This window comes from Actinophytocola sp. (genome assembly GCF_036402745.1).
In the GTDB taxonomy this organism is placed as follows: Bacteria; Actinomycetota; Actinomycetes; order Mycobacteriales; family Pseudonocardiaceae; genus Actinophytocola.
Map to the genome: position 1 here is coordinate 1 of NZ_DASWSJ010000135.1, position 53,077 is coordinate 53,077.

The window sequence follows — 53,077 nt, forward strand, 5'->3', positions numbered from 1 at the left end:
GGCCGGTCTCCTCACCGCCACAGATGCGTTGTCGGCCGGCGCCACGCTGCTGTTCGCCGCGGTCCAGCGGGTCCTGCAGGCGGAGCCGTTCCACGAGCTCACCAACTACTACCCGTCGCTCGGCGGCAGCTACGGCCCCGACGGCGGGACCTGGCCGCTGTTCCGGACGTTCGTGCTCGAACGTGCCGACCGCGTCCGCGAGCTGATCGCGACGCGGGTCACCCAGACCAACGAGGTCCGCCGGGCGGCGCTCCTCTATCCGGCGGTCGCCATCGCCGCGAAGCAGGCCGGCAATCCGGTCGGCCTCCTGGAGGTGGGCGCGTCGGCGGGCCTGCTGCTCGGTATGGACACCTACGCCTACCGCTACCAGACCGAGCAGGCGGGCCAGCTCGCCGCGGGCCCGGCCAGGTCGACGGTCGGCCTGCACTGCGCGCTGGCGCTCGCGCCGGGTGCCAGCCTGCCGTCGATCCCGAAGAAGCTCACGACGGCGGCGAGGATCGGGCTGGACGCGCACCCGGTGGATCTGACGGACGAGGAGCAGTACGCGTGGCTGGAGGCGTGCATCTGGCCGGACCAGCCGGAACGCCTGCGCCTGTTCGGCGCGGCCGCGACCGCCCAGCGCAAGTCGCCCCCGGAGTTGGTGGCGGGCGATGCCGTCGAGGACCTCCCGGCCGTCGCCGCCCGCATCCCGGCCGAGGTGCCGCTGGTCGTGCTGACGAGCAACGTGCTGTGGCTGTTCGACGCGGACCGCAGGCGGGCATTCCTCGATGCGCTCGACGCGCTGGCGGTGGAGCGCCCGCTGTGGTGGGTCAGTCAGGAGGCCTACCGGTCGGCGCTGGAACCCCTGCTGCCCGGCCGCGACGACCTACGCCCCGGCGAGGGCGAGGCGACCTTCGGGACCTTGGGGCTGGTCCGCTGGTCGGACGGCCGGCCGATCGCGACCGCGTTGGCGAAGACCGCTTGGCACGGGGAACGCATGCAGTGGCTCGTCTAGGGCCTGTCTCGTAGATCATCGGGTGACGTCCTGTGCCGACCACCGGAACCTCAGGGGACCGTGACGGCACCCAGCCACCATCCACCTCGATACCCGCATTATTCGCTGGGACGCGACGCACACTTTGAATCCCGGGGAGGCGGACTAGCGCTCGCATCGGTCAGGAGGCTCGCTAGGCCCTCGGCGCCGCCTGCCACTCACGCAGCGTGTCCGCCAGCTGAGCCACCAGCTCGCCCCGTCGCTCCATCGTGTTGAAGTCGATCAAGTTCACCCAGTCGGCGGCGGCCGCGTCGTCACCTGCCCGGAGCGAGCCGCCGAGCACGGTGCAGGCGTAGTCGAAGATCTCGAAGACGCCGGAGGGGGCCGGGCGGTGGACCGAGCCGATCAACTCGCCTGGCCGGACGTCGAGCCCGGTCTCCTCGCGGAGCTCCCTGACAACCGCCTCCGCGTCCGTTTCGCCGGGTTCCACGCGGCCTCCGGGGAGCGACCAGAGGCCCTGTCCGGGCGGTGTGCCCCGCTTGATCAGCAAAAGCCGTCCCGCAGCGTCATGCACGACGGCCCCGACACACCTGACCATCGGAATATCAACACTCGCCACGAACACGCAGCGTAGCCGAAAAGCCGTACCACACGCCGAGGCTGCCCCAAGAGCGGGACTGGGCTCCCCTTCGGCCGCGCAGTGCGGTACAAGTGTTTCAGGGTATGTCAGCCAACCGACGATCATGGATCGCGTAGGACACGGAGTAGCTCGCGGTGAATGTCAAGAAGGTTCTGATAATTTCCGGCGCGGCGTTGGTTGTGTTCTTTCTCGTGACCCAACCGGTCCAGTCCGCCGCGCTCGTGACGTCCATCCTCAACACGCTGAAAGGTGCCGCCGAAGCGGTGATTACGTTCGTGCGCTCGGTTTTCCAGACCTGATCCGAGTACCGTCGAACCATGTTCGCGCCACGCGACTCCGACGAGTACCTGCTGGACTCCGAGCGCCGGGTCATCCGGGTGCGCCTGCACTGGGCGTGCCTGGCCTGGGACATCTTCGAGGCGATCGCGCTGCTGGCCGTCGCGGTGATGATCTCCTACCTGCTGCCGCCATCGATGTGGCTGCTGCAGAACATCCTGTGGTACGCGGCGCTGTTCGTGGTGCTGCGGTTCACCTACCTGGTGTTGTCCTGGTGGGTCGAGCGGATCGTGGTCACCGACAAGCGGGTCATGATGACCACGGGCATCATCACGACGAAGGTCCTGATGATGCCGATCACCAAGGTCACCGACCTCACCTACAAGCGCACGCTGGCCGGCCGCCTGCTCGGCTACGGCACGATGGTCGTCGAGTCGGCCGGTCAGATCCAGGCCCTGAACAACATCGACTACCTGCCCAAGGCCGAGCAGGTCTACGACGCCATCTCCGAGCTCGTCTTCGGCAACAAGGAGGAGCAGGCGGCCAGGTTCTCGATGATCAGGGCCCAGCGCCTGGCCCGCCGCAAGCCGATGGTGGGCTGACCGGACAGTTGCCGGACCCCTCACGTTGAATAGCGGACGTGAGGATCGATCTGCACACCCACTCCACGGCATCGGACGGCACCGACACCCCGGCCGAGCTGGTCGCCCACGCGGCGGCCGCCGGCCTGGACACGTTCGCGATCACCGACCACGACACCACCTCCGGGTGGGCCGCGGCCGTCGCCGCGCTGCCGGCCGGCCTGCGGCTGGTCCGCGGCGCCGAGCTGTCCTGCGTCAGCCCGGACGGCCGCGGCGGCTACTGCACCGTCCACCTGCTCGGCTACCTGTTCGACCCGGCGGCGGCCGCGGTGGTGGCCCAGTACGCACGCACCCGGGCCGACCGCCGGGTGCGGCTGGCCAGGATCGCCGAGAAGATGGCCGCGGACGGCCTGCCGGTCGACGCCGACGCGCTTCTCGCGGGCCTGCCGGAGGACTCGACGGCCGGCCGCCCGCACCTGGCGATGGCGCTGGTCCGGGCCGGCGTGGCCACCTCGGTCGACGACGCGTTCGCGCGGTTCCTCAACGACCGCGGCCGCTACTACGTGCCCAGCTCACGCACCCCGGTGCACGAGTCGATCGAGATGATCGCCGAGGCCGGCGGGGTCACCGTGCTCGCGCACGCGTTCGCCCACCACCGCGGGCCCACGGTCACCGCGGACGTCATCAAGGAGCTGGCCCGCATCGGGCTCGACGGCGTGGAGGTCGACCACCCCGACCACGGCCCCGAGGCGCGGGCCGAGCTGCGTGCGCTGGCCGCCGACCTCGACCTGATCATGACCGGCTCGAGCGACTACCACGGCACCAACAAGGTCATCGGGCTCGGCCAGGAGACCACCGCCCCGGAGATGCTCGAGGCCATCGCCGAGCGCGCCACGGGCGTCGAGATCGTGGCCGGGTCGTGAGTTTCTTCGACCTCCGGTTGTTCTCCGAGGCCACGATCACCCTGGTCGTGATCATGGACCCGCCGGGCACCGTGCCGGTGTTCCTCAGCCTCGTCGGCCGCCGGCCCCGGCCCGCGCGGCTGCGGGCCGCCCGCCAGGCGGTGCTGGTGTCGCTGGGCGTCATCAGCCTGTTCGCCATCGGCGGCGAGGCGATCCTGTCCTACCTGCACATCGGCATTCCGGCGCTGCAGGGCGCAGGCGGCCTGCTGCTGTTGCTGATCGCGCTCGACCTGCTCACCGGCCGGGACAGCAACCAGCCGCAGGAGGTCGAGGACGTGAACGTGGCGCTGGTCCCGCTCGGCACCCCGCTACTCGCCGGCCCGGGAGCCATCGCGGCCACCATCGTGTTCGTGCGGCAGGCCGACGGGCGGGCCGGCTCCTACCTTGCGCTGGCGCTCGCGATCGTCACCGTGCACCTCGTCCTCTGGTTGTGCCTGCGGTACTCCGGCGCGCTGATCAGGATCATCAAGGACAGCGGGATCGTGCTGCTGGCCAAGATCGCCGGTCTGCTGCTCGCTGCCATCGCCGTCCAGCTGGTGGCCGACTCGGTGCGGGGCTTCGCGGCCGGCGCCTAGCTCCGGAAGTGTCGGTGCGCTGCTCTACGGTTGGTGGCGTGCAACTCGGGTTCGACGCCATGCCCCGCAAGCTCATCAAGGTCACCCCGTCCCGCCTGTCGACCTGGATGGACTGCCCGCGCCGCTACCGGATGGCCTATGTCGACAGGCCCACGCCGCCGCGCGGGGGTGCGTACGCGCACAGCACGCTGGGTGCGGTGGTGCACAACGCGTTGCGGGCGTTCTTCGACCTGCCCGTGCGCCGGCGCACCCCCGAGACCGCGGCCGCGCTGGTCGGCCAGCACTGGAACGACGAGGGCTTCGCCGGCCCCCAACAGGCGGCGACGTACCGGGATCTGGCGGCCACCTGGGTGTCCGACTACGTCGCCGAGACCGACGTGACCGAGGACCCGATCGGCCTGGAGCGCTGGGTCTCGGCCCCGATCGGCACCATCGTCGCCGAGGGCCGGGTCGACAGGATCGACGAGCGCGACGGCGAGCTGGTCATCGTCGACTACAAGACCGGCCGAGCCGCCCTCACCACCGACGACGCCCGAGCGTCCCAGGCGCTGGCCCTCTACGCCCTCGCCGCGCGGCGGACGTTGCGCCGCCCGTGCCGCCGGGTGGAGCTGCACCACCTGCCCAGCGGGACGGTCGCCGCGTGGGAGCACACCGAGGCGTCGCTGACCAGGCACAGGGAGCGCGCGGAGGAGGCGGCCGAGGAGTTCAACCTGGCGACGGATACCCTCTATGCCGGTGGCGACCAGGATGTGTTGTTCCCGCCGCAGGTCGGGCGACAATGTGCCTGGTGTGACTTCCGGCGCAGCTGTCCCGAGGGGCAGGCGGCGGGCCCGCAGGCCGAGCCGTGGGCGTTGCTGGCGAGGGCCGACGAGGTGAAGGGATGACCTCCGTGTCAGAACCGATGAACTCGCCCACTGTGCCCTTTGCGATGTCGGGCGCCACGACGGTGGCCCTGTCCGCGGAGCCGCCCGGCTCCCGCCGCGTCACCACCCACCGAGGCGGCTTCGGCCGCGAGCTGGCCGGCGCGCTGGCCGTGGGCCTGTCGGTGCTGGCCATCGTGGTGCTGGTCTTCCAGGTGCTGGCCTGGATCCGCAACGTCCCGGGCCCCGGCGCGGCGATGGTGGGCGGGCACCTGGGCGCGGCCGTGCTGGCGGTGCTGGTGCAGCGCGTGGCGGACCGGGCGGCGGGCTGGCTGGCGGCCGTCGCGGCGGTGGCGGTGGTAGCGATCACGGCAGCCACGATGTGGCTCCTCTGGTGGGCCTGATCCCGCACGCACAGCGGCGCGAAGCGAGCGGCGAAGAGCCCGAACCCCAGCTCGAGAGCCGTTCCGGGCACTGACGCCGCGGCCGGTGGAGCGAGAACTCAGGCGGTCAGCCAGGATCGCCAGGTCGGAATGAGCGTCTCGAGCAACTCGCCAGGGTTCTCGGTGTTGGGCGAGTGCCGAGCCGCAGGGATGACGGCGAAGTCGGCGTCCAGCCGATCGGCCATGTCGCGCTGCGTCGACACGGCCCAGGCGTCGTCCTCCTCCCCACATACGACCAGGCACGGAATCCCCGACGTGTGCAGCACGCGAGCCAGCGACGACACCAGATCAGGCTCCGACCGAAGCGCCCGGGCCTTCCCGAGCAACGCGGCCGGCTGACAGCGGACAAACCGGTCGCGCATCAAGGCCGTCAGCTCGACCGAGTTCCCGGGCCGGGGCGGCGCGGCGGCATCGAGCTGTTCGCGCAGCAACTGGGCCGCCTCGATCCCATGCTGGCGCATCGCCGGCTCGCCGATGTCCAGGGCCTGGCGGCGCAGGCCGTCGGGCAGCTCGCCTGGGCCGGAGCCCATCAGCGTGAGGCCGACGATCGGCGCGCCGGCCAGCACGGCGCCGCGGGCGACGAGCCCACCGTAGGAGTGGCCGAGCAGGACGACCGGGTTGCCCTCAGCGGCAAGCTTTCCAGCGAGGTCGGCGATGACGGACCCGAGCGGCGCCGGCAGGTAGGCGTCCTCGTCGTCAGGCCCGGCGGACTCGTACTGGCCCGGCAGGTCGATGGCGATGGCGTCGAGGCCGGCGTCGGCGATGGGGTCGAGCAGCGGCGCGAAGTCCTCCTTCGAACCGGTGTACCCCGGCAGCAGCAACGCCGTCGCGGTGGGGGCCGCGGCCTTCGCGCGCAGGGCGGCGATCGGGCCGTACTGGCCGGGCAGGTCGATGCGACGACCCCGGTGCGGGCTGATCTGCGACGGCATACTCACCCTTCGAGTGTGCCTCATGCCACCTCGAACTGTCGTAGAGCTGAGGTGGACTCACCGGGTCAGCGCAGCGCCACGAGCGTTTCGCCCCGCTGCTCGTAGACCATCGGGCCCAACGTCGACATGGTGACCGGCCCCCGGTAGCCACCGCGGTCCACCGGGATCGTGCCGACCGGCTTGCCGTCGGTGGGGTCGAGCACGGCGAGGCCGTTGCCGACCGGAACCAGCATCTGGCCGGCGAAGAGCGTGCCCGGGCCCTGCGCGTCCTCCACCGTCCACAGTGGACTCAGGTCTGCGAGGGACAGCGCGATCGTCCGCGAGCCGGTGAACCAGTAGACCGCGCCGGGCGTGCGGGTGGTGGCCACGACGTGCCCGGCCGGGTCGCCATCGAGGTCGCCCGGGGCGAGCGAGAGCGGGTGGCTCGCCACCTGAACGCCCTTCTCGTCGAGCACCACCAGCCGCGCCGGGTTGGGCACCACGACCGCGGTGCACTGCTGGACGTCGTTCTCGTCCTGGGCGTTGATGCGGCACTGGTCGCTCATCGCGACCACCCGCGCGCCTTTGCTGCCGAGCACGACGCTGGCCACGACCTCGGGCTTCTCCGAGTCGTTGTTGCCGGTGGCCCGGTAGACGGTGAGCCGGTCGGTCGCGTCCTGCGGGCACCGCTCGACGACCGCGATCCGGCCCTGCACCACCGCGACCGAGCCGTACGTGCACCCGGTACGCGGCTGCTTGTCCGGGTTCACCAGCGTCGGCACCTTGCCGTACTCCATGGTCTGCACGAGGTCCGACCGCCACGTCGTGAGCAGCTCGCCGCCGGTGGTGGTGACGTAGCTGCCGTCGAACAGCAGCCGGGTCCCGAGCTCGGCGTCGGAGTTGCGCTGGCCGCCGAACGGCTTGTCGCGGTGCTCGTTCGGCTCCGGCGGCTTGCCCCGCTTGCCCGTGCCCGGGTCGAACGCGGTGACCTCACTGCAGCCACCGGGCCTGCGCGGGTCGTCGGAGGGCAGGTAGTTCGCCGACTTCGCGTACACCGCGATCGCCATCGTCCAGGCGGCGGACACGGTGCACAGCGGCAGGTCGCGCGAGTACCGCCAGCGCACCTCGCCGGTGAGCGGGTCGCGGCCGACCACCTCGCCGCCGTTGCCGGTGACCACGGTGGTCTTCGTCGTCACCGGCTGGGGAGTGGCGGCGCTCGCGGCGCGCCACGTCTCGCCCAGCGAGGGCGGGAATGTCTTCGGCAGCGCCGGCTCGGTCGCCCGGCCGGCGTAGGTCTGCGACGTCGTCGCTCGGATGTCGCTGGACCGCCACACCAGCAGGCCCACGACCAGCGCGACGACCGCGATGAGCGCGACGAGGAAGACGTCACGCTTGCGGCGGAAGCGGGAGCGCTCGACCGGCTCGTGGTTCGCCGGTTCCGCGCCCCCGTCGAGCACGTCCTCGTCCCCGATGTCGTGGGTCACGAGGTGTCAGTCTGCCGAAGGCGCTGTTTCGGTCGTGTTCGGTGTCTCGCCCGCGCTCTCGACGCCGCCCCGGCTGCGCCTGCGGCGCCGCTGCTGGCGGGCCGGCCGGTCGGACCGGCTGGCCGGCGAGGTGCTCGGCGTCTCGGCGGCCGGCTCGGCCTGCTGGCTCTCGCCGCCGCGGCTGCGCCGGCGACGCCGCCGCTGCCGGTCGCCGGTCTCGCCCTCGGTGGTGTGCGACCGCTCGCGCTCGCCGCCGGTCTCGCTCTTGGCCCCGGCGCGGGTGCGCCGGGTGCGGCCCCGGCCGCGGCCACCGCCGCCGAGGTCCTCCTCCGGCTCGGCCGCCAGGCCCGCCCGGGTGCGCTTGGCCAGCGGCAGCCGGCCGGTCGAACCCTCGGGGATGCCCAGGTCGGCGAACAGGTGCTCGGAGGTGGAGTAGGTCTCCACCGGCTCCGGGATGCCCAGGCCGAGCGTGTCGCTGATGAGCTTCCAGCGCGGCTCCTCGTCCCAGTCGACGAGGGTGATGGCGACGCCCTCGCGCCCGGCGCGGCCGGTGCGGCCGATCCGGTGCACGTACGCGCCGTCGTCCTCCGGGCACTGGTAGTTGATCACGTGCGTGACGCCCTCGATGTCGATGCCGCGCCCGGCCACGTCGGTGGCGATGAGCACGTCGACCTTGCCGGCGCGGAACGCGCGCAGCGCCTGCTCGCGGGCGCCCTGGCCCAGGTCACCGTGCACGGCCGCGACCGCGAAACCGCGCTCCGCGAGGTCGTCGGCGACCTTCTGGGCGGTGCGCTTGGTGCGGCTGAAGACCATCGCCAGCCCGCGGCCCTGGGCCTGCAGGGCCCGCGCCACGACCTCGATCTTGTCCAGCGAGTGCGCCCGGTAGACGAACTGGTGGGTGCGCTCGTGGATGGCGCCGGCGTCGGTCTCCTCGGCCCGGATGTGCGTGGGCTGGTGGAGGAACGTGCGGGCCAGCGTGATGATCGGACCCGGCATGGTGGCCGAGAACAGCATGGTGTGCCGCTGCTCGGGGACCATCCGCAGGATCCGCTCGATGTCGGGCAGGAAGCCCAGGTCGAGCATGCGGTCGGCCTCGTCGAGCACCAGCGCGGCGACCTTGCCGAGCACCAGGTGGCGCTGTTCGGCCAGGTCGAGCAGCCGGCCCGGGGTGCCGACCACGATGTCCACGCCCTTGCGCAGCGCCTCGATCTGTGGCTCGTACGGGCGGCCGCCGTAGATGGACAGCACCCGCACGCCGAGGTACTTGCCGGCGTCGGTGAGGTCGTGGGTGACCTGCAGGCACAGTTCGCGGGTGGGCACGACGATGAGCACCTGCGGCGTGCCGTCGCCCGGGGTGGTGATCCGCTGCAGCAGCGGCACGCCGAAGCCGAGCGTCTTGCCGGTGCCCGTGCGGGCCTGGCCGATGACGTCCTCGCCGGCGAGCGCCAGCGGCAGCGTGAGCTCCTGGATCGCGAAGGTCCGCTCGATACCGGCCTCGGCGAGCGCCCGGACGATCTCCGCGTGCACGCCGAACTCGGCGAACGTGGGGGAGTCGTCGCGGACCGGCGCGCCGGCCTGGAGCGGGTGTGAGATGTCAGTCTCGGGGACGCCGGCCTCGCTGTGCTCCAGCGTGACGGGGTCTACCTCGGTCTCGGTCGAATGGTTGTTGTGGTTGTCCGTGTTGACGGTGATCGTGTCTCTCCCTCTAGTCCAGCGCGCTCCGCCCTGGACGGGCCGCTCAACCACACCTGGCGGTGCGGGAGGGCCGGCGAGGCGCGCACACCCTCTGAACGCGGCTTGAGAAAGCTCGCGTCCTGGTCAGTCTACCTGCGTCGGCGGCCGGATACCCTCTGGCCCATGAGCGACGCGGCTGGTGAGGTCGGGAAAAGCCCCATCGACCCTGGGATCGTCGACCTGTTGGGAGTCCTGGCCTACGGCGAGCTCTCCGCGTTCGACCGGCTTTCCGAGGACGCGCGCACCGCCCCGACGCTGCCCGGGCGCGCCGCGCTGTCCGCGATGGCCGCCGCCGAGATCGGCCACTACACGCGTATCGACGCCTTCCTCGCCGGGCACGGGGAGGACGTGCAGGACGCCATGCGGCCGTTCATCGGGCACTTCGACACCTGGCACGCCTCGACCGCGCCGCGCTCGTGGCTGGAGTCGCTGGTCAAGGCCTACGTGGGGGACGGGCTCGCGGCCGACCTGTACCGCGAGATGGCCAGCTGGCTCGACCACGAGACCCGCGAGCTGGTCACCGAGGTGCTCGCCGACACCGGGCACTCCGCGTTCGCCGAGCGCGAAGTCCGGGCGGCGATCGAGCGGGACCGGACCGTGCGCGACCGGCTGACGCTGTGGGGCCGGCGGCTGCTGGGTGAGGCGTTGACCCAGGCCCAGTACGTGGTGGCCGAGCGGGACGGGCTCGCCGAGCTGATCGTCAGCGGTACCGGCGACCTCGCGGGAATCGCCGCGCTGTTCCGGCGGTTGCAGCAGGCACATGGCAGGCGGATGACCGCGCTCGGTCTCGGCTAGCCTTGTCGGGTCAACCCATGCAGTGAGGCGGAGGTCTTCGTGGAGGTCAAGGTCGGAGTCGCGGACACCGCGCGGGAGATCGTGCTCAACAGCACGCAGTCACCCGACGAGATCGAGTCCCTCGTCGCGGCCGCGCTGAAGGACTCCGCCGGCACGCTCAGCCTGATCGACGACAAGGGGCGCCGGTTCGTGGTGCCCTCCGCGCGGGTCGCCTACGTCGAGATCGGCACGGCCGACAGCCGCCGGGTGGGCTTCGCCACGTAGCCCTGGGCCGGACCCTCAGCCGGCCGTTCCGTCGGCGCCGTCGCGGCGCACCTCGGACAGCTTCACGACCTTGTTCACCTCGAGTGGTTTGTTCGGATCGAGCGCGATGCCCTGCGCGCGGGTGAAGCCGTCGATCGCCGACCAGATGATCTGGGTCAGGTACTCGACCACCGCGTCGCGGCTCATCGTGCGGCGCTCGAGCCACCACTCGCTGACGTTCTGCACCATGCCGACGATCCCGTGCGCCCACGGCTCCGCGCCGCCGGAGTCCATGTTGAGCGAGCGCAGGTAGTCGCCGAGCAGGGTGCTCAGCGCGTTGGCGATCAGCTCCTTGTCCTCGGCGACGATGTCCTGCTCGACGGTCGCCTTGGCGAACGAGCGGCGGACCAGCACGCGGTAGAGGTGCGGGTGCTCCTCGACGGTGGAGAAGAACGCGTCGAGGCTCTTGCGGATGCGGGGGACCGGCGCCTCCTCGTTGTTGAGCGCCGGGATGAGCCGGTCGAAGAGGATCTCGGTGCCCCGCTGCCCGAGGGCGACGAACAGGTCCGCCTTGTCGGCGAAGTGCCGGTATAGCACGGGTTTGGTGACCCCGGCCTCCGCGGCGATGTGGTCCATGCCGACATCGGGCCCGTGCTCGGCGAGTGCCCGCATGGCCGCCTCGACGAACTCGGCCCGCCGCGCAGCCCGGTGCGACCGCCAGCGGTCCCGTCTGGCGTCCCCGGTGCTGTCGGGTTCTCTGGACATCCTGAGAACGCTACTCCTGGCAACGACCCTCGCCGACGCGCCGGCCCACCTCGATCAACGCGGCCAGCACCAGGCCGATCGCGAAGGCCAGCATCAGCCCGACCACGGGGTGCTCGGCGAACGCCACGCCGCCGACGAAGCCGATCGCCGTGGCGTAGGTGGCCCACACGGTGGTCGCGACGGCGTCGACGACGAGGAACCGGCGCGCCCGGTAGCCGAGCGCGCCGGCGGACAGCATCGCCGCCACCCGGCCGCCGGGCAGGTAGCGGCCGGCGAGGATCAGCAGGTCACCGCGCCGGCGCAGCTGCTCCTCGGCCCACCGGTGCAGGCGCCGCCCGCGCTCGCCGCGGTCGAGCATGGCCACCACGCCCGGCCCGGCCCGCTGGCCGACGACGTAGCCGAGCCAGTCGCCGGCCATCGCGCCGACGGCCGCCACCACGACCAGCAGCAGGAGCAGGGTCGGGCTGGGGGTGACCAGCACGGCGACGATGATGACCGTGGTCTCGCTGGGCATGAACGGCAGCACCGCGTCGAGCCCGGCGACGAGGAGGACGACGAGCCACACCCACGGCGTGTCCAGCATCCCGGTGAGCTCCCCGGTGACCCGGTTGAGCACCTCGAACATGCCCGTCACAGGGTCAATACTGCGGGTAACCGGTCGGGCACACCACGTCCTCCCGGTGAAGTTCCGGGGGACATCCGGGAAGCGTCAGGAGCGGTGTCAGGAGCAGTGTCAGGAACTCTGCAGCGGGTAGCCGCCGCCGATGCCCTTCCACGCCAGCGTCGAGATCAACCCGACGGCTTCCTCCTTGGCCATCGAGCGGTTGTTCGCCAGCCACGAGCGGGCCGCCACCTGGCTGATCCCCACCAGCCCCACCGCCAGCAGCGACGCCCGCTCCTCGTCGAGGCCGGCGTCCGCGGTGATCGTCGCGGTGATCGCCTTCACGCAGGCGTCCGTGCCGCGGTCGATCGCCGCCTGCACCGCGGGCTCGCCGCGCAGGTCGGACTCGAACACCAGCCGGTACGCCTGGCTCTCGCCGTCCACGAAGTCGAAGTACGCGCTGACCGCGTTCTGCACGCGCAGCTTGTTGTCGGTCGTCGACTCCATCGCGTCGCTGACCCGCATGATCAGCTCATCGACGTGCATCTCCAGCAGCGCCATGTACAGCTCGAGCTTGCCGGGGAAGTGTTGGTAGAGCACCGGCTTGGACACCCCGGCCCGCTCGGCGATCTCGTCCATGGCCGCCGCGTGGTAGCCGTTGGCGGCGAAGACGTCCTGCGCCGCGTTGAGCAGCTGGGCCCGCCGCGCCGTCCGCGGCAGCCGCGCCGCCCGGTTCGCCTGGGCCTGCCCGGCCAAGCCCTGCATCGTCTCCGACATGCCGCCTCCCACGCGCGTCACTCCTTCCGGGTCGGGGTTGCCGACCCGTGCGGGTGACATGACACTACTCGCGGGTAACGGGTATCCGCGACGCTCGGCCGAAGTCACGGATACTGGACGGATGAGCATCAGCGCCGTGACCAGGCCTCCGGTCACTCACGTCCCCCTCTCCGACGCCGTGCTGCCGCCGGTCGACATGTCGATCCCGCCCTGGCCCGGCGCCGACCAGACCTCCGGTGGGGTCACCCTGCACGTGCGCCGCACCCCCGGTCCGGCCTCGGCCGACGCCACCGCGGTCTACGTGCACGGACTGGGCGGGTCCGCCACCAACTGGACCGACCTGGCCGGCCAGCTCTCGGGGCACGTCCCGGGCATCGCCATCGACCTGCCCGGGTTCGGCCGCACCGAGCCGCCGGAGCACTTCGACTACTCGATGCCGGCGCACGCGGACACCGTGGCCCGGTTCATCCGCGGCCTCGGCGCGGGCCCGGTGCACCTGTTGGGCAACTCGATGGGCGGCGCGATCTCGATGCTGCTCGCCTCCCGCCACCCCGAGCTGGTGCGCACGCTGACGCTCATCTCGCCCGCGGTGCCCGACCTGCGGCCCTACCTGTCCCGCATGTCCGACCCGCGGCTCGCCATCGCTTACCTGCCGCTCGTGGGCCCGTCCGTGCGCAGACGGCTGGCCAGGGAGGACGTGGACACGCGGGTCCTGCGCCTGCTCGCCCTCTGCTTCGCCGAGCCCGACCGCATCCCGGAGTCCCGCAAGCGCGAGGCGGCCGACGAGTTCCGCGAGCGCGAGCGGCTGGTGTGGTCCAACCCGGCGCTCGCCCGCAGCACTGTCGGGCTGTTCCGCACCTGGCTGGTGCCGCGGTCGCGCTCGCTGTGGACGATCGCGCCCACCATCAGCGTGCCGACCCTGGTCGTCTGGGGTGCCAAGGACAGGCTCGTCACCGTCCGCAAGGCGCCGCGGACCGCGACCTTGCTGCCCCGCGGCCGGATGCTCGTGCTGCCGCGCACCGGGCACGTGGCGCAGATGGAGCGCCCCGGCACGGTGGCCCGCGCGGTCCTCGGCATGTGGGAGCAGGCCGACGCCGGCCGCTGGTAACGGTTGCGGGGGCCGATCGGTTCACCACCGTGAAGGGACTCACTCGGCCGGGCTCGGCCGGGCGTGTTCTGTGACGCCTGTGGCACCCTGTTTGCGTGAACAAACGGGCGACGCAGGATCGGTACCGCGCGGGCGGGCGCCGGACCTCTGCGCAGCCCCTGGTTGCCTCCTGGCGTCCCGCCGACCAGCCGCCCCGGCGGGGCCAGCGGAAACGGCCTGAGCGCAAGGGTGGCGTGCGGGGTTTCGTGGCCGCCTACGGCTGGCGGGTCTACGCCGTCCCGGTGCTGGTCGCCATCACCGTGCTCGTGCTCATCCAGACCACCGGCCCGGACACCTCGGGCGCCAGCGCGCAGAACGCCGGTCAGCGGCTGCCGGCCGGCGACGCGCCCGCCGAGGACGCACCGGCCGACCCCAAGGTCACCGAGCAGCCCGCGGTGCCGCCGGATGTCAACATCCCCACCGCGGAGCTCCCCAACGGCGCCGGGTTCGCCCAGCACGGCCAGGGCGCGTGGGACGTGCTCCCGGGCACCGGCAAGCGCATCGGCAACTCCGGCGAGTTCTTCACCTACACGATCGAGGTCGAGCGCGGCATCGACCTCAAGCCCTACGGCGGCAACGACTCGTTCGCCTCGCTCGTCGACGCCACGCTCGCCGACCCGCGCGGCTGGGCGTCCACCGGTCAGGTGTCCGTGCAGCGGGTGGACGGCAGCCAGCAGCCGGACATCCGGATCAGCCTGTCCACCCCGGACACCGTGCACAGGCCGGACTACTGCGGCTTCTCGATCAGGTACGAGTCGTCCTGCTGGCGGCGCAGCGAGAGCCGGGTGATGATCAACCTGGCCCGCTGGGTGCGCGGCGCGGTCGCCTTCGGTGGGGACATGGGCAGCTACCGGTCCTACGCCATCAACCACGAGATCGGCCACGCGTTCCGCCGCGGGCACGTCGGCTGTGCCAAGAACGGCGACCTCGCGCCGGTGATGATGCAGCAGACGTTCGGGGTGGCCAACAACTACGTCGCGCAGCTCAACAACCAGGCGGGCAACGTCGACCCTGTGGTCGCGGACGGCAAGGTGTGCCGGTACAACCCCTGGCCCAACCCGCAGGCGCGCCCGCCGAGCTGAGCTGTGCGCGTCCCGCCATGTGGGAACGAAGGAAGACGCGACGGGACGAATGCGTTGAACCTGAGCAGACTGGGGAGCACGGGTACGCGCGTCAAGGAGGAACCATGGCAGGCAGTTTGCCGCCGCTGGTCGAACCGGCTGAGGAGCTGACCAAGGAGGAGGTCGCCCGCTACAGCCGACACCTGATCATCCCCGATGTCGGGGTCGACGGGCAGAAACGGCTCAAGAACGCCAAAGTGCTGGTGGTCGGCGCCGGTGGGCTGGGCAGCCCCGCGCTGCTCTACCTCGCCGCGGCCGGGGTCGGCACGCTCGGCGTCGTCGACTTCGACATCGTCGACGAGTCCAACCTGCAGCGTCAGGTCATCCACGGGATCTCCGACGTCGGCAAGCCCAAGGCCCTGTCGGCCAAGGAGTCGATCGCCGAGATCAACCCGTTCGTCACGGTGAACCTCCACCAGGAGCAGCTCACCTCGGACAACGCGCTGGACATCTTCCGGCCCTACGACCTGATCCTCGACGGCACGGACAACTTCGCCACCCGGTACCTGGTCAACGACGCGGCGGTGCTGTTGGGCAAGCCGTACGTGTGGGGCTCGATCTTCCGGTTCGAGGGCCAGGTGAGCGTGTTCTGGGAGGACGCGCCGAACGGGCAGGGCCTCAACTACCGCGACCTCTACCCCGAGCCGCCGCCGCCCGGGATGGTGCCGTCGTGCGCCGAGGGCGGTGTCCTCGGCGTGCTGTGCGCGTCGATCGGCTCGGTGATGGTCACGGAGGCGATCAAGCTGCTCACCGGCATCGGCGAGCCGCTGCTGGGCCGACTCATGGTCTACGACGCCCTGGAGATGTCGTACCGGACCATCCGGATCCGCAAGGACCCGGAGTCCAAGCCGATCGAGGGCCTCATCGACTACGACGCCTTCTGCGGCGTGGTCTCGGACGACGCCCAGAACGCGGCCGCCGGCCACACGATCACCCCGCGCGAGCTGAAGGAGAAGTTCGACCGGGGCGACGACTTCGCCCTGATCGACGTCCGCGAGCCGCACGAGTACGAGATCGTGTCCATCCCCGGCGCGGTGCTGATCCCGAAGGACAGGATCCTGTCGGGCGAGGCGCTGGCGGAGCTGCCCCAGGACAAGCCGATCGTGCTGCACTGCAAGTCGGGCGGCCGGTCCGCGGAGGCGCTGGCGGCCCTGCACAAGGCAGGCTTCGCCGACGCCGTCCACGTGGGCGGCGGCGTTCTGGGTTGGGCGAGGGACGTGGACCCGAGCCTGCCGACGTACTGATCGCTGAAACTTGATTTGGTGAGGCTTGTTGGTGAGCAGCGACCTGCGGCTCACCAACAAGCAGAAGCGAAGCGAGCCGAGTCCGCCAGCGCGAGTGAGCGTCAGCAAGAGCCGCGCCGCGGGGGCCGCGGCCTCCGGCCCCCGGTATCCATTCTACGAACCAGCACCGACAAAATCGGCCGAGCGAACCCGGCCCTGTGGACAACTCACGGGCGGACAACCCTCCGGTGCAGCCCGCCCACGTGGTGATCCACGCGGAACGCGGTAGCGTGCGACATCGTGAGTGCGTCCCCACCGCCCCTGCACGTCCGTGCGGCGTTCGGCACCAAGGAGATCGAGCCCGAGCTCATCGACGCCGGGCCGCTGTGGCGGTGTGGCGACATCGCCCTGCGGCCCATCACCAACCCGGCCGAGGCGTCGTGGGTCGCGCAGACCCTCGGTGACCTGCACGTTCCCGAGATCCGGATCGGTCGGTCGCTGCGGGCCAGCGACGGGCGCTGGGTCGTCGGCGGGTGGGCCGCGTTCCGGCACGTCGAGGGGCGGCCCGAGCCGCGCTACGACGAGGTCGTCGCCGCCTCGCTGCGGCTGCACAAGGCCACCGCCGACCTGCCGGTCCCACGGTTCCTCTCCGCCCGGACGGACGTCTTCGCCGTGGCGGACCGGGCCGCCGCCGGCACCGAGGACGCGCCGCTCGACCCCGCGCTCGGCGGGCGCCTCTTCGACGTCCTCGCCGGGGCGCGCAAGCCGCTGAGCGCCAAACCGCAGGTGGTGCACGGCGACCTCTTCGGCAACGTCCTCTTCGCCGGCGACGCGGCGCCGGGGATCATCGACTTCACCGCCTTCCACCGGCCCGCCGAGTGGGCCGCCGCGGTGGTCGTCGTCGACGCGCTGGCCTGGGGCGGTGCGGACGAGGGCATCCTGAAGCGCTGGTCACACCTGGCCGACTGGCCGCAGGCGCTCCTGCACGCGCTGCTCTTCCGGCTCGCCGTGCACGCCCTGCACCCGCACTCCACCGAGCAGTCCCTGCGCGGCCTCGAACGCGCCGCGCACCAGATCAGAGACCTGTGACCGTCGGCCCGAAGAGGGCCCACAGCAGCCCGGCGCACACCTGGATCGGGTGACCGTCCATGATCACCGCGCCCGCGAGCAGCAGCACGACCGCCACCCCGACGGCGACGGCGTCGACCCGCACCGGTCGCAGCAGCATCGCCGCGATGAGCGTGAACGGCAGCCCGCCGGCGACATACCCCAGTACCAGCTGAACCGGGAGCGAGAACCCCCCGGCGAACGTGGCCGCGGCCGCGTACCCCCAGCCGGCGAGCCCCGCCACCCCGACCAGCACGGTCCACAGCACGCGCCCGCGCACCTCGTCCGGCAGCCAGCTGACCTCACCCGTGCCCCACGCCAGCAACCCCAGCGCGGCGAACAGGGCCGCGAGCATGCCCAGCACCCCGAGCAGCGACAGCACGGGCAACGTGTCGAGCGGCGACACCGGCAGCCCGCCCCGGTCGAGCGTGAACAGCACCGCGAGCGTGCCGGTCGTCGCCGACCCCACGACCCACGTCCCCACGAGCTGCCGGCCCACCAGGCTCATCGAGTGCCCCTTCCTCACCGCCGTGCGCCGGGAAACATAGCGGTACCGCGCAGTGCGTCACTCGGCGGAATAATTGAGGACGCAACTACCTTGGGGTGGACATAGGATCGAGCACCTGACTTAGGAGGCGTCATGCCGGCGATCACCGCGGACACGCTCACCCTGCCCCGCCTACCCGACCTGCCCGCGCCGGACACGAACTGGCGTGGTGTGCACCGGATCGTCACCGCCCAGCGGTTCCTCGAGGGTGAGGGCTTCCAGGTCCGCCGGCCGTTCCCGGGTGTCGACCTGTCGATGGCCGACCCGTTCCTCCTGCTCGACCACATGGGCGCGGTCGAGTACGGCCCCGGCGAGGCCAAGGGCGCGCCGTGGCATCCGCACCGCGGGTTCGAGACCGTGACCTACATGATCGACGGCGCGTTCGAGCACACCGACTCCATCGGCGGCGGCGGGCTCATCACCGACGGGTCCACGCAGTGGATGACCGCCGGCGCCGGCATCCTGCACAACGAGGTTCCGCCGCAGGACATGGTCGCGAAGGGCGGCCTCTTCCACGGCGTGCAGCTGTGGGTCAACCTGCCGCGCGAGAAGAAGATGATCACGCCGCGCTACCAGGACATCGGCGCCCGCGACGCGACCCTGCTCTCCAGCGACGACGGCGGTGCCCTGGTCCGCGTGATCGCCGGCTCGCTCGACGGCCACGACGGCCCGGGCATGACCTACAGCCCGATCACCTACCTGCACGCGACGCTCAGCTCCGGCGCCCGGCTCGCGATGCCGTGGCCCGAGGACTACAACGCGCTGGTCTACGTGCTGTCCGGCCGCGGCACGGTCGGCCCCGAGCGCCGGCCGGTCGAGGAGGGCCAGCTGGCGGTCTTCAGCCACGGCGAGGCGCTGACCATGCAGGCGGCGGACGCGCAGCCGGCGAACTCGCCGACGGGCTGGGAGATCCTGGTGCTGGGCGGCGCCCCGATCAACGAGCCGGTGGCCCGCTACGGCCCCTTCGTGATGAACACGCGCCAGGAGATCATCACCGCGTTCGAGGACTTCCAGGCCGGCCGCCTGGGCCAGATCCCCGCGGAACACCTGGCCCACCGCACCAACGCCGACGAGACCCTCTGACGCCTCCGGCCCCCGGGAATCCAGCGTACGGACGCGCACCGACAATTCGGGGCCGGGCAAGGAAAGCCTGTGGACAGGTGGTCGGGGCGTGGCCTCCGGCCCCCGGGTTCCATGCTACGAACCAGCACCGACAAACCCGGCCGGGCCCGAGCCGGCCTGTGGACAAGCCGGTCGCGACCGCGCCGGGGGTCGTCCACAGACCGCACCCGGCCCACCCGAAACTGTCGGTGCCCGCTCGTAGGCTGGAAACCGGGGCCGGAGGCCAACGAGTGTCAAGGCCGCCAGCGGTACTCGCGCATGCTCACCCGCTGGCCGTCCGCCAGGACGCCCTCCGCCCGCAGCAGCTCGAGCTGCCGGTGCACGAGGTGCGGCGCAGGCGTCCCGTCCGACCGCAGCACGCGGTGCCACGGCAGGTCGTGCCCGTCCTCGCCCAGGATCCGCCCGATCAGCCGCGGCGTCGACGCCCCCGCGAGAGCGGCGACGTCGCCGTAGGACGCGACCCGGCCGGCGGGGATCGACGCGATCACCTCGCGGACCCGCTCGTGCAGCTCCTCGTCCACGGCGCCAAGTATGACGGCGTGCCGATGCACACCCGAGCCGGCCGCCGTGGTTCCATCGTCCGGTGGTCACCTCGGCTCCCCGGCTCGTCCGCCGGCCGGTGGCACCCCGACGGCCCTCCCGGTGGGATGCCGCGGCCCAGCGCGTGCTCGACGGCGCCGAAGGATTCGTCCGCGTCCTCGGCGGCCCCGGCACCGGCAAGACCACCCTGCTCACCGAGGTCGCGGCCGACCGGATCCTGCGCGGCGGCGTCGACCCCGAGCAGCTCCTCGTCATCACGGCGAACAGGAAGGCGGCCACCGACGTCCGCGAGGCCATCAGCGCCATCCTGACCCAGGGCGACGACCACGACATCAGAACCATCCGCGAGCCGCTCGTCCGCACCGTCCACTCCTACGCCTTCGCGGTGCTGCGCCTGCACGCCGCCATGCGCGACGTCCCCGGCCCGCGCCTGCTCTCCGGGCCCGAGCAGGACGCCGTCGTCCGGGAGCTGCTCGCCGGCGACGTCGAGGACGAGGCGCACTACTGGCCCGACCGCCTCTGGCCGGCGCTCGGCGTGCCCGGGTTCGGCGAGGAGCTGCGCGACCTCATGCTCCGCGCGGCCGAGCGGGGGCTCGGGCCGGAGGACCTCGTCAAGCTCGGCCGGGACGCCAAGCGCGAGGAGTGGGTCGCCGCCGGCAAGTTCGCCCGGCAGTACGAGCAGGTGACGCTGCTGGCCGGCGCCGCGGACAGCGCGGTCGCCCAGGAGAGCGCGCCCGCGCTCGACGCCGCCGAGCTCGTCGCGAGCGCGCTGCTCGCCTTCGAGACCGACGCCGACCTCCTCGCGGGCGAGCGCGGCCGGGTCCGCTACCTGCTCGTCGACGACGCCCAGCACCTCGACCCGCTGCAGTACCGCCTGCTCGCCCGGCTCGGCTTCGCCGCCAAGGAGTTCGTCCTCGCCGGCGACCCCGACCAGGCCGTCTTCTCCTTCCGCGGCGCCGACCCGCGGCTGCTCGGCGACACCCAGCCCGACGGCGGCACCATCGTCCTGCGCACGTCGCACCGGATGGCGCCCGCGGTCCACCAGGCCGTCGCCCGCCTCGCCGCCCGGCTGCCCGGCGTCGCCCCGCAGCGACCCACCGTCGACCCCGACGAGCCGGCCAGCGCCGACGGCCGGGTCGAGGTCCGCCTGCACGCCACCGACGCCGCCGAGGCCGCCTGGGCCGCCGACCAGCTGCGCCGCGCCCACCTCATCGACGGCGTCCCCTGGTCCAGGATGGCCGTCCTCGTCCGCTCGGCCACCCGCTCGGTCCCGATCCTGCAGCGCGCGCTGGCCTCGGCCGGCGTGCCCGTCACCACCGACGCCGACGAGCTGCCACTGGCCCGCCAGCCCGCCGTCCGCCCGTTCCTCGAGCTGCTGCGCGTCGCGGCCAACCCCTACGTCCTCGACCCCGCCCGCGCGGAGATGCTGCTGTCCTGCCAGTTCGGTGGCGCAGACCCGCTCGCGCTGCGCCGGCTGCGGCGGGGGCTGCGCCGGCTGGAGCTCGCCGCCGGCAACGACCGGTCCAGCGACGAGCTGCTCGTCGAGGTGCTCAACGACGACGACACGCTCGCCGCGCTCGAGGACTCCGAGGCCGCGAGCGTCCGCCGGGTGGCCGGCCTGCTGGCGACCGCCCGGCAGGCCATCGCCGACAACGTCGGCATCGAGCAGGTCCTCTGGCTGGTGTGGCAGCAGAGCGGGCTCGAGGCACGCTGGGTCGCCCAGTCCCAGCGCGGCGGCACCCTCGGCGCGCACGCCGACCGCGACCTCGACGCGATCGTCGGCCTGTTCCACGCGGCGGGCCGCTACGCCGACCGGCTGCCCGGCGCGGGCGTCACGGGGTTCGCCGACTTCCTTGCCGCACAACGGATCGTGGGCGACACGCTCGCGCCGGCCGCGCAGCGCGGCGAGGCCGTGTCGGTCAGCACCGCGCACGCCGCCGTCGGTCGCGAGTGGACGGTCGTGGCCGTGCTCGGCGTGCAGGAGGGCACCTGGCCGGACCTGCGGCTGCGTGGCTCGCTGCTGGGCGTGGAGCGGCTCACCGACCTGCTGTCCGGAGTGGACGGTGCGGGGCTGTCGGCCACGGCGCCGCTGCTGGCCGAGGAACGCAGGCTGCTGCTGGTCGCGGCCAGCCGGGCCCGGCACACGCTGCTGCTGTCCGCGATCCGCGGTGAGGACGAGCAGCCGTCCCGCTTCCTGGCCGAGCTCGCCGGCGGCGACGTCGAGGAGGCCGCCCGCCCCACCGCGCTGGGTGGCCCGCGCCGCGCGCTCGTGCTCGCGGACCTCGTGGGCGAGCTGCGCCGGGCGGTGTGCGACGGCACCGCGCCACCCGAGCGCCGGCAGCGGGCGGCCCGCCAGCTGGCCCGGCTCGCCGAGGCCGGCGTGCCCGGTGCGAGCCCCGAGGTCTGGTACGGCCTGCCCGAGCTGTCGAGCGCGCAGCCGCTGCGGGTCGCCGACGAGCGGGTCGTGGTCTCGCCGTCGACGGTCGAGGTGCTCGCGAGGTGCCCGTTGCGCTGGATGGTCGAGCGGCACGGCGGCCAGGACCCGGCCGAGCTGGCGTCGATCACCGGCGTGCTCGTCCACGCGCTGGCCCAGGCCGCGGCCGACGGCGCCGACGAGGTGGCGCTGCGGGCCGAGCTCGACCGGGCGTGGGACGTCGTGGACGCCGGCGCGCCGTGGTTCTCCCGGCGGGAGCGGGCCCGGGTGCACGCGATGATGGACACGTTCATGGGCTGGCTGCGCGCCACCCGCGGCGAGCTCACCCAGGTCGCCGTCGAGCAGGACTTCGCCGTCGACGTGCCCGGCGCGGACCCCGCGGTGCGCATCCGCGGCCGGGTCGACCGGCTCGAGGCCGACGCCGACGGGCATCCCGTGGTCGTCGACGTGAAGACCGGCCGGGTCCCGGTGAGCGAGGCGGACGCCAAGGAGCACCCGCAGCTCGCCGTCTACCAGCTGGCCGCGGCCTACGGCGCGTTCGTCGGGCTGGGCCTGGACCGCGAGCCCGGCGGCGCGCGGCTGCTGTACGTGTCGAAGGCCAACCGCAAGAAGCTCGCGACCGAGCGCAACCAGGACCCGGTCGGCGAGGACGGCCTCAAGCACTGGACCGGCGTGGTCGCCGACGCCGCCGCGGCGAGCGTCGGCCCCGACTACGTCGCCCGGCAGAACCCCGACTGCCCGCGCTGCCCGGTGCGGTTCAGCTGCCCGATGAACTCCAGCGGCCGCCAGGTGACCGAGTGATCAGCCCGCGCCTGCTGGCCGCCGGGCTCGGCCTGCCGGCGCCGACCGAGGAGCAGGCCGCGGTGATCGCCGCGCCCATCGAGCCGGCGCTGGTCGTGGCCGGTGCGGGCGCGGGCAAGACCGAGACGATGGCCGCGCGGGTGGTCTGGCTGGTGGCCAACGGCCTGGTCACGCCGGACCGGGTGCTGGGCCTCACGTTCACCCGCAAGGCCGCGCGGCAGCTCGCCGACCGGGTGCGGGCGCGGCTGCGGCGCCTGGCCGGGTCCGGGCTGCTGGAACGGATCGACCCGAGCGGCGAGCGGCTCGCCGCCGTGTACGCCGGCGAGCCGACCGTGCTCACCTACCACGCCTACGCCGGCCGGCTGGTGGCCGAGCACGGGCTGCGGCTGCCGGTCGAGCCCGGCGCGCGGCTGCTCACCGAGACCGCGTGCTGGCAGCTCGCGCACCGCGTCGTCGCCACCTGGACCCAGGACCTGGAGACCGACCGGGTGCCGGTCACCGTCACCCGCTACCTGCTGGAGCTGTCCGGCGAGCTCGCCGAGCACCTGGTCGACGAGGAGGCGCTGGCCCGCTACTCCGCGGAGGTCTGCGCGGCCATCGAGGACGCGCCGCGCGGGCCCCGGCAGCGCGCCGAGCTGTCCCAGGACCTGCGCGAGGTCGTTGCCACCCAACGGTTCCGGCTCGCGCTGCTGCCGCTCGTGCGGGCGTACGCGGAGCGCAAGCGGCGCGAGGGCGCGCTGGACTTCGCCGAGCAGATGGCCCTGGCCGCGCGGCTGGCCAGCACGCAGCCGGAGGTCGTGCGCGGCGAGCGGGAGCGCTACGGCGCGACGCTGCTGGACGAGTACCAGGACACCGGTCACTCGCAGCGGATCCTGCTGCGGTCGCTGTTCGGCGGGGTCGACGGCGAGCCGATGCCGGTCACCGCGGTGGGCGATCCCGTGCAGGCCATCTACGGCTGGCGCGGCGCGAGCGCGGCCAACCTGCCCCGGTTCGCGACGGACTTTCCCAAGCAGGGCAGGAAACCGGCCACCCGCTACGGGCTGCTGACGAGCTTCCGCAACCCGCCCGAGGTGCTGGCGCTGGCCAACGCGGTGTCCGCGCCGCTGCGGGCCGCGGGCCTGGACGTCGACGAGCTGCGCGCGCCCGCCGGGGCCGGGCCGGCCGATGTCCGATGTGGACTGTTCGCCGACGTCGAGGCCGAGGTCGAGTGGCTCGCCGACGCCGTCGCCGAACGCTGGCGGTCCACAGTGGACGAGACGGGCCGGCCGCCGACCGCGGCGGTGCTGGTGCGCAGGCGGGCGGACATGACCGACCTCGCCTCGGCGCTGCGGGCCCGCGGCCTGCCGGTGGAGGTCGTCGGCATCGGCGGGCTGCTGGACGAGCCGGAGGTGCGGGACCTGGTCTCGGCGCTGCGCGTGCTGATCGACCCGCTGGCCGGCACGGCGGCGGCGCGGGTGCTCACCGGCGCGCGGTGGCGGCTGGGCGCGGCGGACCTGGCGGCGCTGTGGCGGCGCGCGGCCGAGCTCGGCCGGTCCTACCAGGCCTCGGAAGGCGTGGGCGCGCTCGTCGACACGGTGCCGGGGGAGGGCACGGAGCAGGCCGGCCTGGTCGACGCGATCGACGACCCGGGTGACGCGGAGGCGTACTCGCACGAGGGCTACCGCCGGATCCGCACGCTGGGCGGGGAGCTGCGCGGGCTGCGGCGGCGGTTGGACCAGCCGCTGCCGGAGCTGGTGGCCGACGTGGAGCGGGCGATGCTGCTCGACGTCGAGGCGAAGGCCCGGCCGGGTGGGGCGGGCCGGGCGCACCTGAACAAGTTCGCCGACGTCGTGTCGGACTACGCGCAGACGAGCCCGTCGGCAAGCCTGCCGGCGCTGCTGGACTACCTCGCCGCGGCCGAGGCGGCGGAGGACGGGCTGGAGCCGGGCGAGGTCGAGGTCGCCGAGGACCGCGTGCAGATCCTCACGGTGCACTCGGCGAAGGGCCTGGAGTGGCAGATCGTCGCGGTGCCGCACCTGGTGAACGACGTGTTCCCGAGCCGGAAGCGGACCTCGTGCTGGCTGCGGGCGGTCACCGAGCTGCCGGCCCCGCTGCGGGGCGACGCCGCCGACCTGCCGTCGCTGTCGCTGGCCGGCGCGGCCAACCGCAAGGAGGTCGAGCAGGAGCTCACCCGGCACGCCGAGGCCTTCGCCGAGCGGGACCTGGTCGAGGAGCGCCGGCTCTGCTACGTGGCGCTCACCCGCTCCGAGCGCACGCTGCTCGTGTCCGCGCACTGGTGGGGCCGGACGGGGTCGAAGCCGAAGGGCCCGTCGGACTTCTTCACCTCGGTCGTCTCCGCCGTGTCCACAATGGACGAACGGGTGGCGTCGGTCGGGCACTGGGCCGAGCCGCCGCCGGAGGACGAGGAGAACCCGCTGGCCAACGCGGACCGCACGGCGGTGTGGCCGGCGGACCCGCTGTCGCTGGGCCGCGCGGACGTCCGCGAGGGTGCCGCGCTGGTCCGCGCCGAGCAGGAGGCGCTGCGCGGCGGCGCCGGCCAGCTGCTGCTGGAGGACGACCCCGAGGGCTGGCTGGCCGACACGGACGTGCTGCTGGCCGAGCGCGCCACCGCCGCGGCCCGCCGCGAGCAGGTGTCGCTGCCGCCGTCGATGTCGGTGAGCCAGCTGGTCGAGCTGGCCGCCGACCCCGCCGCGCTGGCCCGCCGGCTGCGCCGCCCGCTGCCGTTCCCGCCGAACCCGGTCGCGCGCCGGGGCACCGCTTTCCACGCCTGGCTGGAGAAGCGCTTCGGCTCGCGTGCGCTGCTGGACCTCGACGAGCTGCCCGGCTCGGCCGACGCCGACGCGGCCCCCGACGCGGACCTGGAGGCGTTGAAGGAGGCGTTCCTGTCCTCGTCCTGGGCCGACCGCGTCCCGCACGAGGTCGAGGTCCCGTTCAGCTGCGACGTCGCCGGGATCTCCTTGCGGGGCCGGATGGACGCGGTCTTCGCCGACCCGGACGGCGGCTGGACGGTGATCGACTGGAAGACCGGTGCCCTGCCGCGCGAAGAGGACCTGCCCGCGCTGACCGTGCAGCTGGCCGCGTACCGGCTCGCGTGGGCGAGCCTGTCCGCGGTGCCGGTCTCGCGGGTGCGCGCGGCGTTCCACCACATCCGCCAGGACCGCACCCTGAGCCCGGCCAACCTGATCGACGCCGACGGGCTGCGCAACCTCATCGGCGCGGTGCCGACCTCGTGACCGGCCAGCCGATCCAGCCGCTCTCGCCCGTGGAGCAACACGTCCTGGACCAGCTGCGCGAGCGCCTGGCGTTCCACGGCGTGCTGCCGGTCGAGTACGGCATCCTCGAGCCGAAGCCGGACGCCCTTGTCCTCGAACGGGTCCCGGGCGGCTGGCACATCCAGTTCTGGGACGCGAACCGGGGCCCCAGCGGCCACCCGACGGTCTTCCCCCGCGTGCTCGACGCCGCCCAGATCCTTCTGGCCATGCTCCTGTGGGGCACCGACATGGACGACGCCCGCGCCCGCCACCGCGCCGGCCGCGACAACCCGGCCTGACCCCGCCGAAGGTCTTGCCGCGCCGTGCACTTCCGGTTCCCCGGCGTGCACAACCGCTCGGCGACCGGGCCCGGCGATGCGACGTTCCTCCGCGAGGGCAACCCGAAGCGAGGAGGACGACATGGGGATACGCAAGGTACTGACCGGGCTCGCGGCCGCCGTCGCGGTGGCGACGGGGCTCGTGCTGGCGACGCCGGGGCAGGACGCGGACGCCAGCGGCAAGGAGCTCACGCACAGCCAGGCCGCCGCGAAGCTGCGTGCCGCCAACATCAGCTGGACCTCCAGCGGCGGCTGCAGCGACCGCAACAAGCCGAACTGCACCTCGTTCACCGGCATCAAGTCCGGCACGATCAGCGGGATCATCGCGTTCAAGAAGTCCAGCAGGTGCAAGGTGACCATCACCGGCGGCACCGAGACCGGCCACGCCTCGGGCACCTACAGCCACCGGAACGGCTACAAGGTCGACATCGCCAGGACCACCTGCGCCACCAACTACGTCAAGCGCAACTTCACGTCCATCGGCGGCGGCAAGTGGCGCTCGTCGGCCGGCAACGTCTACTACGACGAGAGCAACCACTGGGACATCACGTACTACTGAGCAACCAACCGTGTGGGGGTCGCCGGACACCGGCGGCCCCCACGTTAGTCTGCGCCCGTGACCAGCCCTGACGAGCCCGGGCACCGCCTGTCGCGCAAGCTGCGTGCGCGCCTGGCCGTCGACCGGCTGACCGATCGACCGGACCACTCGCTGGTCGGCGTCATCCGCATGCCGGAGAGCTCGGTCAGCCCGATGGCCTCGATCGTGCGCCGGGTCATCTGGGCGTTCGTCGCGCTGCTCGCGGCCGTGCTGCTGGTCTACCTCGACCGCGACGGCTACCGCGACACCAACGGCGACGGGCTGTCGCTGCTGGACTGCTTCTACTACGCGACCGTGTCGCTGTCGACCACCGGATACGGTGACATCACCCCGGTCAGCGAGACCGCTCGGCTGGTCAACATCCTGGTGATCACCCCGCTGCGGGTGCTCTTCCTGATCGTCCTGGTCGGTACCACGCTCGCGGTCCTCACCGAGCGCTCCCGTCAGGCTTTCAAGCTGCAACGATGGAGGTCGAAGGTGCGCGATCACGTGGTGGTCGTCGGGTACGGCACCAAGGGGCGCTCGGCGGTCAGCTCGGTGCTATCCGACGGCGTCGAGGCCGAGCGCATCGTGGTGGTGGACACCGACCAGTCGATGCTGGACGCCGCCTCCGCGCTCGGCCTCGTCACCGTGCACGGCTCGGGCACCCGCTCGGACGTCCTGCGCGTCGCCGGCGTGCCACGCGCCAGGGCGGTGGTCGTGGCCGCGAACCGGGACGACTCGGCGGTGCTCGTCACCCTCACCGCGCGCGAGCTGGCCCCCAAGGCGCAGATCGTCGCGGCCGTGCGGGAGGCGGAGAACGTCCACCTGCTCCGCCAGTCCGGCGCCAACCAGGTCGTGGTCTCCAGCGAGACGGCCGGCCGGCTGCTCGGCATGGCCACCCACACGCCCAGCGTCGTCGACATGGTCGAGGACCTGATCACGCCCGAGTCCGGCCTGGCGATCGCCGAGCGGGACGTCGAGCCCGGCGAGATCGGCGGGTCGCCGCGCCACCTGTCCGACATAGTGTTGGGCGTCGTCCGCAACGGGACACTCTTCCGAGTGGATCACCCGGAGGCGGACGCCATCGAGCCTGGTGATCGGTTGCTCTACGTCAAGAAGGTCACTCCGGCGAGCGACACCGACTGAGGTACTCACCCTCGATGGCATCTGCGACCATCGTCGGGTGCGGATCGCGGGCTGGCAGGTACCACCCGGTTACTTGCGTTGGGCGGCGGCGGGCCTGGGGCTGTTCGTGCTGAGCGTCCTCGTCGCGGTCGTCGTGAGCGCGCTCGGCCTGCTCGGCTTCTCCTCGGCGGCCGAGGACGGGGGCACCCGGGTGGCCGCCACGGTCACCGCGGGCGCGCCGTGCAGCAAGGCGGGCGCCACCGAGACGGTCACGTTCAAGATCAACGGCGCCGAGCGCCGGGCCCGCTTCGACGGCTGCGGCCACACGAAGGGCGAGCCGGTCGAGATCCTCGTGCCCCCCGGCCCACCCCGCGACGACCTGGTGGTCCACTCCGCCGCCGCGGCCGTCGGCGACAGCGCGCCGGGGGAGGGGCTGGGCCTGGTGTTCGTGGTCGCGAGCGGTCTCGCGGGGGCGGGCTACGCGTTCCTCATCCGCCGCGGCCCGCGCGGCACGGCCCTGCCGCCCGCCCTGCGCCTGGTGGCCTGAGCCTGCCTAAGCCACGTCCGCCGGGGGCGAGAGCCACGTGTTGCACTGGAACGTCCGGTTCTTCTGCGCGCCCTGCTCCCACCACCCCGACGTGTGCGCGTCCGTCCCGTGGTCGCGGGGCACGCCCGCCTGGTGGTCGCCGCGGTCCTGGGTCGTCCGGGCCTCGTTGAGGATGTTGTCGTCGACCGAGCCGCGGGAGTAGGTCCCCGCGAGGAACATGCCCGAGAAGCACTGCGCCTGCAGCTCCAGCCGCCGGGACAGCTCCAGCCCCGCCTCCGAGTCCACGCCCGCGTCGTAGCGTGCCTGGGCGTAGGCGTCCATGACCCCGCTCAGCGCCTGCACGTGGTGGCCGTACTCGTGGGCCAGCAACGCGAGGTACACCCCGGGGTGCGCGCCGTACGTCTCGCTCTGCAGCCCCGAGAACGGCATGTACAGCGTGTTGTTCTCCGCGCAGTAGAACGCCGCCGCCCGGCCGCCGGACACCGAGCCGCACGGGCTCGACCACTCGGTGCCCTCGGGGAACTCGATCTTCGGCGGGAAGAACGGCAGCCCGGCCCGCTGCATCACCGGTCCCCACGCCGCGTCCAGGCACGGGATCGCGCTCGTGAAGAACGCCGCCGCGCCCTGCGGGTCGGTCGTCCAGCGCACCAGGTTGCAGGTCACCGCGGGCGTGCCGTTGTCGGCGGCGAACAGCGGGTTGTCGCCGAGCGTGTACACCGGCTGCGGACCCGCCGGGGTGGTCTCGGTCGGCGTGTCCTGGGTGGTGGTGCCGACCGTGTCGCTGGTGGTGGTCGTCGTTGTCGCGTCGGTGGTCGTGGTCGTGGTCTCGGTGGTGGTGCTCGACTCGTTGCCGCTGGTCGTCGCGGGCGCGTCGTAGCCGGTGTCGGCCACGTGGTCGCCGCTTTTGTTCAGCGCGAGGAACCCGATCAGGCCGGCGCTGACGACGAGCACGGCGACCAGGATCGTCGCCACCAGCGGGCCGGTGTTGGACTTCGGCCGCGGGCGCGGCATCCCCGGATGGCCGGGATAGCCCTGCAGCCACGGCGGCGCCGTCGAGCCGGGCGGCGGGACGCCCTGGCCGGGTGGGGGAAAGCCGGGCGGAAACGTTTGCGGGCCGGGGAATCGCCCACCCGGCGGCGGCCCGAACCCACCGGGGCCGGGAGGCGGGAACGGCGGTCGGGGCGGCCCACCGGGCGGCCCGGCCTGATACGGACCGGTCTGGCCGGTCGGCCCGGCTTGGTATGGCCCGGTCTGGCCGGGTGGCCCTGCTTGGTAGGGCCCGGTCTGGCCGGGTGGCCGCTGGTACGGCCCGGTCGGCGGCCCGCCCTGGTACGGCGGCGTGGGAGAGGGCGCGGCCGGCGGCGGGCCCGCGTGCCGACCCGGCCGGTACCCCGGGGCCGGTCGCGGCGGAAGGGGGCGCGCCTGCGGCGGTGGCAGCGGCCCGGTCGGCCGCCACGGACCCGGTGGTGGCTGAGTCATCCCCGCTTGTCCCCCCACAATCCGATCACCCGGCAGATCACCCCGGCCCGATCTTGCCGGACAGGCGGTGAGCATATGGGCACTGCACTATCCTCCGCAGGCGTGTTGGCGAACTGGGGGGCCGCGCTCGCGGCGGCAGCAGCGGTGTCCGGCGCCGCGATGTTGGGATCGGCGCAACCGACGGGACCGTCGATCCCTCCGCCACCGCCCGGCGGACCCACGCTCGAGTTCCCCGTGCCGACCGGTCCGTCGATCTCGTTCGACCCCACGAGGCCGAGCACCCCGCCGACCGGCCCGCGGCCCGTGCCGCTGCTCCCGCAGAGCGTCAACATCGCGCTGAAGGTCGAGCACGACGGCCGGCTGTCGGTCACCGAGCAGGTGTTCGTCCAGGCCCGCAAGACCATGACCCGCCACCAGCCGCTGCGCATCCAGGCCGGCGACGACACGGACCGGGTGTTCACCGTCCGGGACGTGAAGCTCGCCGGCAACGGCAGCACCGAGATCACCGGCGACGAGTTCGTCATGCGGCTCGGCGGGGGCGCCACCACGGTCACCTACACCGTCGACGGCGCGGTCGTCGACGCCGGCGACCACCAGGAGGTCCGCTGGCAGGTGGCCGGCGGCTGGGACGTCAACGTCCGCCTGCTGCGCGCGAGCTTCGTCGCGCCCGAGCTGCCCAGCCAGATCGTCTGCCTGGCCGGCCGGCGCGGCTCGGAGGCACCCTGCTCGTCCGCGCTCACCGACCACGGCCAGGTCCTGCGGGTCGTCCAGGAGGACCTGGCGGCCGGCGAGCGGGTCGACCTCGCGGTCACGCTGCCCAGCGGCGCGGTCGGCGGCAACGCCAGGTTCGACGACGTCACGACGAGCGCGTTCGCCCTCACCCCGGTCAGCGGGCTCGGCCTCGGCGTGCTGGCGCTGGTGCTGGTCGGCGGGTTCGTGCTGCTGTGGCTGGCCCGCGGCCGGGACGCCCGCGCGCTCGCCGCCGACGTCGGCCCGGTCGAGCTGCTGGTCACCGACGGCGGCCGGGTCGCGTTCGCCTCGCCGGACGGCGTGCTGCCCGGCGAGGTCGGCACGGTCGTCGACGAGCACGTGGACGTCGCCGACGTCACCGCCACCGTCGTCGACCTCGCGGTACGCAACTACCTCTCGGTCCGGCGCGCCGGGGACGACTGGCTGCTGCTGCGCCGCAACCCGCCGGACGACGCGCTCACCGGCCACGAGCGCGCGGTGTGGAACGCGCTCCTCGGGGACGCGAGCGAGGTGTCGCTGGCCCAGCTGCGCGGCCGCCGGCTCGACCTGTCCGGGGTTCGCGACGAGCTCTACGCCGGGGTGGTGCGGCACGAGTGGTTCGCCCGCAGGCCCGACCACGAGCGGACCCGCTGGATGCTCGCCGGCGTGCTCGTCGCGGTCCTCGGCGTCGCGGCCACCGTCGTGCTCGCGCTGACGATCGGGCACGCGCTGCTCGGCGTCGCGGTCGTGATCGGCGGGCTGGGCCTCGCGCTCGGCGCCCGGTTCATGCCGGCGCGGACCAAGCGCGGCAGCGTGCTGGTGCAGCAGGTGCGCGGGCTGCTCGGCTACCTGCGCGGCACCGACGCGTCGGAGGTGCCGGCCGCGGACCGGGAGATGGTGCTGTCCCGGTCGCTGCCCTACGCGGTGGTGCTCGGCGAGACCGATGGCTGGCTAGCCCGGTTCGCCGACCTCGACACGGCGGCCGACGGCACCGCGGGCATCTACTGGTTCGAGGGCGAGAACATCGTCGCCGACTTCCCCGTGTTCCTCCGCGAGCTGGACGCGGTGCTCACCGCATCGGGGCAGCTTCGCTGAACGACCGCCGATTGTCGGTGGGCTTCGGTACGTTCGGCGCAACACCCGGATGGACCGATGTGCGGAGGAACGGTGTCGAGCGCGGAGGACTGGCTGCGGCAGGCTGAGGAGCAGAGCGAGCGGCGGCTCCTCAGGCAGATCTCCAAGACGCCGCAGTGGTTGGTGCGGGCGCTTAAGGAGATCCAGACGGCCGTCAACCAGCGCAACGGCCACAACCGGGACGCGATGGATCGCGGGTTCGCCTGATGACCGAGATTCCGCACGAGGTGCCGGGCGTCGCGGAGGCCAGGCTCGTCGGCTCGCTCGCCTCGTCCTGGTTGCGCGGCGACGTCATCCAGGTGCTGGCGTCGGCCGGCGAGCTCGACCGTGAGCGCTACAAGGTGCGCGGCCTCGACGAGGACGGCCACCCCACGGGCGCGTTCGAGCGGGGTGCGGGCGCGGTCATCGACGCCTTCGTGGGCGGGGGCACCGCCGGCGAGTACATCGCGGTCCGCGGCGACCATCCCCAGTGCGCGGCGGTCGGGTTCTATCGAGGCCTGCGGCACGAGCACGCGTGGCTGGTCATCACCTCGCACCGGGTTGCCGTGCTGCGCCTACGCGACCGCGCCGCGGGCCAGGACGCGGAGGACCACCTGGCGGAGGCCAAACGCGAGGGGTCGATCGGCGGCGCGCTGCGCGGGCTGGGCAAGTTCGTGAAGGCCTCGGCCACGGAGTTCGCCAAGAGCATGCGCCGCCCACCCCTACACGAACGTCCAGGCGACGCGGAGCTGGTCTGCGAGTTCGAGGCCCCCCGCCAGGCCCTGGCCGGCGTGGAGAAGTGGAAGCAGCCCTTGGTCCCCCAGTTCCGCGGCGGCCCGAGATTCCTCCAGATCCACTTCACCGACGGCTCCTGGGCCCGCCTGAAAACGGACGAAGCAGGCCAACAAGCCCTAACCGGCTCCTCCGAGTGACCTCACCCCGCCCTGCCGCCACCTCTGCTCGCCCGACGCGCCGAATCCGTGGTCTGGCAACAGAATCCGTGGTCCGGCAACAACTGACCCCGGAGTGGGTGGGGGCTGCCCTACCGGAGTTCTGCTCGCGCGCGCGAGCGCCGCCCGCGCACGGGAGCCAAACGTACGGTGTTCGGCCCACCGCGCGGCCGCCCTCGGCCGCCGACCAACACGCCACCGAGGGAAGCCACAACGCCGTTCACCCGAGGCGGTGATCCACTCGCCGGGCTGGCCGCCGATCGTCGGCGTTGACACGTAGGCTGCGGATATGCCAGCAACCGAGCTGAACAGGTTCACGCTGCCCAACGGTCTGCGTGTGGTCCTCGCGCCGGATCCGACCTCTCCGGTCGTCGGCGTGAGCGTGCACTACGACGTGGGGTTCCGGTCCGAGCCGGAGGGCCGCACGGGCTTCGCGCACCTGTTCGAGCACCTCATGTTCCAGGGCAGCGAGAGCCTGGAGAAGCTCGCGCACTTCCGGCACGTGCAGTCCTCCGGCGGCACCTTCAACGGGTCCACCCATCCGGACTACACCGACTACTTCATGGTGCTGCCCTCCGCCGGCCTCGAGCGCGCGCTCTTCCTCGAGGCCGACCGGATGCGGGCGCCCAAGCTCACCGACGAGAACCTGCGCAACCAGGTCGACGTGGTGAAGGAAGAGATCCGGCTCAACGTGCTCAACCGGCCCTACGGCGGGTTCCCCTGGATCCTCCTGCCCCCGGTCCTCTACCAGACCTTTCCCAACGCGCACAACGGCTACGGCGACTTCACCGAGCTCGAGCAGGCCACCCTCGAGGACTGCGCGCAGTTCTTCGACACCTACTACGCGCCGGCCAACGCCGTGCTCACCGTCGCCGGCGACATCGGCGTCGAGCGCGCCAGGGAGCTGATCGACAAGCACTTCGGCGACGTCCCGGCCCGCCCGGCGCCCCAGCGGCCCTCGTTCGCCGAGCCGCCGCCCGCCGGCGAGCTGCGCGGCGAGCACGTCGACCCGCACGCGCCGCTGCCCGCGCTCGCGCTCGGCTACCGGATGCCCGACCCCGTCAACGAGCTCGACGGCTACCTCGCCAACCTGGTCCTCGCCGCCGTGCTCTCCGAGGGCGACGGCTCCCGGCTCCAGCAGCGCCTGGTCCACCGCGAGCCGCTGGTCACCGACGTCAACGCCGCCTGCGGGCTGTTCGGCCCGTTCGAGGCGCGCGACCCGGACACGTTCATCGTCACCGCCGTGCACTCGCCCGACGTCGCCCAGGCCCGGGTGCTCGCCGCCGTGGACGAGGAGCTCGACAAGCTCGCGGCCACGCCGCCCACCGACCAGGAGCTCGCCAAGGTCACCGCCCGCTGGGTGGCCGGCCTGCACCGCGAGCACGACCGGCTGATCTCGCGCACCCTCGCGTTCGGCTCGCTCGAGCTGCTCTACAACGACCCCGGCCTCGTCCACACGCTGCCCGACCGCATCTCCGCGGTCACCCCGGACGCCGTCGCCGCGGCGGCCAAGGCGTTGCGCCCCGACTCGCGTGCGGTCCTCACCGTCACGCCCGCAGGAGGAGACCAGTGACCACGTTCCGCACGGCCGCCGAGATCGGCCACACCGAGCTCGGACCGCGGCCGCTGCCCGCGCTCGCCGTGCAGCGCGCGGCCACCGGTCTGTCCTCAGTGGACACCGTGCTGGACAACGGCCTGCGGGTCGTCGCGGTCCACGCGCCCACCGTCCCGACGGTCGAGCTGCGGCTGCGCATCCCGTTCGCCGGCACCGATCCGCTGCACGCGGCACGCGCCGAGGTACTCGCCGCCACCATCCTCACCGGCACCGACCGCCGCGACCGGGTCGCCATCGACACCGACCTCGCGCTCGTCGGCGGCGAGCTCGACGCCGGCGTCGACCCCGAGCGGCTCAGCATCAGCGGCAACGCGCTGGCCAGCGGCTTCGACACGCTGCTCGACGTGCTCGCCGACGCGCTCACCGGCGCCGTCCACCGCGACGACGAGGTCGGCCGCGAGCGCGACCGGCTCGTCGAGCGCATCGCGGTCGCCCGGTCCCAGCCCAGCGTCATCGCGCGCGAGGCGCTGCAGCGGCACCGCTACGGCGACCACCCGTACACCCGCGAGATGCCCGAGGCCGGCGACGTGGCCACGGTCACCCCCGAGCAGGTGCGCGCGCTGCACACCGCCGGCGTCCTGCCGCGCGGCTCGGTGCTGGTGCTGGTCGGCGACGTCACGCCGGACGACGCGGTCACCCGGATCGGCCGGGCGCTGTCCGGCTGGTCCGCCGACCGCGCGGCCGCCGAGCTGCCCGACCTGCCGGAGATCACCGCCGGCGACCTGCTGTTCGTGCCGCGGCCGGGGGCGGTGCAGTCGCAGCTGCGGCTCACCGCGCAGGCCATCGTGCGCACCGACCCGCAGTATCCGGCGCTGCAGCTGGCCAACCTCGTGTTCGGCGGCTTCTTCTCCTCGCGCCTGGTCGAGAACATCCGTGAGGACAAGGGCTACACCTACCACGCGCGGTCGTCCGTGGAGTTCACGCCGAGCGGCGCCACGCTGCTGGTCGAGACCGACACGGCCAGCGACGTCACCGCGCCCGCGCTGCTCGAGATGCGCTACGAGCTGGCCCGGCTCGGCCTCGTGCCGCCCACGGAGTCCGAAGTGGACACCGTGCGGCAGTACGCGATCGGGTCGCTGCTCATCTCCACCGCGTCGCAGGGCGGGCTCGCCTCGCAGCTCGCCGCGCTGGCCGAGCTCGGGCTGGGTGTCGACTGGCTCGTCGACCACCCGGGGCGGCTCGCGGCGGTCAGCGCCGAGCAGATCGCGGAGGCGGCGCTGGAGTTCTTCGCGCCCACCCGCTACACCGGTGTCGTCGTCGGCGATGCCGCGCAGCTGCGCCTGCTGCAGTCGTTGGGCGGCGTCGTCACCGCATGAGCACCCCGTTCCAGCTCGCGGAGCTGCCCAGCCTGTCGCGGTCCACAGTGGACCGCAACGAGCTGGTGCGCACCGACCCGGCCCGGCTGGCCAAGCTGTGGGCCACCGGCCGGGTCATCCTGCTGGACGAGAAGGGCCGCACCCCGGTCGGCGCGGGCGCCACCACGCTCGCCACCCGGCCGGCGGTGCGGATCGCCGACGAGCGCCCGCCGGACGCGCTGCTGCTCGGCGAGCACGACGGGGTCGGCTACTGGGCGGTGCAGCGGGCCGAGCAGCTGCGTGAGGGTGTGGCGTCGCCGGACAACGCGTGGGGCCTGTGGACCGGTGCCGCCTCCGAGGACGGCGAGCAGTGGCACGACCTGCGCACGGTCGGTGCGCTGCTGGACGACACGTCGGCGGGCCTGTACACCACCGCGGTCGGGCTCACCGGCTGGCACGCGCGGGCCGGCTTCTGCGCCAAGTGCGGCGCGCCCACCGAGCGGGTCAACGCGGGATGGGCGACCCACTGCACGGGGTGCGGGCGCGAGGAGTACCCGCGCACCGACCCGGCGGTCATCTGCCTCGTGCACGACGACGTCGGCGTCAACGGCGCCAGTGTCGTGTTGGCCCGGCAGCCGATCTGGCCCCCGGAGCGCTACTCGGTCCTGGCGGGCTTCGTCGAGGCCGGCGAGTCGCTGGAGGCGTGCGTGGCGCGCGAGATCGCCGAGGAGGTCGGCGTCTCGGTCACCGGCATCCGGTATCTCGGCAGCCAGCCGTGGCCGTTCCCCCGCTCGATCATGGTCGGCTTCACGGCGCTCGCCCCACGAGGCGCCGAGCTCCGCCCCGCCGACGGCGAGATAGAGGAGGCCCGCTGGGTCTCCCGCACAGAGCTGCGAAAGGCCCTGGCCGCCGGCGGCGACATCGAGGGCCTCAAGCTCCCCGGCCCGACCTCGATCGCCCGCCTGATGCTGTCCGCCTGGGCTGCCGCCTAAGGCCTGTCTCGTAGATCATCGGGTGAAGTCCTGCGCCGACCACCGGAACCTCAGGGGACCGTGACGGCACCCAGCCACCCTCCACCTCGATACCCGCACCATTCGCCGGGACGCAACGCACACTTTTAATCCCGGGGAGGCGGACTAGCCCGGGCCCACGGCCGCCGAGGAACGGTGGGCGGCCGGGGATCGGCGCCTGTGTGCGGGTCGTGTGGCCGGTGGCGCTACCGTGTCGACCTCGGTGGCCCGGCAACCGGCCGGGCGGTGGGGGTGACGGACGTGGTGAGCGTGGCGCGTGCGGTCGGGCTGCTGCTCGGCGTCGCCGCGGATGGGGCGTTCGGGGATCCGCGGCGGGGGCATCCGGTGGCGGGCTTCGGGAAGGTCGCCGAGCGGGTCGAGCGGGTCCTCTACCGCGACCACAAGCTGCCCGGCATCGTGCACGCGGCCGTGCTCAGCGGAGGCGCCGTCGCGATCGGGGTGCTCGCGGAGCGCGCCGGCCGGGGCCGGCCGGTCGTCCAGGCGGCCACCACCGCGGCGGCGACGTGGCTCGTGCTCGGCGGCCGGTCGCTGGCCGTGCAGGGCGCGGCGATCGGCCGCGAGCTCGACGCCGGCGAGTTGCCCGCCGCCCGCGAACGCCTGCCCTACCTGTGCGGCCGCGACCCGGAGAAGCTGGACGCCGACGGCCTGGCCCGCGCGGCCGTCGAGTCGGTCGCGGAGAACACGTCGGACGCGGTCGTGGCGCCGCTGCTGTGGGGTGCGGTCGCGGGGGTGCCGGGGCTGCTCGGCTACCGCGCGGTCAACACGCTGGACGCGATGGTCGGCTACCGGTCGCCGCGCTACCGGCGGTTCGGCTGGGCGTCGGCCCGGCTCGACGACGTCGTGAACCTGCTGCCGGCCCGGCTCGCGGCGGCGCTGACCGTCGTCGGCGCCCCGGTGGTCGGCGGCTCCTGGCGCGGTGCGTGGCAGACCTGGCACCGCGACGCGGCCGCCCATCCCAGCCCGAACGCCGGCCGGGTGGAGGCGGCCTTCGCCGGCGCGCTGGAGGTGAGGCTCGGCGGCCGGACGGTGTACGCGCACGGCGTCGAGGAACGCCCGGTGATGGGGGAGGGGCGCATGCCCGACTCCGGCCACGTGACGCGCGCGGTGGAGCTGTCCCGGGTGGTGGGCGGCCTGACGGCCGTGCTCACCGCCCTGATCGCGCTGCTCCGCTCCCGCCGCTGACGGCCGCCCGCTGACCGGGCGTGGCCTCCGGCCCCCGAGATCCAGCCTACTGAGGCACACCGACCATTTATGGGCGCGGCCGAGCGAGCCTGTGGACAACCGCCGGAATCGGGCGGGGCGTGGCCTCCGGCCCCCCAGAATCCAGCTTACCGACGGGCACCGACACTTTCGGGCCGCCGATGTTGGGCCTGTGGACAAGCGCGCGCCAGAACGGGACTGTCCACAGCCGACTCGACGACGCCCGGAAATGTCGGTGTCCACCCGTAGAATTGATACCGGGGGCCGGAGGCCACGCGAGGTGCCGGCGGCGACGCGTGTCGCGGAGGACGACCCCGCCAGCGCGACCAGAGCTAAGCCGACGCGGCCCGCTCCCGGGCCTCCTCCTCGGCGATCTGCCGGGCCACCGACACCCGGCGCGGCCGTTCCGGCGCCGGTGTCGCCAGCACGCCGCCCGGCCGGATCTCCCGCCACGTGAAGTACAGCCACGCCAGCAGCGCCATCACGCCGAACGTGATCCACTGCAGCGCATACGACAGGAACGGCCCCGCGTCGAGCTCCGGCAGCGGCAGCGCCGCCAGCACCCCGGGACTGCCGTCCGTGAGCTGCACGTAGCCCGGCCGGATCGTCAAACCGGTCACCTTCGCCACGGCTCGTGAGTCGACCGCGTACACCTGCTGGTGCCCGTTGTCGCCGGGAAGCGCCGCCCGCGCGCGCGGGTCGCGCTCGTCCACCCGGATCCGCGCGGTCAGCTCCCGCGTGCCCGACGGTGGCGCCGGATAGCCGGGGACCGCGCTCTCCTTGGGCCGGAGATAACCGCGGTCGACCAGGACCACCGCGCCGTCGGCGAGCCGGAACGGGGTGAGCACCTCGAACGCCGGCTGCCCTTGCACCGTCCGTAGCCGCGCCACGACCTCGTGGTCGGCGAGGTAGCTGCCGGTGAGCGTGACGGTCCGCCACTCGGTGTCCGGCCCGGGCGGTTCGCCGGCCGGCAGCAGGGCCTCGATCGGCACCTCGGCGGCGGTGAACGACCGGTTGATCGCGTCGTTGGTGGCCTTGCGCTCCGCGTGCCGGCTGAACTGCCACGGCGCGAGCACCACGAAGCACGCGGCGGCGAAGATCAGCACCGCCAACGTCAACGCCAGCCATCCGGGCCGGAGCAGGAACCGCAACCGCACCCCACCACGGTAAGCCAGCGTCATCCGCGCAGTGCCGCCCGGGCGGCCGACGCGGCCTGGCTCGGGTAGCCGCCGCCGAACAGGACCGTGTGGACCAGCAGCGGGAACAGCTGGTGCAGCCCGACCCGCCCGCGCCAGCCGTCGGCCAGCGGCGCGGTCTCGTCGTAGGCCGCGACGATCCGGTCGAGCCGCGCGCAGCCGAACAGGTGCAGCATCGCGAGGTCGGTCTCCCGGTGCCCGCCGTGCGCCGCCGGGTCGATGAGCCACCCGCGGCCGTCGGCGGACCACTGGACGTTGCCGCTCCACAGGTCCCCGTGCAGCCGCGCGGGCGGCTCGGCGGGCCCGGCCAGCGACTCGATCCGCTCGCACACCGTCTCGATCGCCCGCGCGTCGCCGCCCGCGAGCACGCTCTGGTCGACGGCGCCGCGCAGGTACGGCCGCACCCGGTGCTCGGCGTACCAGGCCGGCCACGCGTCACCGGTGACGTTGCGCATCGGCGCGAGGCCGATCCACGCGTCGGCCGGCCCGTCCGGCGGCGGCGACCCGAACGCCGGCGCGCCGGCCGCGTGCAGCCGGGCCAGCCCGCGCCCGAACCCCTCGGCGGCCCCGGCCGACGCCGCGCCCGGCACGACGAGGTCCACCACCAGCCACTCGTCGTCGTGGCCCAGCACCTCCGGCAGCGGGACCGCCGCGGGCTCGGCGAGCCAGCGCAGGCCGGCGACCTCGGCCCGCAACGCGGTCACCTGGTCGTGCCGCTTCGCGACGACGGTCCGGCCGTCGGCGAGCTCGACCCGCCGCGCGGTGCCGCCGAGCGAGGTGGTGCTCGTCGCGGGCGAACCGGTCAGCGCCTCGATGTTCACAGCCGTTCGCGGACCCAGGCCAGCACGCCGGGTGTGGCCGCCTCGATCATGGCGAGCACGTCGGCGAAGCCGTCCCGGTCGCCGTAGTACGGGTCGGGCACGTCGAGGTCGCCGCGGGCGGCGGGGTCGAACGAGCGGAACATCCGCACCCGGTCCGGGTCGTCGCCGTGGTGCTCGAGCAGGTCGCGCAGGGCCGCCTCGTGGCCGGCGTCCATGGCCAGCAGCAGGTCCGCGTCGAGGTGCTCGGCGCCGACCTGCGCGGCGACGTGCCCGGTGGGGTAGCCGGCGCCGGCGAGCGTGCGCGCGGCCCGGGAGTCGGCCGGCTCGCCGACGTGCCACGGCCCGATGCCGGCGCTGGTCACCCGCACCTGGTCGGCGAGCCCGGCCCGCCGCAGGTGCTCGGTGAGGACGAGGGCGGCCATGGGGGAGCGGCAGATGTTGCCGGAGCAGACGAAGCACACGTGCACGCCGCCGAGTCTGCCCGAACACCTTGTCGAGCGGTAATACGCTGGGCACGTGATCAACACCGAAGGCGCCGGGCTGTCCCGGCGCACCCTGTTCGGCGCCGCCGCGACAGCGGCCGCAGCCACCATGACGACGGGAGCCACCGCCTCGGCCGCACCCAGGCACGCCGGCGACCCCCGGGTCACCGAGCTGACCGCGGACCAGGCCTGGCGCAAGCTCGTCGCCGGCAACGACCGGTTCGTCGCCGGGCACCAGAAGCACCCGCACGAGTCGCTGGCCTGGCGCGAGTCGCTGGTCAACGGGCAGCACCCGTTCGCGGTGATCCTCAGCTGCGCCGACTCGCGGGTGCCGCCGGAGCTGGTGTTCGACGAGGGCCTCGGCGACCTGTTCGTCATCCGCGCCGCGGGCGAGGTCCTCGACACGGCCGTCATCGGCAGCATCGAGTACGCCGTCGAGCACCTCGGCGTGCCGCTGATCGTCGTCCTCGGGCACGCCAGCTGCGGCGCGGTCAGCGCCACCATCGACGTCGTCAACGGCGACGCCGAGGTCAGCGGGGACATCAGCACGCTGGTCCGCTCGGTCGAGCCCGCGGTCCGCGCCACCGCGCCGAACTCCGACCCCGCCGCGTTCCTCGCCGCGTGCGTGGCCGAGCAGGCCCGGCGCAGCGCCGGGATCCTGCGGGAACGCTCCAACATCGTCAGCGACGCGGTCGCCCACCACGGGGTGAAGGTCTTCTCCGCCACCTACGAGCTGGCCACCGGCAAGGTCACCAAGCTCTAGGGGTGCAGCCGCGCGCCCTTGACGATCTTGTCCACCGCGTTGCGCGGGCCGTGTACGGCCAGGCCCACCAGGTCCAGGTCCGTGCGCGGCACCGCGCGCACCGCGGCCCGGTTGTCCTCGTCGTCGCCGGTGGCGAACAGCTCCGCCGTGAAGATCGACATCGGCAGGCCGCGGGCGTCGGCGCGGGCGTGGGCCGCGGTCAGCACCGCGGCCGGGGCCTCGAACACCAGCACCGGCCGGCCGAACATGGGCAGATACTTGGTGCCGTCGGCGTCGGCGTAGGGCTGGCCGATCAGCTCGGGCACGGCCGCCGCGATCCCGCTCACCAGGAACGCGCACACGTTCAGGCGCTGCCAGGTGGCCAGGTCGTCCCGGATCACGACCGCGATCTTCGTCTCGAATCGCACCAGGTCAGCGTCGCCGCACGGGACCGGTCCGGTCTTGTACGTTCCTTGCATGGGCACCCGCCCGGACATCACCGCGTGGCACCCCTCGGTCGCGGGCATCGAGGAGGTCTTCCACGCCCGCTTCGCCCAGCACGCCTACCCCTCGCACACCCACGACGCGTGGACGCTGCTGATCGTCGACGACGGCCTGGTCCACTACGACCTCGACCGGCACGAGCACGGCGCGCTGCGGGACGCGGTGACCCTGCTGCCGCCGGGCGTGCCGCACGACGGCCGGTCGGTGCGGCCCGAGGGCTTCCGCAAGCGCGTGCTCTACCTCGACCGCGCGGTGCTCGGCCCCGGGCTTGTCGGCGCCGCCGTCGACCGGCCGAGCCTCGCCGACCCGTTGCTGCGCACCCGGATCCACCAGCTGCACGAGGTCCTGACCCGGCGCACCGAGGACCTCGAGGCCGCGAGCCGGCTCGCGTTCGTGGCCGAGCGCCCGGCCGGCCACCTGCGTCACCAGGCCGAGCCGGCCCCCGCAACGGGCCGGGGGGTGGCGCACCGGCTGCGTGAGCTGCTCGACACGAGGCTGCCCGGCGGCGTGCCGCTCGACGAGGCCGCCGCCATGCTCGGCGCGCACCCGGCCTCGCTGGTGCGGGCGTTCAGCCGCGAGTTCGGCATCCCGCCGCACCGCTACCTCACCGGCCGCCGGCTCGAGCTCGCCCGGCGCTTCCTCCTCGACGGCCACCCGGCCGCGGAGGCCGCGACGCTCGCCGGCTTCTACGACCAGGCCCACCTGACCCGGCACTTCACCCGCCTTCTCGGCGTGGGTCCCGCGCGGTACGTAGGATCGCGCGGATGACGGATCTGCGGCACCACGGCGACGTGGACGCCCAGCCGGGGCTCGAGGACTTCGCGGTGAACGTCCGCGGCAGCGCGCCCCCGGCCTGGCTGCGTGAGCGGCTGGCCGCCGCGCTCGACCGGATCGGCAGCTATCCGTCCACAGAGGACGACCGAGTGGCCAGGGCGGCCGTCGCCGCGCGGCACGGGCGCGCCGCGGCCGAGGTGCTCGTGCTGGCCGGCGCCGCCGAGGGGTTCGCGCTGCTGCCCGCGCTGGGGCCGGCAAAGGCCGCGCTCGTGCACCCGTCGTTCACCGAGCCCGAGGTCGCGCTGCGCCAGGCCGGCGTGCCGGTGCACCACGTGCTGCTGCGCGCGGACGACGGCTACGCGCTGCGCCCCGGCCTGGTCCCGGACGACGCCGACCTGGTGGTGCTCGGCAACCCGACCAACCCGACCTCGGTGCTGCACCCCGCGCCGGCGATCCGCGCGCTGGCCCGGCCCGGCCGGGTGCTCGTGGTCGACGAGGCGTTCATGGACGCGGTGCCCGGCGAGCCCGGGTCGCTGGCGGGCGAGCGGCTGCCCGGCCTGCTCGTGCTGCGCAGCCTCACCAAGACCTGGGCACTGCCCGGCCTGCGGGCCGGCTACGCGCTCGGCGACCCGGCGCTGCTCGCCCGGCTCGCCGCGCACCGTCCACATTGGCCGGTCGGCACGCTCGTACTCGAGGCCGTCGCCGCGTGCGCGTCGCCGCGCGCCGTGGCCGAGGCCGACGCGGCCGCCCACGAGATCGGTGCGCACCGGGCCCACCTGGTCGCCGAGCTGGCGGGCCTCCCGGGTGTCGAGGTGCGGCTGCCGGCGGCCGCGCCGTTCCTGTTGCTCCGCGTCCGCGACGGCGAGCGGGTCCGCGCGGGCCTGCGGCGCCGCGGGATCGCCGTCCGCCGCGGCGACACGTTCCCCGGGCTCACGGCCGACCACCTCCGGGTGGCCGTCCGCGACCCCCGGCGCACCGCGTTGCTCGTCGACGCGCTGCGTGCCGAGCTGACTACGGAGGTGCTGACGTGACGACGGTCGCCGACGTCGTCGAGGTGCTGGAGACGGCCTACCCGCCCGAGCTCGCCGAGCCGTGGGACGCGGTGGGGCTCGTGTGCGGCGACCCGGCCGAGCGGGTGAGCCGGATCCTCGTCTGCGTCGACCCCATCGAGTCCACTGTGGACGAAGCGCTGGAGCTCGACGCCGAGCTGATCGTCGCGCACCACCCGCTGCTGCTGCGGGGCGTGCACGGCGTCCCCGCGAGCACCCCGAAGGGCAGCCTCGTGCACCGGCTCGTCCGCGCCGGCGCGGCGCTGTTCTGCGCGCACACCAACGCCGACGCCGCCGACCCCGGCGTGTCCGACGCGCTCGCCGAGACGCTCGGCCTCACCGTCGTCGGCCCGCTGGCGCCCAACCCGGACGGGCGCACCGGCATCGGCCGGATCGCCGAGCTGCCCGCCGCCGAGCCGTTCGAGAAGTTCGTCGAGCGGGTCGCCACCGCGTTGCCGGCCACCGCGGGTGGGGTCCGCGCGGCGGGTGACCCGCAGCGTTCGATCCGCACGGTCGCGGTCTCCGGCGGCGCGGGCGACGGCTACCTCGACGCCGCGACCCGGGCCGGCGTGGACGCCTACGTCACCGCGGACCTGCGCCACCACCCGGCGAGCGAGCACCTGGCCGGCGCCGGCGGGCCCGCGCTCGTCGACGTGGCGCACTGGGCCAGCGAGTGGCCGTGGTGCGCGCAGGCGGCGGCCGTCCTGCGGGACGTGCTCGGCGGTAACGTCAACGTCACCGTGTCAACCCGTCGTACCGATCCCTGGACCGTGTCTTCGGTGCCAGGCCGAACCGGGAGGTTCCCAGGGTGAAAGCCGATCCCGCAGTGCAGCGCAAGCTGCTCGAGCTGGCCGATGTGGACGCCGAGCTGTCCCGGGTCGAGCACCGGCGCCGCACGCTGCCGGAGCTCGTGGAGGTCGCGGACGCGGAGAAGGCTGTGCAGGCCAAGCGGGACGCGCGGGTCGCGAGCGACACCACGCTCGCCGACCTCGACCGTGAGGTGAAGCGGCAGGAGAAGGAGATCGACGCGGTGCGCTCCCGCGAGGACCGCGACCGCGGGCTCCTCGCCGGCGGCACGGTGTCGGCCAAGCAGATGACCGACCTCGAGCACGAGCTCGCCACCCTGCAGCGCCGGCAGGGCACGCTCGAGGACGAGCTGCTGGAGCTGATGGAGCGGCGCGAGGCCGTCGAGCTGGACGGTCAGCACGCCGGGGTCGAGCTGGCCAAGGCCGAGGAGGCGCTGGCGGACGCGAACCGGCGGCGCGACGAGGTGCTCGCCGACCTCGACACCACCGAGGCCCGCCGCGACGCCGAGCGCGCGACGCTCGTGCCCGGCTTCCCCGAGCCGCTGCTGAACCTCTACGAGCGGGTGCGCAAGAACAAGAGCATCGGCGCGGCACTGCTGCGGGCCCGGCGTTGTGGCGCGTGCCGGATCGAGCTGGACCGCAGCGCCATCTCGCGGATCGCCGCCACGCCCGCCGACGAGGTCGTCACCTGCGAGGAGTGCGGCGCGATCATGGTGCGCACGCCGGAGTCGGGGCTGTGAAGGTAGTCGTCGAGGCCGACGGCGGCTCGCGCGGCAACCCCGGCCCCGCCGGCTACGGCGCGGTCGTGCGGGACGCGGTCACCGGCGAGGTGCTGGCCGAGCGCGCGGAGGGCATCGGCGTCGCCACCAACAACGTCGCCGAGTACCAGGGCCTGCTCGCGGGTCTGCGGGCCGCGGCCGGGCTGGGTGCCGACGAGGTCGACGTCCGGATGGACTCCAAGCTCGTCGTCGAGCAGATGTCCGGCCGGTGGAAGATCAAGCACGCCGCGCTGCAGCCGATCGCTGAGCAGGCGCGGGAGGTCGCCGACCGGTTCGCCCGGGTCCGCTACGAGTGGATCCCGCGGGCCCGCAACTCCCACGCCGACCGGCTGGCCAACGAGGCGATGGACGCCCAGTCGGGAAAAGCTAGGCGGGCCGCGGCGCCCGCTGTGGTGCCCGCTGTGGTGTCCGCCGAGGTGCCCGCCACCCGGTGGACGGGGGCGACCGGGACCCCGACCCGGCTGCTGCTGGTGCGCCACGGGCAGACCGAGCTCTCGGTCGAGCGCCGCTACTCCGGCCACGGCGAGGTCCCGCTGACCGAGCTGGGCGGGCGCCAGGCGAAGGCCGTGGGTGCCCGCGTCGCCACGCTCGCCGGCGTCGACGCGGACACGCCGGTGGTCTCATCGCCGCTGGGCCGCGCGCGGCAGACCGCCACCGCGATCGCCGAGGCCACCGGCGGCGAGGTCGAGGTGCACCAGGGCCTGGTCGAGACCGACTTCGGCGAGTGGGAACGGCTGAGCTTCGCCGAGGCCGCCGCTCGCGACCCGAAGCCGCACGCGCGCTGGCTCGCCGACCCGACCGTCGTCCCGCCCGGCGGGGAGAGCTTCGCCGAGGTCCACGACCGGGTCCGGCGAGTCCGCGACCAGCTGGTCGCCCGCTTCGGCGGCCGGACCGTGATCGTGGTCAGCCACGTCACGCCCATCAAGTCGCTGCTGCGGATGGGCCTGGACGTCGGGCCGTCGCTGCTCTACCGGCTGCACCTGGACCTCGCGTCCCTGTCGATCGTCGAGTTCTACCCGGACGGGTACGCATCCGTCCGCCTGGTGAACGACACCTCGCACCTGACGTGAGATCCTGGTGGGCGGACGAGTCGGCTGGGCGGTCGCGGCGGGGAAACCCGCCGAGGAAAGTCCGGACTCCGCAGAGCAGGGTGGTTGCTAACGGCAACCCGGGGCGACCCGCGGGACAGTGCCACAGAGAACAGACCGCCTGGTGCGGCCTGCCGGTGCCTCTGGCGCCGGCGGGTCACGCCAGGTAAGGGTGAAACGGTGGTGTAAGAGACCACCAGCACCCCGGGTGACCGGGGTGGCTCGGTAAACCCCACCCGGAGCAAGGCCAAGAGGGAGCCCTCACGGGCTCCTGCGCAGGCGTTCGAGGGCTGCTCGCCCGAGCCTGCGGGTAGGCCGCTAGAGCCTGCCGGCGACGGCAGGCCCAGATGGATGACCGCCCCCCGGCCCGGAAGGCGCCGGGGACAGGATCCGGCTTACCCGCCGACTCGTCCGCCCCATCTGTCCGTGCCGCGATCAGGTCCGCCGGACCGGCCGAGGACACCGCCGCGGCGGTGCGGTAACCGCCGAACTCAGACCCGGCGCGTAACGCGGTGAGGCCGGTCACCGATTCCGACCGGGACATCGTCTCGAATTGGTCACGCTCCGCGTGGGCCGTTGCCGGCCCGGTGCTCCTCCTGGCTCGCACCTGCGCCGTTCGGAGCAGTGCACGGGGCGTCCGGAGGACATCCCGAGCGCGGTCGGGCGAAGGCGTTTCACGAGGTGGTCACGATGCAGAGACGGTCGCTGCAGATCGACCGAACGGGTGGCTGGCGGCCGCTTCGCGCACGTGTTGACATGTGACGTGCCACACCTACCGTGAAGGACGGTTCCGCAACCGAGTGAAACTGCCAGGCCATTCGTGCAAAAGGCTGGTCATCCCCCATGACCGGCTCTTCTCGCTCCATCATGGTTGTGGTCAGATGGCACCCGGTCGGCCACGAGGAGAGGCACGGTGGAGCAGATGTCGATCTACGGAGAGGTGTCCACCCACTACACATCGTGATACCAATCTGCTCTACTCGTTGGCGAAAGCCCGGGGGCGACAGCGCCCGGGCGACCGGTAACGGGCCAAAGAAATGACAGACGCACAGCAGGACCGGCCGCGCGGAGCTCCCCCGACGACACTCGCTCCGCGCAATTGGGAGTAAGACATGACCGCCATGACCACGCTCCAGCTTGCCCAGCAGAGCCTGGACACCGGAGGACTCCGCACCTGGATCCTCGACAACATCATCCCGCTGCTGCTGCTCGTGGTCGCCCTCCTGCTGCTGTGGCTCGGCGGAGGCAAGGGTGACAACGCCGGTGTCATGCGGCGCCTGGGCGGCGTCATCGTCGCGCTCGCGATCATCGGACTGGCCGTGACGACCAACGCCGGGGCGAACATCGGCACCTGGATCGCCAGCCTGTTCACCAGCGGCTGACCGTCACAAGGGACATCGCGTGCGCATTCGTACTGACGACGAGGTGTACCGCGTCGATGCGGTCTGGCTCGGGCCGCCCAAGGCCACCATGCCCTGGCGCGCCCGCTACGTGGCGTGGGGCGTCGGCGTGGTCGTGTTCCTCCTGGTGCTCACCGTCGAACGGCGGATGGGCATCTCCCTGTTCTGGTCCATCGCGTGGGGCCTGGTCGCCACGATCGTGCTCACCAGGCTCATCTGCTCCCGGATCAGCCACGAGAGACCGCTGGGCGCGGTGACCACGATGTGGGTCCGCGAGCTCACCGCTCCCCGCGAGGAGACCGCCGGGGCGGGCGGCGCGGTCAGCGCCACCCGGGTCCGGGTCCGCACCGAGCGCCCGCGGCCGCAACCCCGCAGGCGACGCACCCCCGGCTACGACGTCAAACACGGCAGCAAGCAGACCAGCAAGTCCCGCCAGCCGACCAGCACGCGCGGCGCCCCGCCGCGCGCGGCCCGGAAGAGGGAGGTTCGCGGTGTTCGGACGCCGAAGCAAGCGCGAGCCTGAGCGGGCCGCACCCTTCCCGGCGGGCCAGCCACACCCCGCCATGCCGCTGGGCCCGGGGGCGCGGCAGGGCGCCACGCCGCGCCACGGCCGGCACGCGGCCCCGGACCGGGACCTCGACGGCGACCCCGGCGTGCCACCGCAGCCGCAACCGGCCAAGATCATCAAGCGGGACCCGGCCTACCCGGCTCAGTACCGTCCCGCGGTCGCACCCGGCCGCAACGGAAAGCGCAACCGACGTCTGCCAGGGGAGCAGTCCATTCCCACGTACACCCCGACCATCGCCGCTCGGAGCATCGACGGTCACCTGCTGCGCAACGGGCACGACGTGTTCGCGTGGTACCGGCTCTCCCCGCAGCGCTGGTCGTTCCGTTCCGACTCGCAGCGCCAGGACCTGATCGCGGCCATCGCCGGCCAGTACGCGGAGCTGGCGGGCCGCTGGCTGCACCTGCGCGTCACCACCCGGCCGTACCCGATCCGCATGTGGGCCGAGGCGCACGTGCACAACGCGGTCAACCGGCTGCCGGACGCGCAGGGCGCGCTGTCCTTCGACGACTACCTGATCGGTGAGCAGCAGCAACTGCTGGGCCGGTCGATGGCGGAGAAGGAGGTCTACCTCGGCGTGCAGGTGCAGACCCGCAACATGGTCGACCGGGCCGTCGAGCGGGCCGCGCCGCTGCTGCGCCGGATCTTCCCGACCGCGGTCGACGCCGAGCTGCTCGCGCTGGACTCCGAGGTCGAGCACCTCGACCAGGTCATCGGCTCCGCGGGGCTGGAGGGCCGGCCGGTGACGGCCGAGGAGATGGCCTGGCTGATGCACCGCTCGTGCTCGCTGGGCCTGCCCGCGCCGCGCAACCTGCCGGCCGTGCCGGGTGCCGCGTGGGAGCCCGAGGATCTCGCGTCGTTCACCGACGCCGCCGACTTCCACCAGGAGCCGTACTCGCCCACGGTCACCGTGCGCGGCCGGACCGGGTCCAACGCCGGGATGACCCGGCACGTCGCGGTGCTCACCGTCGGCCAGATGCACGGCCTGCAGATCCCCGAGATCGACGACCCGTGGGTGCAGCACTCCGACCGGCTCGCGGCGTCGGTGGAGTGGTCCGCGCGGATCTACGTGCGCCGGCCGGAGGAGGTCTCCGGCGAGCTGGGCCGGCAGATGAACAAGGTCCGCTCGCAGGTCCGGCACTACACCGACGAGCACGAGCTGGAGCCGCCGCAGTCGCTGGCCCGGCAGGCCTCGCGGGTGCTGGAGATCGACGACGAGATGACGTCGGGCTTCACCGCGCTCGCCACCCGGGTCCGCTCGTGGTGGCGGCTGGCGGTGTCCGGCCCCACCGAGCGCGACGCGCTGCGCATGGCCCAGCAGCTGCTGGAGCTGTACAAGCCCAAGGTCGCCATCGAGCACCCGGAGGCGCAGTACGCCCTGGCCCGCGAGTTCATCCCGGGCGAGTCGCTGGCGTCCACGGCCTACCTGCGCCGCGGGTCGGTCGTGTGGGCCGCGGCCGCGGTGCCCACCGCCACCGCCGAGGTCGGCGACCGGCGCGGCATCCTGCTCGGCGAGACGTGCACCGCCACCCGGCGCCCGGTCGCCTGGGACCCGTGGATGGCCCAGGAGATCCGGGACGGCTCGGGCCTCACCGCGATGGTCGCCGGACTCGGTGGCGGCAAGTCCTTCCTCGGTGGCGGCATCGTCTACAAGACGCTGCGCGCGGGGGCGTACTGGACCGTGCTGGACCCGTCCGGCCCGCTGTCGAAGCTGTGCGACCTGCCGGAGCTGCGGCCGTATGCGCGGCCGATCAACCTGCTCAACGCCCAGCCCGGCATCCTCAACCCGTACCGGGTGGTCGCCGAGCCGCAGTTCGAGCACTTCGTCGACGAGGAGGACCCCGAGCGCGCGTGGCGCCGGGAGAAGGCGCTGGCCGCGGCCACCCGCCGCCGGCTCGTCCTCGACGTGCTCACGGGCCTGCTGCCCTACGACATCGCGCGCATGCCGCAGACCCGGATCGTGCTGCTGCGTGCGGTGCGGATGGTCGGCGGCCGGCAGGACGCGGACCCGAGCCTGGTGTTCGAGGCGCTGCGCCGCGACGCCAGCGAGCACCACGAGCACGCGGTCGTGGTCGCCGACTTCCTCGACGAGATGCGCGAGCGCATGCAGCTGCTCATCCCCGAGGCCGACGCCGACCCCTACACCGACGCCCGCGACGACCGGCTGACCGTGCTCACCATGGCCGGCCTCACGCTGCCCAAGGACGGCGTCGGCCGCGAGCACTGGACCGACGCCGAGGCGCTGGGCGTGGAGATGCTCAACCTCGCCGCGTGGCTCACCCAGAGGTCGATCTACGAGCGGCCGAAGGACCTGCGCAAGGGCGTCTGGATCGACGAGGCGTTCTTCCTGTCCGAGGTGCCGACGGGCCGGGTGCTGATGAACCGGTTCGCCCGTGACTCCCGCAAGTGGAACGTCCGGGTCATGCTCTCGTCCCAGATCCCGGCGGACTTCCTGCGCATCCAGGGCTTCGTCACGCTGCTCGACTCGGTGTTCGTCGGGCGCCTGGACGACGAGTCCGCGCAGGCCGACGCGCTGCGCCTGCTGAAGGTGCCGATCGGCGCGGGCTACGAGCAGGTCATCGCCAGCCTCGGCCGGCGGCCCGGCGCGCACCGCGACACCGAGCGCGACACGTCCCCGCGCCAGTTCATCTTCGGCGACGGTGCCGGTGGCGTGGAGCGGATCCGGATCGACCTGTCCGGCCCGCACCTCGACCACGTCCGCAACGCGATGGACACCACGCCGGACGCGCTGCGCGAGAGCACCCGGGGTGCCGTCGCCGCCGCCGACCAGCACGCCCCGAACCTCCCCAACGAGGACGACGACCTCGAGCCCCCACGCGACGGCAGCGTCGACGACGAGTCCGAGTACGGCGAGCACGACGAGTTCGACATCGCCGCGGACTTCGAGCTGGGCCTCACCGACGACGACGTCCCGGGCGACCACGTCGAGCCCAACGGCCAGCCCGGCAGCGGCCAGCCGGGCGGCGGCCAGCCGGGCGGCGGGCCTGGCAGCGGACAGCCCGGCAACGGCCACCACCCGGTGGACCAGCGGGGCAACGGCTCGGGCGGCGGCACGTCGCCGGACGGCGGGAAGGCCCAGGCTGGCAAACGGGGACGAGTGGACGCGGCATGAACGAGCTTGCGAGCGAGTCAATGTCACAGGGCGACCGCGACCGGCATCTCGGAGCCTGCGAGGAGATGTCGTGAGCACAGTCGTGGTGGTGGTAGCCGCCGTACTGATCATGACAGTGCGGCGGTGGCGCAGACTTTCCGCCACCCGGCCCCGAACCCGCTCGGGCAAGGCCGCCGCCCTGCTCGTGGTGTCCTCGATCCTCGGCATGCAGGCCCTCATCGGCACCCCCGCCATGGCCCAGCAGCAACCCGACACCAGCTGTGCCCCTTACCCGGAGCGGCCCGGCACGGGCATGGTCGGCGCGATCGACCCGTCGAAGAACAGGGGCCTGCAGGGAAACCCCAACGCCAACCCGCCGTTCAGCGACGTCCCCTACACCGACGCGAAGCACCCGGCGAGCCCCTATCACGACCATGGCTACGCCGGCATGATCTGGCACGCCTACGACCCCGAGTGCAACCAGCCACTGTCGATCAACAACCCCAGCACCACCATCGACACCTGGGCCGGCAACGAGCTGTTCAACATCGGCAAGAACCTCGTCGGCGCCACGAACTCGCTGCACTACTCGTTGTACGAGGCCAAGGACTCCGGCGGCCTCCTCGGTGGCCTCACCGGGCAGATCAACGACGCCGCCAAGGCCGTCTTCGACAACGTCTACATGCAACTGTTCAGCCTGTTCATGCTGGTCCTCGCCATCCTGCTGTTCCGCTACATCTGGCGCGGTGATCTCGCGACGGTCAGCAAGCGGACGCTGTTCGCCCTCGGCGGCATGTGGCTGGCGGCCTCCACGCTCGTCCTCGTGAACAACTTCCCGCTCGTGGACCGGTTCATCGTCGAGACCACGACCGGCATCCAGAACGGGTTCCGAGAACCGAACGACGACCGGATCCAACGTGACGTGCTGCCCACCGAGCTGCACACGAGGGTCGTCTACGAGAACTGGCTACGCGGTGAGTTCGGCTCCCCGGATGACCCGAAGGCGCTGAAGTACGGCCGCGAGCTCCTCGACGCCCAGGCGTGGCGGTGGGAGGACATCCCCAAGCTCGACGACGCCAACGACAAGCGCGAGCAGCAGAAACGCGACCAGTTCACCAAGATCTACAACGAGCTCGGCTCGGCCCAGGGCTACTTCACCGGGCGCGACGGGAGCAGAGCGGGTGCGGGCTTCCTCGCGATGTTCCAGTCCATCGTCTACTCGCTGTTCCAGTTCCTGGCCAAGCTCGCGGTGCTGATAGCCCAGGCCCTACTGCGAATATTCACCCTGGCGGCACCGCTGATAGGCCTCGTCGCCCTGATCCACCACGACGTGCTGCGCAGAGTGGGTAAGGCCCTGGGTGCCGTCGTGCTCAACCTGCTGATCCTCGCGGTCCTGGCCGGCATCCACTTCCGGTTCCTGCAGATGATCTTCGGGCCGGGCACCAACCTGTCGATGCTCACCCAGATGCTGCTCGCCGGCATCGTCACGCTGGTCTTCCTGTTGGTGGGTCGGCCCATGCGGCGCATGTGGCAGATGGTCGAGCTCTCGGTCGGGACGGTCGGGGCGAACGTGCCGACTCCTGGTGGCATCTTCTCGAAGTTCCGGCGGCGCAAGGGTGTGCCGGACACCCGCGGTCCGCAGGACGAGTTCTGGGACCAGCTGCGTGACGACGAGCTCGCCGGCGACACCGTGGCCACCAGCGGGAGCCGGATGCGAAGGCCGCGCCCCGAGGCGACCGGCCCGGTCACCGCGACCGCGGAGCGGCTCGACACCCGGCGGCCGCTCCCGGCCAGCAGGCTCACGCTCGACGGGGCCGACGGCAGCCCCGAGCTCATGCCCACCGGCA

General features: G+C 73.2%; 51 protein-coding genes and 1 other RNA gene. 38 read left to right on the plus strand and 14 right to left on the minus strand.

Annotated elements, in window-relative coordinates; all coding sequences use genetic code 11:
* Positions 1-994, plus strand: a 994-nt coding sequence (locus VGD70_RS13440) for a DUF2332 domain-containing protein (protein WP_331081621.1), incomplete at its 5' end; no start/stop codon positions are given.
* Positions 995-1,166: 172 nt separating this feature from the next.
* Here VGD70_RS13440 and VGD70_RS13445 read toward each other — a convergent pair.
* The gene (locus tag VGD70_RS13445) at positions 1,167-1,571 is read right to left on the minus strand and encodes an NUDIX hydrolase (RefSeq protein ID WP_331081702.1); all 405 of its coding nucleotides are present in this window, start codon (positions 1,569-1,571) and stop codon (positions 1,167-1,169) included.
* Between the two features lie 176 nt (positions 1,572-1,747).
* On the opposite strand from VGD70_RS13445, the gene VGD70_RS13450 reads away from it, so the two are divergent.
* Genes VGD70_RS13450 through VGD70_RS13475 form a run of 6 tightly spaced genes read left to right on the plus strand, consistent with a single transcriptional unit; the run spans position 1,748 to position 5,271 of the window.
* Positions 1,748-1,912: a hypothetical protein gene (locus VGD70_RS13450; RefSeq protein WP_331081623.1), complete on the plus strand. Its 165-nt coding sequence runs from the start codon at positions 1,748-1,750 to the stop codon at positions 1,910-1,912.
* A gap of 18 nt (positions 1,913-1,930) precedes the next feature.
* The gene (locus VGD70_RS13455; RefSeq protein ID WP_331081625.1) at positions 1,931-2,491 is read left to right on the plus strand and encodes a PH domain-containing protein; all 561 of its coding nucleotides are present in this window, start codon (positions 1,931-1,933) and stop codon (positions 2,489-2,491) included.
* Positions 2,492-2,529: 38 nt separating this feature from the next.
* Positions 2,530-3,393 carry a PHP domain-containing protein gene (locus VGD70_RS13460; RefSeq protein WP_331081627.1) on the plus strand — a complete coding sequence of 288 codons (864 nt, stop codon included), beginning with the start codon at positions 2,530-2,532 and terminating at the stop codon, positions 3,391-3,393.
* A complete protein-coding gene (locus VGD70_RS13465; RefSeq protein ID WP_331081629.1) occupies positions 3,390-4,007 on the plus strand; it encodes a MarC family protein in 618 nt (205 codons plus the stop codon). Before VGD70_RS13460 ends, VGD70_RS13465 begins: the two co-directional genes overlap by 4 nt.
* Before the next feature lie 59 nt (positions 4,008-4,066).
* Complete coding sequence (locus VGD70_RS13470) at positions 4,067-4,891, plus strand: RecB family exonuclease (protein ID WP_331081704.1); 825 nt, start codon at positions 4,067-4,069, stop codon at positions 4,889-4,891.
* Entirely contained in the window at positions 4,888-5,271 is a 384-nt protein-coding gene (locus VGD70_RS13475) for a hypothetical protein (protein WP_331081631.1), read from the plus strand. Before VGD70_RS13470 ends, VGD70_RS13475 begins: the two co-directional genes overlap by 4 nt.
* Before the next feature lie 98 nt (positions 5,272-5,369).
* Here VGD70_RS13475 and VGD70_RS13480 read toward each other — a convergent pair whose 3' ends face one another.
* From VGD70_RS13480 to VGD70_RS13490, 3 genes are all read right to left on the minus strand, one after another.
* Positions 5,370-6,239 (minus strand): alpha/beta hydrolase, encoded by an 870-nt coding sequence (locus tag VGD70_RS13480; RefSeq protein ID WP_331081706.1) that lies wholly within the window; start codon positions 6,237-6,239, stop codon positions 5,370-5,372.
* Between the two features lie 65 nt (positions 6,240-6,304).
* Positions 6,305-7,702, minus strand: a complete 1,398-nt coding sequence (locus tag VGD70_RS13485) for a hypothetical protein (protein WP_331081633.1) — start codon at positions 7,700-7,702, stop codon at positions 6,305-6,307.
* Positions 7,703-7,708: 6 nt separating this feature from the next.
* Positions 7,709-9,394, minus strand: coding sequence for a DEAD/DEAH box helicase (locus VGD70_RS13490; RefSeq protein ID WP_331081708.1), 1,686 nt, complete (start codon positions 9,392-9,394; stop codon positions 7,709-7,711).
* Between the two features lie 165 nt (positions 9,395-9,559).
* On the opposite strand from VGD70_RS13490, the gene VGD70_RS13495 reads away from it, so the two are divergent.
* Together VGD70_RS13495 and VGD70_RS13500 are read left to right on the plus strand one after the other, a co-directional pair.
* The gene (locus VGD70_RS13495) at positions 9,560-10,231 is read left to right on the plus strand and encodes a ferritin-like fold-containing protein (protein WP_331081635.1); all 672 of its coding nucleotides are present in this window, start codon (positions 9,560-9,562) and stop codon (positions 10,229-10,231) included.
* Positions 10,232-10,270: 39 nt separating this feature from the next.
* Positions 10,271-10,495: a DUF3107 domain-containing protein gene (locus VGD70_RS13500; protein WP_331081637.1), complete on the plus strand. Its 225-nt coding sequence runs from the start codon at positions 10,271-10,273 to the stop codon at positions 10,493-10,495.
* 15 nt (positions 10,496-10,510) lie between these two features.
* On the opposite strand, the gene VGD70_RS13505 is transcribed toward VGD70_RS13500, so the two are convergent.
* The 3 genes from VGD70_RS13505 to VGD70_RS13515 all read right to left on the minus strand — a co-directional run bounded on the left by VGD70_RS13505 (position 10,511) and on the right by VGD70_RS13515 (position 12,617).
* Positions 10,511-11,239, minus strand: a complete 729-nt coding sequence (locus tag VGD70_RS13505; protein WP_331081639.1) for a TetR/AcrR family transcriptional regulator — start codon at positions 11,237-11,239, stop codon at positions 10,511-10,513.
* 10 nt (positions 11,240-11,249) lie between these two features.
* Positions 11,250-11,864, minus strand: a complete 615-nt coding sequence (locus VGD70_RS13510; protein WP_331081710.1) for a DedA family protein — start codon at positions 11,862-11,864, stop codon at positions 11,250-11,252.
* Positions 11,865-11,972: 108 nt separating this feature from the next.
* Positions 11,973-12,617: a TetR/AcrR family transcriptional regulator gene (locus VGD70_RS13515; RefSeq protein ID WP_331081641.1), complete on the minus strand. Its 645-nt coding sequence runs from the start codon at positions 12,615-12,617 to the stop codon at positions 11,973-11,975.
* A gap of 121 nt (positions 12,618-12,738) precedes the next feature.
* Between VGD70_RS13515 and VGD70_RS13520 the strand changes: the two genes are divergently transcribed.
* From VGD70_RS13520 to VGD70_RS13535, 4 genes are all read left to right on the plus strand, one after another.
* On the plus strand, positions 12,739-13,725 hold the full coding sequence (locus VGD70_RS13520; RefSeq protein ID WP_331081643.1) for an alpha/beta hydrolase: 987 nt from the start codon (positions 12,739-12,741) through the stop codon (positions 13,723-13,725).
* Between the two features lie 233 nt (positions 13,726-13,958).
* Entirely contained in the window at positions 13,959-14,846 is an 888-nt protein-coding gene (locus VGD70_RS13525; protein ID WP_331081645.1) for a DUF3152 domain-containing protein, read from the plus strand.
* Between the two features lie 104 nt (positions 14,847-14,950).
* On the plus strand, positions 14,951-16,129 hold the full coding sequence (moeZ, locus tag VGD70_RS13530) for an adenylyltransferase/sulfurtransferase MoeZ (protein ID WP_331081647.1): 1,179 nt from the start codon (positions 14,951-14,953) through the stop codon (positions 16,127-16,129).
* A gap of 279 nt (positions 16,130-16,408) precedes the next feature.
* Positions 16,409-17,197 (plus strand): TIGR02569 family protein, encoded by a 789-nt coding sequence (locus tag VGD70_RS13535; RefSeq protein WP_331081649.1) that lies wholly within the window; start codon positions 16,409-16,411, stop codon positions 17,195-17,197.
* On the opposite strand, the gene VGD70_RS13540 is transcribed toward VGD70_RS13535, so the two are convergent.
* Complete coding sequence (locus tag VGD70_RS13540) at positions 17,184-17,723, minus strand: hypothetical protein (RefSeq protein ID WP_331081651.1); 540 nt, start codon at positions 17,721-17,723, stop codon at positions 17,184-17,186. The genes VGD70_RS13535 and VGD70_RS13540 overlap by 14 nt on opposite strands.
* A 132-nt stretch (positions 17,724-17,855) precedes the next feature.
* Here VGD70_RS13540 and VGD70_RS13545 point away from each other — a divergent pair, with 132 nt between their 5' ends.
* Positions 17,856-18,845, plus strand: a complete 990-nt coding sequence (locus tag VGD70_RS13545) for a pirin family protein (RefSeq protein WP_331081653.1) — start codon at positions 17,856-17,858, stop codon at positions 18,843-18,845.
* Between the two features lie 272 nt (positions 18,846-19,117).
* Here VGD70_RS13545 and VGD70_RS13550 read toward each other — a convergent pair whose 3' ends face one another.
* Positions 19,118-19,405 (minus strand): MGMT family protein, encoded by a 288-nt coding sequence (locus tag VGD70_RS13550; protein ID WP_331081655.1) that lies wholly within the window; start codon positions 19,403-19,405, stop codon positions 19,118-19,120.
* Positions 19,406-19,467: 62 nt separating this feature from the next.
* Here VGD70_RS13550 and VGD70_RS13555 point away from each other — a divergent pair, with 62 nt between their 5' ends.
* From VGD70_RS13555 to VGD70_RS13580, 6 genes are all read left to right on the plus strand, one after another.
* The gene (locus tag VGD70_RS13555) at positions 19,468-22,659 is read left to right on the plus strand and encodes an ATP-dependent DNA helicase (protein ID WP_331081657.1); all 3,192 of its coding nucleotides are present in this window, start codon (positions 19,468-19,470) and stop codon (positions 22,657-22,659) included.
* A complete protein-coding gene (locus VGD70_RS13560) occupies positions 22,656-25,892 on the plus strand; it encodes an ATP-dependent DNA helicase (protein ID WP_331081659.1) in 3,237 nt (1,078 codons plus the stop codon). Before VGD70_RS13555 ends, VGD70_RS13560 begins: the two co-directional genes overlap by 4 nt.
* On the plus strand, positions 25,889-26,209 hold the full coding sequence (locus tag VGD70_RS13565; RefSeq protein WP_331081661.1) for a hypothetical protein: 321 nt from the start codon (positions 25,889-25,891) through the stop codon (positions 26,207-26,209). The genes VGD70_RS13560 and VGD70_RS13565 overlap by 4 nt, the downstream gene beginning before the upstream one ends.
* 121 nt (positions 26,210-26,330) lie before the next feature.
* On the plus strand, positions 26,331-26,807 hold the full coding sequence (locus VGD70_RS13570) for a hypothetical protein (protein WP_331081663.1): 477 nt from the start codon (positions 26,331-26,333) through the stop codon (positions 26,805-26,807).
* A gap of 99 nt (positions 26,808-26,906) precedes the next feature.
* Entirely contained in the window at positions 26,907-27,974 is a 1,068-nt protein-coding gene (locus VGD70_RS13575) for a potassium channel family protein (RefSeq protein WP_331081712.1), read from the plus strand.
* Positions 27,975-28,011: 37 nt separating this feature from the next.
* A complete protein-coding gene (locus VGD70_RS13580; protein ID WP_331081665.1) occupies positions 28,012-28,500 on the plus strand; it encodes a hypothetical protein in 489 nt (162 codons plus the stop codon).
* Between the two features lie 6 nt (positions 28,501-28,506).
* On the opposite strand, the gene VGD70_RS13585 is transcribed toward VGD70_RS13580, so the two are convergent.
* The gene (locus VGD70_RS13585) at positions 28,507-29,511 is read right to left on the minus strand and encodes a neutral zinc metallopeptidase (protein ID WP_331081667.1); all 1,005 of its coding nucleotides are present in this window, start codon (positions 29,509-29,511) and stop codon (positions 28,507-28,509) included.
* Between the two features lie 570 nt (positions 29,512-30,081).
* Between VGD70_RS13585 and VGD70_RS13590 the strand changes: the two genes are divergently transcribed.
* The 7 genes from VGD70_RS13590 (at position 30,082) to VGD70_RS13620 (ending at position 37,894) form a co-directional block, all read left to right on the plus strand.
* The gene (locus VGD70_RS13590; RefSeq protein ID WP_331081669.1) at positions 30,082-31,803 is read left to right on the plus strand and encodes a DUF2207 domain-containing protein; all 1,722 of its coding nucleotides are present in this window, start codon (positions 30,082-30,084) and stop codon (positions 31,801-31,803) included.
* Between the two features lie 72 nt (positions 31,804-31,875).
* On the plus strand, positions 31,876-32,049 hold the full coding sequence (locus tag VGD70_RS13595; protein WP_331081671.1) for a hypothetical protein: 174 nt from the start codon (positions 31,876-31,878) through the stop codon (positions 32,047-32,049).
* Complete coding sequence (locus tag VGD70_RS13600) at positions 32,049-32,753, plus strand: hypothetical protein (RefSeq protein WP_331081673.1); 705 nt, start codon at positions 32,049-32,051, stop codon at positions 32,751-32,753. The genes VGD70_RS13595 and VGD70_RS13600 overlap by 1 nt, the downstream gene beginning before the upstream one ends.
* 307 nt (positions 32,754-33,060) lie before the next feature.
* Entirely contained in the window at positions 33,061-34,344 is a 1,284-nt protein-coding gene (locus tag VGD70_RS13605) for a pitrilysin family protein (protein WP_331081675.1), read from the plus strand.
* Entirely contained in the window at positions 34,341-35,702 is a 1,362-nt protein-coding gene (locus VGD70_RS13610) for a pitrilysin family protein (RefSeq protein WP_331081677.1), read from the plus strand. Before VGD70_RS13605 ends, VGD70_RS13610 begins: the two co-directional genes overlap by 4 nt.
* Entirely contained in the window at positions 35,699-36,673 is a 975-nt protein-coding gene (nudC, locus tag VGD70_RS13615) for an NAD(+) diphosphatase (protein ID WP_331081679.1), read from the plus strand. The genes VGD70_RS13610 and nudC overlap by 4 nt, the downstream gene beginning before the upstream one ends.
* Before the next feature lie 282 nt (positions 36,674-36,955).
* Complete coding sequence (locus VGD70_RS13620) at positions 36,956-37,894, plus strand: cobalamin biosynthesis protein (RefSeq protein WP_331081714.1); 939 nt, start codon at positions 36,956-36,958, stop codon at positions 37,892-37,894.
* 350 nt (positions 37,895-38,244) lie between these two features.
* Here VGD70_RS13620 and VGD70_RS13625 read toward each other — a convergent pair whose 3' ends face one another.
* Genes VGD70_RS13625 through VGD70_RS13635 form a run of 3 tightly spaced genes read right to left on the minus strand, consistent with a single transcriptional unit; the run spans position 38,245 to position 40,396 of the window.
* Positions 38,245-39,069: an SURF1 family protein gene (locus tag VGD70_RS13625; RefSeq protein ID WP_331081681.1), complete on the minus strand. Its 825-nt coding sequence runs from the start codon at positions 39,067-39,069 to the stop codon at positions 38,245-38,247.
* A gap of 20 nt (positions 39,070-39,089) precedes the next feature.
* Entirely contained in the window at positions 39,090-39,929 is an 840-nt protein-coding gene (locus VGD70_RS13630) for a fructosamine kinase family protein (protein WP_414637958.1), read from the minus strand.
* The gene (locus VGD70_RS13635; RefSeq protein ID WP_331081683.1) at positions 39,926-40,396 is read right to left on the minus strand and encodes a low molecular weight protein-tyrosine-phosphatase; all 471 of its coding nucleotides are present in this window, start codon (positions 40,394-40,396) and stop codon (positions 39,926-39,928) included. The genes VGD70_RS13630 and VGD70_RS13635 overlap by 4 nt, the downstream gene beginning before the upstream one ends.
* A 49-nt stretch (positions 40,397-40,445) precedes the next feature.
* On the opposite strand from VGD70_RS13635, the gene VGD70_RS13640 reads away from it, so the two are divergent.
* Positions 40,446-41,174 carry a carbonic anhydrase gene (locus VGD70_RS13640; RefSeq protein WP_331081685.1) on the plus strand — a complete coding sequence of 243 codons (729 nt, stop codon included), beginning with the start codon at positions 40,446-40,448 and terminating at the stop codon, positions 41,172-41,174.
* Here the strand turns inward: VGD70_RS13640 and VGD70_RS13645 are convergent.
* Positions 41,171-41,632 carry a DUF2000 family protein gene (locus VGD70_RS13645; protein ID WP_414637959.1) on the minus strand — a complete coding sequence of 154 codons (462 nt, stop codon included), beginning with the start codon at positions 41,630-41,632 and terminating at the stop codon, positions 41,171-41,173. The genes VGD70_RS13640 and VGD70_RS13645 overlap by 4 nt on opposite strands.
* On the opposite strand from VGD70_RS13645, the gene VGD70_RS13650 reads away from it, so the two are divergent.
* The 10 genes from VGD70_RS13650 to VGD70_RS13695 all read left to right on the plus strand — a co-directional run.
* Entirely contained in the window at positions 41,631-42,425 is a 795-nt protein-coding gene (locus VGD70_RS13650; protein ID WP_331081687.1) for an AraC family transcriptional regulator, read from the plus strand. The two genes, VGD70_RS13645 and VGD70_RS13650, sit on opposite strands and share 2 nt — an antisense overlap.
* The gene (gene cobC, locus VGD70_RS13655) at positions 42,422-43,462 is read left to right on the plus strand and encodes an Rv2231c family pyridoxal phosphate-dependent protein CobC (RefSeq protein WP_331081688.1); all 1,041 of its coding nucleotides are present in this window, start codon (positions 42,422-42,424) and stop codon (positions 43,460-43,462) included. The genes VGD70_RS13650 and cobC overlap by 4 nt, the downstream gene beginning before the upstream one ends.
* Positions 43,459-44,292, plus strand: a complete 834-nt coding sequence (locus VGD70_RS13660; protein WP_331081690.1) for a Nif3-like dinuclear metal center hexameric protein — start codon at positions 43,459-43,461, stop codon at positions 44,290-44,292. Before cobC ends, VGD70_RS13660 begins: the two co-directional genes overlap by 4 nt.
* Positions 44,289-45,026: a zinc ribbon domain-containing protein gene (locus tag VGD70_RS13665; protein WP_331081692.1), complete on the plus strand. Its 738-nt coding sequence runs from the start codon at positions 44,289-44,291 to the stop codon at positions 45,024-45,026. Before VGD70_RS13660 ends, VGD70_RS13665 begins: the two co-directional genes overlap by 4 nt.
* Complete coding sequence (locus VGD70_RS13670) at positions 45,023-46,135, plus strand: bifunctional RNase H/acid phosphatase (protein WP_331081694.1); 1,113 nt, start codon at positions 45,023-45,025, stop codon at positions 46,133-46,135. Before VGD70_RS13665 ends, VGD70_RS13670 begins: the two co-directional genes overlap by 4 nt.
* A 16-nt stretch (positions 46,136-46,151) precedes the next feature.
* An RNA gene (gene rnpB / locus VGD70_RS13675) (RNase P RNA component class A) lies at positions 46,152-46,567 on the plus strand.
* A gap of 698 nt (positions 46,568-47,265) precedes the next feature.
* Positions 47,266-47,535, plus strand: coding sequence for a hypothetical protein (locus VGD70_RS13680; RefSeq protein WP_331081696.1), 270 nt, complete (start codon positions 47,266-47,268; stop codon positions 47,533-47,535).
* Positions 47,536-47,554: 19 nt separating this feature from the next.
* Positions 47,555-48,076 (plus strand): hypothetical protein, encoded by a 522-nt coding sequence (locus VGD70_RS13685; RefSeq protein ID WP_331081698.1) that lies wholly within the window; start codon positions 47,555-47,557, stop codon positions 48,074-48,076.
* 40 nt (positions 48,077-48,116) lie between these two features.
* On the plus strand, positions 48,117-51,251 hold the full coding sequence (locus VGD70_RS13690; RefSeq protein WP_414637960.1) for an ATP-binding protein: 3,135 nt from the start codon (positions 48,117-48,119) through the stop codon (positions 51,249-51,251).
* Between the two features lie 70 nt (positions 51,252-51,321).
* On the plus strand, positions 51,322-53,077 hold a 1,756-nt coding region (locus VGD70_RS13695), incomplete at its 3' end, for a magnesium transporter (protein WP_331081700.1).

Bases quoted from the DNA above. Each gene is read 5' to 3' on its own strand.
- VGD70_RS13455 (WP_331081625.1), top strand. From the start codon at position 1,931: ATGTTCGCGCCACGCGACTCCGACGAGTACCTGCTGGACTCCGAGCGC.
- VGD70_RS13470 (WP_331081704.1), top strand. From the start codon at position 4,067: ATGCCCCGCAAGCTCATCAAGGTCACCCCGTCCCGCCTGTCGACCTGG.
- moeZ (WP_331081647.1), top strand. From the start codon at position 14,951: ATGGCAGGCAGTTTGCCGCCGCTGGTCGAACCGGCTGAGGAGCTGACC.
- VGD70_RS13680 (WP_331081696.1), top strand. From the start codon at position 47,266: ATGACCGCCATGACCACGCTCCAGCTTGCCCAGCAGAGCCTGGACACC.
- VGD70_RS13520 (WP_331081643.1), top strand. From the start codon at position 12,739: ATGAGCATCAGCGCCGTGACCAGGCCTCCGGTCACTCACGTCCCCCTC.
- VGD70_RS13505 (WP_331081639.1), bottom strand. From the start codon at position 11,239: ATGTCCAGAGAACCCGACAGCACCGGGGACGCCAGACGGGACCGCTGG.
- VGD70_RS13495 (WP_331081635.1), top strand. From the start codon at position 9,560: ATGAGCGACGCGGCTGGTGAGGTCGGGAAAAGCCCCATCGACCCTGGG.
- VGD70_RS13545 (WP_331081653.1), top strand. From the start codon at position 17,856: ATGCCGGCGATCACCGCGGACACGCTCACCCTGCCCCGCCTACCCGAC.
- cobC (WP_331081688.1), top strand. From the start codon at position 42,422: ATGACGGATCTGCGGCACCACGGCGACGTGGACGCCCAGCCGGGGCTC.
- VGD70_RS13515 (WP_331081641.1), bottom strand. From the start codon at position 12,617: ATGTCGGAGACGATGCAGGGCTTGGCCGGGCAGGCCCAGGCGAACCGG.
- VGD70_RS13585 (WP_331081667.1), bottom strand. From the start codon at position 29,511: ATGCCGCGCCCGCGGCCGAAGTCCAACACCGGCCCGCTGGTGGCGACG.
- VGD70_RS13645 (WP_414637959.1), bottom strand. From the start codon at position 41,632: ATGCAAGGAACGTACAAGACCGGACCGGTCCCGTGCGGCGACGCTGAC.
- nudC (WP_331081679.1), top strand. From the start codon at position 35,699: ATGAGCACCCCGTTCCAGCTCGCGGAGCTGCCCAGCCTGTCGCGGTCC.
- VGD70_RS13570 (WP_331081663.1), top strand. From the start codon at position 26,331: ATGGGGATACGCAAGGTACTGACCGGGCTCGCGGCCGCCGTCGCGGTG.
- VGD70_RS13445 (WP_331081702.1), bottom strand. From the start codon at position 1,571: ATGGTCAGGTGTGTCGGGGCCGTCGTGCATGACGCTGCGGGACGGCTT.
- VGD70_RS13600 (WP_331081673.1), top strand. From the start codon at position 32,049: ATGACCGAGATTCCGCACGAGGTGCCGGGCGTCGCGGAGGCCAGGCTC.
- VGD70_RS13510 (WP_331081710.1), bottom strand. From the start codon at position 11,864: ATGTTCGAGGTGCTCAACCGGGTCACCGGGGAGCTCACCGGGATGCTG.
- VGD70_RS13690 (WP_414637960.1), top strand. From the start codon at position 48,117: ATGCCGCTGGGCCCGGGGGCGCGGCAGGGCGCCACGCCGCGCCACGGC.
- VGD70_RS13540 (WP_331081651.1), bottom strand. From the start codon at position 17,723: ATGAGCCTGGTGGGCCGGCAGCTCGTGGGGACGTGGGTCGTGGGGTCG.
- VGD70_RS13650 (WP_331081687.1), top strand. From the start codon at position 41,631: ATGGGCACCCGCCCGGACATCACCGCGTGGCACCCCTCGGTCGCGGGC.
- VGD70_RS13605 (WP_331081675.1), top strand. From the start codon at position 33,061: ATGCCAGCAACCGAGCTGAACAGGTTCACGCTGCCCAACGGTCTGCGT.
- VGD70_RS13480 (WP_331081706.1), bottom strand. From the start codon at position 6,239: ATGCCGTCGCAGATCAGCCCGCACCGGGGTCGTCGCATCGACCTGCCC.
- VGD70_RS13475 (WP_331081631.1), top strand. From the start codon at position 4,888: ATGACCTCCGTGTCAGAACCGATGAACTCGCCCACTGTGCCCTTTGCG.